Source organism: Mixta tenebrionis (genome assembly GCF_006517625.1).
In the GTDB taxonomy this organism is placed as follows: Bacteria; Pseudomonadota; Gammaproteobacteria; order Enterobacterales; family Enterobacteriaceae; genus Mixta; species Mixta tenebrionis.
In genome coordinates this window covers 1-57,671 of record NZ_VHQI01000001.1, presented here as the reverse complement: position 1 = coordinate 57,671, position 57,671 = coordinate 1, and the positions used below count along the sequence as shown (strand labels likewise).

Below are 57,671 nucleotides of genomic sequence, written 5' to 3'. Positions count from 1 at the left end.
AAATAACCGGCAGCGCCAGCGGAATCTCCACCCAGCGCAGGCGCTGCCAGAAAGTCATGCCGATGCCGCGCCCCGCTTCACGCATGCCGGGCGGGATACTTTCCAGCGCGGTATGCGTGTTACGTACGATTGGCAGCAGCGAATAGAGAAACACCGCCGTGATCGCCGGCACCACGCCGATTCCCTGACCGATCAGGGAAAATAACGGGATCATCAGGCCAAACAGCGCGATGGAAGGGATAGTTAACACCAGCGTAGCGATGCCAAGCACCGGCGTCGCCAGCCATTTTATCCGCACGATAATAATGCCCAGCGGCACGCCGGCCAGAATGGCGCAGCCCACCGCCACCAGCACCAGCCAGAGATGTTGCCAGCTCAGCGCCGCCAGGTGGGGCCAGTTGTCGATCATATAATGCAGCGTATCCATAGCCTCTCCTTACAGCATGCCTTTCGCCTGTAAAAAATCATGCGCCACCTGCTGCGGCGACTGGTGATCGATATCCACCCGCTTATTCATGTCGGTAATCGCCTCGTTGGTGAGCAGCGCGGAGAGCTGATTCAGCGCCGCCGCCAGTCCAGGATTGGCGGCCAGCACCTCTTTACGCACCACCGGCGTAACGTTGTAGCTGGGGAAAAAGTGCTTATCATCTTCCAGAATTTGCAGATCGAAGCCTTTGACGCGCCCGTCGGTGGTATATACCAGGCCCGCCTCGACGAAACCGTCACGAATAGCGTTGTATACCAGTCCCGGATCCATCTGACGGATCTGCGGACGATCGAGCTGCAGGCCGTAGAGCTTTTGCAGCGGCTGTAAGCCATCAGAGCGGCCAGCGAATTCCAGATCCAGCCCCAGCATCCAGTTATGTTCGGCATCCTGCTGACGGATTTGCTCAATGCGCGCCACCAGCTGCGACACCGTAGTGATGCGCTCTTGTCTGGCGCGTTTGCGCTGCATGGCAAAGGCGTAGGTGTTGTTCATCGGCGCCGGGTTCAGCCAGACCAGCCCCAGCCCGGCATCCAGGCGCCGTACCGTGTCGTAAGCCTGTTTTGAGGACATCGGGGTAGTAATATGATTGAAGATAATCAGCGACGATCCGGTATATTCCCAGGTCATATCGATCTGTTTATTCAGCATCGCGCTGCGGCTGATAGAGACGGCAATATTGGTTTTAGGTATCACCGTAAACCCTTTTTTCTCCAGCCAGAGCACGGTCATCGCCGATAAAATATGTTGCTCGGTAAAGCTTTTGGTGGCCATGGTAATCGGCGCGGCGTGGGCGGTATTAACGCAGAGTAGCAGGCTAACCAACAGCGCCAGCGTGCGTATTAAGGTGTGAACTCCATTCATAATGCTCTCCTATAGCGCATGCGGGCTAAGCCAGCGGCCAAGCGCCGCCAGCAGCATATCCAGAACCAGCGCCACCAGCGCCGTCGCCACCGCTCCCAGGATCAAAATCGGGAAGTCGTTGAGGTAAATACCGGGAAAGATCAGTTCGCCGTAACTGCTGGCGCCGATAAGAAAGGCCAGCGGAGCCGTGCCGACATTAATCGCCATTGCGATGCGAATTCCGGAAAGCATTACCGGCCAGGCGTTGGGTAGCTCCACCTGGCGCAGCCGCTGTAAGCGCGTCATACCGATTCCGTTGGCGGCCTCCAGCAGAGAGTGCGGTACGCCGATCAGCCCGGCATAGGTATTGCGTACCACGGGCAGCAGCGAAGCAAGAAACAGGGCGATAATAGCGGGGCGATCGCCAATGCCGATGACCACCATCGCCAGCGCCAGCACCGCCAGCGGCGGCAGGGTATTGCCGACGTTGAAGATCTGCATGATATATTCCGCCCAGCGCCGGGCGAAAGGGCGGCTCAGCAAAATGCCGCTGGGAATTCCCACCAGCAGCGCGCCAAGCATCGACCAGCCCACCAGCCAGAGGTGCTGTTTGCCAAGATAAATCAGGTCAACCCGACGCGCCTTAATCACTTCAAAACCAATACCGTAAAACAGAATCGCAGCGATCGGCACGATTGCCAGCAGCGCCAGCAGGATTCGTTTGATCGTGGTAGAACAATGCATTGACAGGACTCTCCGGGGATAGCTGGAGCGCCGCTTAAGGGGCGCTCAGCTGTTATAGTAATCAGCGGACAGCGGTGGGTTATTCAACGTTTTCACCTGCCTCTCCGGTACTCAATATAAAATGCTGACTAATACTCCTTTATCAGCAAAAACAATCGTAGTGCCTTAAAGCTATAGCAGCGGCTGGGCAGCTGCGCCAGTTTTAAGGATAGAATCACCAGGATGCTTTTTTGCGCCCGGTGATGATTAGCCATGCGCCAGCTATTTTTTGTACAGCTAATTTTTTTTAATCAATAACAACTGCTTTTTTAGCCGCTTTAGTTATTATTACCGCAGAAGTAGCGCATTATCTTGCGTAAGGCTGATATTGATGAATGAGCGCTTATGGCGACCGCAGCCTGCATGGCAGACGATTTTGAACGCCGTCATATTATAAACGGCTTTGTAATAGCATAATCCTCGCGATTAAAAGCTGTTTCATCAGGATAATATAGTCCCCGCTTCCCAAACGGAACCCTGATCGTATAAGCCCGGTTTATTACTAATAAGCGGGATAAAACATCACAACCTGCCTGCGTTGACAGGCAGGTGAGGCGCCTGGTGTAATACTTTCAACGCCGGGTCTAACACTGGCTGTTATTTCCGGAAAATTTCCGGTTAGCTGGGATCATAGATAATATCTTTACCCATCTCAAGACCATAATAATTCAGATAGGCCGTACCGTGCTGATAGTTATACTGCTGCTGAAAATCGGTAACTTCAGGATTAACACCGAAATCAAAGATTTCTGGCTGGCTCGTGTGAGCATAATCATAACCGACCATAAAATCAGCAAAGCCATTAATTATTGCTTTCATAATCCAGGGCAGCGTAACCACTGGCTCATAGAGAGTGGCGATCTCTTTTAGTGAATCTGTGTTCCATGCTTTGGGAACTATATCCATATTATTAACAATTCGTTTCAGCCCGCTGCCTAATATATTTTCCGCATAGGTGGCAAAGGAAGAATTACCTGCCGTTGCGCCAGCGAAACTGCGTACCTGGACGCGCACGTTTTTTTCCAGTTGCTGCTTGACGCTGACGCCCCACGGAATGGTAAATGTCCCTCCCATGCTGTGGCCGCAGAAGGTTAACGTATCGCCATCATTCAGGCAGGCGTTCAGAAACTGCATGAGCGTGCTTCCACAGCCGGGTTCAACGCTTGCAGTCATTTTCAGCAGATCTGTAACTACCTCAGCCATACCGGAGGCGATTTTCGCCTCGTCCGGCGCTTCAGCATCAAACTGGCGCCAGTCGACCAGTTCGAAGACGGCCATATCCTCTTGCCCGTTAAGAGTGGATACGGTAGAACGGGCAGCAACGCGATAGTCTGATGGATCGTTACGGTTCTGGACAACAAAAAACATATAGTCGTCCCAGTTATCCGAATCGGCGCGGGATTGTGACATCCGTTTAACGGCCGGTCCCCAGACCACATTATCCAGTTTACCGGCAGTAATGGGTGATTGAGTTAGCCCGTCCTGTAGTTTTTTTTGCGTAAGTTCCGGATTGTACGCTTCCTGATGCGCGCCTGACCAGGCAATTGAAGCTAAGGCGAAACACTCTGCATCGAATGTGTATGCTGATTTCATATTTAATTCCTTTAGTCTACCGGTGAATATTAATGGATATAGTGGAATAGCGCGGCTGCACTTTTGTCAACGCAGTTTAACTCTTTCGGCTATAGCCGCCAGCTACAGGCGAGTTAATTTTTGATGTATAATTAACTATATTTATAACGTGAAAGGCTTGATGCCTCCGTTAAATTTTATTGCGTGTTTTTTATCATGCCGCTGAACAGTCAAAGCCTGTTTGTTTTTATCGATTATCTGTTTCACTTATTCCTTCCGGCGTATTAAGGCGCTGATTTAACCAGCTGGTATAATTCCGCCATGATATTACTAATATAACTATTGCTGTGGCTTTAAGGATGATTTTTATTACCCGGCCTGTTAATCAAAGCGATTCGGTTATTAACTTTAACCTTAAGGCAGAAAATTGAATTAAGGAGCATGACAGTTTTTACCCACGCCGGGAGATTTATAAGTTCGTAATGGAGTTGGAAAACATCTGTTTATGCTTCCGGGGGAAATATTGACAATGAGTGCTCCATTCAACAATATTCGCAAAATTTCCTTTGGTCAGGCTGGCTGATATCATCATATGTATAAATGCCATAACCAGCCCACGGACGCCCATTTTTACGATAAAATGCTGGCACGATACGGCAGGGCTTGTTGTTTTGCGCCAGGCGTTCGTTTTCGTACGCCTGGGCTTCAGGCGCCCTATATTGGCGCAGGCGGCAGAGAAGAGGGTAAGCTTTAAGTGACGCCGTCACTTTAACTGTAACAGAGGCAGCGATCGCGCGGAGCCATGCGGTGAGCTACGCTTAGCTGTTCGACAGGAAGGGGAAAAATGACAGAAAATCAACCGCAGCCGGTGCCGCACCGTCACTGGATCCTAATCGCCTGTATGCTGGCGATGTTTATGGCGGCGATTGAGGTGACTATCGTCGCCACCGCGATGCCCACCATTATCGCCCAGCTGGGCGGCTTTTCGCAGTTTGGCTGGGTTTTTTCTATCTATTTGCTGACTCAGGCGGTAAGCGTGCCGATTTACGGGCGTCTGGCCGATATCTGGGGACGCAAGCGGATGTTTTTTATCGGCACCTCGCTGTTTTTACTGGGATCGGTATTGTGCGGTTTTGCCCACAGCATGGGCTGGTTGATTCTGTTTCGCGCTTTTCAGGGCATCGGCGCCGGAGCGATTATGCCGCTGACCTCCACTATTGTCGCCGATGTCTATTCGCCGCGTGAGCGGGCGGGTATCCAGGGCTGGCTCTCCAGCGTCTGGGGCGTATCCGCCATTATCGGGCCGTTGAGCGGCGCCTGGATTGTGCAGCATTTTAGCTGGGCGCTGGTTTTTTGGGTCAACGTGCCGCTGGGGATTATCGCTATGCTGATGCTGTCGCGCTGGCTGCCTGCGCATCGTCAGGAAAGCGCGCAGCGGCTAAACGTTTCCGGCAGCGCCTGGCTGATGCTTAGCGTGAGTGCGCTGTTGGTCGCACTGCTGCAGGCGCAGGCGCTCGGTTACTGGCTGCTGCTGTTTCTGGCTATCGCATTGGTTACCGGCGTTATTTTGCTGCGTCATGAACGGGCGGCGGAGTCGCCGCTGTTCCCGCTGGATATCTGGCGCAGCCGGGTTATCGTCGCAGGCAATATCGGCAATTTAATTATCGGCGCGGCGATGATGGGCATCAGCGCGTTTCTGCCCACCTGGATTCAGGGAATTAACGGCGGCACGCCGCTGCAGGCAGGCAGCGTACTGGCGATGATGTCCATCGGCTGGCCGCTGGCCAGTACGCTAAGCGGCCGGCTGATGTTGATCACCTCCTACCGTTTTACCGCCCAGCTGGGCGCGCTGTTGCTGATCGTCGGCAGCGCGCTGTTGTTGATGCTGCATGCCGATAGCGGCCTGGCGCAGGCGGGCTTTGCCGCCTTTGTGATCGGCACCGGTATGGGAATGAGCAGCACTACTTTTCTGGTTTCGGTGCAGAACAGCGCAGCCTTTGAAATTCGCGGCATCTGTACCGCCTCGATTATGTTCAGCCGCATTCTGGGATCGGCCATCGGCACCGCCATTATGGGCGCGGTGCTGAACTATAATTTAATGCTGCGGCTGCCGGCGGCGCAGGATCCGGTTCAGCAAATTATGTCGCCGGAACAGCGCCAGGCGCTGGACAGCCATACGCTGCAGCTGCTGATCCAGCAGATTGCGGCGTCGCTGCACTGGGTGTTTATCGTGTCGCTGGTTGTGGCGTTCGGCACGCTGTTTATCGCCTGGGCTATGCCGCGCAAGCAGCCAGATTAAAGGGGAGCGGGTAAGGGAGAAGCTGGCACCGCACAGATGCGGTGCCGGGAGCGTTTACTGGCTGGGCGCGTCCTGCGTTGTTCCTGCATTCGCCGGGACGTTAGTCTCGCTATCGGCGCCGGTACGTTTGTAAACGATTTTTTGGCTATCGTTTTCACAATGGCCCACTACCTGACCTCCGGCGGCGTTCGCCTGATCGTTAGGTACAATATCCAGCGTGAAACCCGATTCAGGCACGCCGTTATTGATAATTTTCTTGCTGATATCCGCTTTAACCGATTCACAAGACGCCTGGGCCGCCAGCGGAGCAACAACCAGCAGGGCGCTAAATAACCACGTTTTTGCTCTCATCACATCATCCTTTTGCTATAAAGCCTGCGGTAACTATAGCAGCCAAATCAGGGTGCAACCTGGCGCCCGGTGCGACGATCGAGGCAGCGCCGCGTTTTAGATTCCCAGTAGGCGTTAACGTTGTAGCTTTTTTCGCAGGCGTCGCGAAGATCATAAGCCCGATCTGTTTTGTCGAACTCTTTCTCAACGCGCGTATTGACTTTTTTACGCAGCATGCGCGTATCATCCCATTGCTCTTTATTTTGACGCGCCTCTTCATTACTGAGAGCATTGCTGCCGTCCTCAATAATGACGCGATCGGTGCGCGCCTGCGCCTGAAGAGGGGCTAACGCCAGCGCGCCGAAAAGCGACAGCGGGATCAGTGCAATGGCAAGACGTTCAGGTAAAGTTTTCATTGATTCTTCCTTATATTTCATCGCAGCCAGCCATAAGGCGAGATGGCTTTCAGTATATCATCGCTGCTTATTTACCCACCAGCGACGTGCGCGCTTCATTTGGTTTCTGGCGAACATTTTATGTTAAAAACTACGTTACTCTTTTTTCTTACCGCGCTGGCGGAAATCGTCGGCTGTTTTCTTCCCTGGCTGTGGCTGAGAAAGGGCGCTACGCCGCTGTTGCTGCTGCCCGCCGCGCTAAGCCTGATGCTATTTGTCTGGCTGCTGTCGCTGCATCCTGCCGCCAGCGGGCGCGTCTATGCCGCCTATGGCGGCGTCTATGTGGTAACGGCGCTGCTGTGGCTGCGCTGGGTGGATGGCGTACGTCTGAGCCACTATGACTGGCTGGGCGCGGCGATAGCTTTTTGCGGCATGCTGATTATCGTGGCGGGCTGGGGAAAGGCGTAACTGGTATTACATGGGTTTATCAGATTTTAACTTTTTATTAGCGCGGCCCGGCAAACAGCGTGCGCGTAGTATAAATTGGGGGAGCGAAACTCCCCCGCAATCGTACCCCGTCAGGATTTTTTCGCTACGCTCAGTCCGGCCACGCTCTGGCTTACCGGCATCATCTCCAGCGTATTGATATTGACGTGCGCGGGCAGCGTCGCTACCCAGAATACCGCTTCGGTCACATCTTCCGGCGTAAGCGCGCTGGCGCCGGCATAAACATTCTGCGCGCGGCTGTCGTCGCCTTTAAAACGCACGTTGGAAAACTCCGTACCGCCAACCAGGCCCGGCTCGATATCGGTTACGCGCAGCGCGGTGCCGTGCAGATCGGTACGCAGATTCAGGCTGAACTGACGCACAAAAGCTTTGGTCGCGCCGTAAACGTTGCCGCCAGCGTAGGGCCAGCTACCGGCAACAGAACCGATATTGATAACATGACCGATATTGCGCTCTACCATCGCCGGCAGCAGGGCGCGGGTCATATATACCAGCCCCTTATTATTGGTATCGATCATGGTTTCCCAGTCTTCAATGCTGGCTTTATGCGCCGGCTCAATGCCCAGCGCCAGCCCGGCATTGTTTACCAGTACATCAATCTGTCGCCATGCGGCGGGTAACGTCGCTACAGCAGCCTCAATGGCGGCGCGGTCGCGAATGTCAAACTGCAGGGTATAGAGATTTTCGCCCAGCTCCGCTTTCAGGTCATCAAGGCGCTCCTGACGACGCCCGGTAGCGATAACCTTGTGGCCCGCGGCGATAAAACGACGGGCAATACTTTGACCAAAGCCAGCGGTCGCGCCGGTAACAAAAATTATCATCTCACTGTTCCTCAAAGGATTTTCCAGAATAATCACCTTAGCACTTCGTTTCACCACTGCCCAGCGCCAGGGTTAAATAGAACCTGCATGCTCTGTTGCAGAACCGACAGGCATGTTCTGCCAACCGCTTTTGTTATCAGGGATGTAAAACATCCACGCAAACGATTAGCAAACTATACTATTTGCCCTCTGAGTTTAACGTATTGATATATGGCAATTTTATTAGCGGATACTTTCTCATAGCGCGCTACGTGCGCGTCAAAATCACACCTCGCCTGTTTATTATGATGCGCAACAACCTGCTGGGCAGGCGCGGGCGAATAGCGGCGCGGTGCGCTTTGTCAGGCCAGCCAGCTACCAGATCGCATACAACATACCTCTGCCTGGGCAGATTAATCAGTTCGGTAAGTTCCCGCACTTTATTACGTACGCTTTAATAAAGCGGGGTAAAAAATGCACGCTTTTCTGGTGACAACGTCACTTTTACCAGCGGTGTTTCATAAACCGCCGCACAGCGCGTATTGGGTGAACAATTGGCAGCAGATGAGTGACAACGTCACTTTTAGTGAATAAATAGCCTGTTAACACCGCAACATGTTAACAGGCTAAAGCAGAAGAGGTTATGATGAACGGGCGCAGGAAAATGCCGCTATTCAGCCGCCATGCCGGCTCATCAGCTCCGCGATTGCCGCATTGTTTTTCTCATACAGCGCATCCAGCTGTTGGAACTGTTCGCTCAGATCCTGCGGCGGCTGCTGGCCGAACAGGCTATAGGTTTCCAGCAGCATATCCATAAAAATACCGGCGCCGCTGACGCATTTAATTTGAGTATCCGACAGTGATTTCAAAATGACTCCTTTACTGGCGTTATCGCCAAAATCCATGTGTAGTAACTTTACTACCAACAGACCGCGCGTTTGCTGACGGCGCAGCCGGCGAGCTTTGCCATCCTGGCAATGCTTATTTTCCTGGTCAAGGAATTGAATTTTTAATAATAAGATAATAAAGCAGTATTAAAGAAAGGCGCCGCGCGTCTTTGCCTGCTTAACGGCAGTTTCAGCTCAGTCTGCAAGCTGTTTCAGGCGGTGCGTAACGGTGGCATAGGTGGTTGACTCCACCTATGATTCGCTCTTTACAGATAAGGAACAGGAGAGTAAGGATATGCGGTTATCGGTGCTATTTTTCGCCGTCGGACTGGCCCTGAGCGGTAACGCACAGGCTGCCGATGCGACGACAAATCACGATCGGGAGAAGAATATGTCCGTCGAGCAACAGAATCCCTTCAGCCAGGCCAGCACGCTGCCGTTTCAGGCGCCGCCGTTTGACCGCATTAAAGACAGCGATTATCTGCCCGCCATTATGGCCGGCATCGCTGAAAAACAGCAGGAGGTGGCGCGTATTGCCGATGAGACACAGCCGCCGACCTTTGAGAACACCTATGTAGCGCTGGAGCGCAGCGGGGCGCTGTTGAGGCGCGTAATGAACGTATTTAGCGCCATGACCTCCGCCAATACTAACGATCGACTGCAAAAAATTGATGAAGAGACCGCGCCTGAGCTGGCGGCGCTCGATGATGAAATCTATCTCAACAGCAAACTGTTTGCGCGCCTCGATCGCGTTTATCAACAGCGCGAACAGTTAAATCTGGATGCGGAATCGCGCCGCCTGGTTGAGGTTACCTGGCAGGCTTTCCAGCTGGCGGGCGCCAGCCTGAGCGATGCGCAGAAAGCGGAGCTGAAGGCGCTAAATCAGGAAGCGGCGACGCTCAGCACCCGCTTTACCAACCGGTTACTGGCGGCGACCAAAGCGGGCGGGCTGGCGGTAACGGATAAAACAGCGCTGGCCGGACTCAGCGATGGTGAAATCGCCGCGGCGGCTGAGGCTGCTGAGGCGCGCGGCCTGAAAAATCAGTGGCTGCTGACGCTGCAAAACACTACACAGCAGCCGGCGCTGCAGGATTTAACCCAGCGCGCCACCCGCGAGGCGCTGTTTAAGGCCTCATGGCAGCGGGCGGAAAAGGGCGACGATAACGATACTCGCCAGCTGATTGCGCGCCTTGCCGCAGTACGGGCGCAGCAGGCGAAGCTGCTGGGCTTTAACAGCTATGCGGAGTGGAAGCTTCAGGATCAAATGGCGAAAACGCCGCAGGCGGCGTTAACCTTTATGCGTAATATCGTGCCGGCGGCTACCGCGCGCGCCACGCGTGAGGCGGCGGATATCCAGACCGCCATCGATCGGCAGCAGGGCGGCTTTAAGCTGGCGCCCTGGGACTGGGCGCACTATGCCGAACAGGTGCGCCGTGCCAAATACGATCTCGACGAAACGCAAATCCGGCCATACTTCGAGCTAAATAATGTGCTGGAAAACGGCGTGTTTTACGCGGCCAACCAGCTGTACGGCCTGACCTTTAAACAGCGTAAAGATCTGCCGGTTTATCAACCTGACGTGCGCGTGTATGAGGTTTTTGATCAGGATGGCGCATCGCTGGCGCTGTTCTATACCGACTTCTTTAAGCGCGACAACAAGGGCGGCGGCGCCTGGATGAGTAATTTCGTCGATCAGTCCAGACTGCTGGGCACCAGGCCAGTTATCTATAACGTGGCTAACTTCAGCAAACCGGCGGCGGGGCAGCCTGCGCTGCTCTCGTGGGATGATGTCGTCACTATGTTCCACGAGTTTGGTCATGCGCTGCATGGCATGTTTGCCGATCAGCAATATCCGAGCCTGTCCGGCACCGCCACGCCGCGTGATTTCGTCGAGTTCCCGTCACAGTTCAATGAGCACTGGGCCAGCGATGAGAAGGTGTTTAAACATTTCGCCCGTCATTACCAGACCGGCGAGCCGATGCCGCAGGCGCTGCACGAAAAAATTCTCAAGGCGGACAAGTTTAATAAAGGCTACGACATGACTGAACTGCTGGCGGCGGCGCTGCTGGATATGCACTGGCACAGCCTGAGCGCCGATGCGCCGCAGCAGGACGTGGACCAGTTCGAACAGCACTCCCTGGCGCAGGATAAGATCAACCTGCCTGAAGTACCGCCGCGCTACCGTTCCAGCTATTTCCAGCATATCTGGGGTAACGGCTATGCTGCGGGCTATTACGCCTATCTGTGGACCGAAATGCTGGCGGATGATGGCTTCGAGTGGTTTAAGGAGCATGGCGGCCTGACGCGTGAAAATGGTCAGCGCTTCCGCGATATGGTGCTGTCGCGCGGCAACAGCGGCGATCTGAAACAGCTTTACCATGACTGGCGCGGCCAGGAGCCGCAGATTGAGCCGATGCTGATAAACCGTGGCCTGAAAGAAGCGCAGTAATTTTTCTCAACTTAATTCAAAAGGGTAGCGATGCCCTTTTTTGCGTCTGTCAGAAGGGTTCAAAGATGTGTAATACGTTGTTATGGCGCCGTTCTCTGTTTGCCGCCGCGCTTATGCTGCTTTCTGCCGCCGTACAGGCTGACGAGGCGGCGCTGACGCAGCAGCTCGCTGCACTGGAAAAAAGCGCCGGCGGCAGGCTTGGCGTAGCCTGGATTGATGCGGGCGCTTCACATTATGGTTATCGGGCTGATGAGCGTTTCCCGATGACCAGCACCTTTAAGACGCTGGCGGTGGCGGCCATTCTGCATCAAAATGTCAGCCAGCCGCATCTGCTGGAGAAAAAAATTGCGATAGAAGAGGCGGACCGGGTGCCATGGACGCCGGTGACCGGCAGTTATTTTGGTAAAAAAATGAGCGTGGCCGCCCTTTGCGCCGCGGCAATTGAATATAGCGATAACCTGGCGGCGAATTACCTGTTAAAGGAGGTCGGCGGACCGCAGGGCATAACCCGCTACGCCCGTTATTTAGGTGACAGCGTCACGCAGCTTAATCGCCAGGAGCCGGAACTTAACAGCGCGGTGCCGGGCGATAAGCGTGATACCACCACGCCTGCGGCGATGGCGGAAAACCTGTATAAGCTGACGCTGGGAACGGCCTTGCCGACCGCCCAACGCCAGCAGCTTATCTCCTGGCTACAACAGAGCGCCACCGGCGCTGAAAGTATTCGCGCAGGCGTTCCCGCAGGCTGGCGGGTTGGCGATAAAACCGGAGCTGGTGCCTATGGCTCGACCAATGACATCGCGATTCTCTGGCCGATAAAGGGCGCGCCGAAAATTCTGGCGATCTATTTTACCCAGCCGCAGCCGGATGCAGCGAATAATAAAGCGGTACTGGCTGCGGCAACGCGGCTGGCGATTAAAGCGCTTTATCACTGAGAAGGAGGCCGGAATGGATATCCGGCTTAAAATATTGAACAGCCGAGCCGCTCGGAAAGTAGCTCCAGCGCGGCGGTGCCCGCCAGCGAATTGCCAGAGGCATCAAGCCCAGGCGACCACACCGCAATCGACATCTCTCCGGGAATGGCGGCGATAATACCGCCGCCAACGCCCGATTTCCCTGGCATGCCGACGCGCCAGGCAAACTCGCCGGCGCCGTCATACATGCCGCTGGTGATCAGCAGGGCATTGATTTGACGCGTCTGACGCGGAGTCAGCACCGGCGGCGCATCGCCAAACGGCGTGCCCTGGTTAGCCAGATAAAAGAAACAGCGCGCCAGCTCCAGGCAGCTCATCGATAAAGAGCAGTAGTGAAAGTAGGTTTGCAGCACGCCAGGCACATCATTCTCAAAATTGCCAAAGGACTTCATCAGCCAGGCAATAGCGGCGTTACGGGCGGAGTGTTCAAACTCCGAGCGCGCCACGTGACGATCGTAATTGATGCCCGGCTCGCCGCAGAGCTGGCGCACCACCTCAAGCATGCGCTGACGCGGCGCGGTTAGCCGGGTTTCCAGCATATCGCATACCACCAACGCACCCGCATTGATAAAGGGATTACGCGGCTTGCCGCGTTCGATCTCCAGCTGCACCAGCGAATTAAACGGTTGGCCTGAGGGTTCTTTGCCGACGCGCTGCCAGATTTCCTGTTCCTGATAGCGCGTTTGCGCCAGGGTCAGCGACAGCACCTTAGAGATCGACTGGATCGAGAAGCGCACATCGGCATCACCGGCCTGATAAACGCTGCCGTCATGGGTGATAACGGCGATGCCGAGATAATCGGGCGATACCTGCGCCAGCGCCGGAATATAGTCGGCGACTTTCCCCTGGCGCGTCAGAGGACGCACCTGATGTAGAATCTCTTCCAGTAAAGCGTTGCTGAGCCTGGCCACCACGTTCCGCTCCGTTACGTTAGCTAATGGCGCAGCATCATCGGTGGTTGTTGCCGTCTCGTCAACGGCTGGAAGCAAAAAGCGTGGGCGGGAGAAAAAGAACGCCGTCAGCGCAGCTGGCGTGACGGCGTAACGCATCATTCAGGAATAATTCGGTTTGCTTTCAGCTTGTCGAACAGCGAGAAGAAGGCTTCGCGCGTCGAGCGGTAACCGGTAAAGCCAGCGTTGCGGCTCTTACTCATATCGGTAAATACTTCCATCGGCCGCCCCAGGTCGGCATCGGTATGCCACCAGGAAGCCAGACGGGAAACATCCGCCTCGCGCAGCTGATATTTTTCCGCAATTTCCCGCCAGCGATCTTCAGCGTCGAGCATACGGCCTTCCAGCGGCTGCATTTCGCCAGGAAACGGCGCCGCCTCAATGCCGAAATAGTCGGCGATCTGTTGCCACATCCATTTCCAGCGGAAAACATCGCCGTTTACCACGTTAAAATCTTCGTTTTTCGCGGCAGGCGATGTCGCGGCCCATTCCAGCTGTTCCGCCAGCAGGCCGGCATCGGTCATATCGGTAACGCCGTTCCACTGCGCTTCCGAACCGGGGAAGACAAACGGCTGGCCGGTTTCCTTGCACAGCGTGGCATATACCGCCAGCGTCTGACCCATATTCATCGCATTGCCCAGCGCGTAACCGATAATGGTGTGCGGACGATGCACGCTCCAGGTACAGCCATATTTTTCCGCCGCGGCGAACACTTCATCTTCCTGCGCATAATAGAAGTTATCTACCGGCTGACGCCCCTGTTCTTCACGGAACGGCGTCATCGGTACGCTGCCTTTGCCATAGGCATCAAACGGGCCAAGATAGTGTTTCAGGCCGGTTACCAGCGCCACGTGGCTGCCTTGCAGTCGATCGCCCAGCGCTTCCAGCACGTTACGCACCATTGCGCCGTTAACTCGAATGTTTTCTTTTTCATTCGCCTGACGCGCCCAGACGCTGAAAAAAATGCTGTCGAACCTTAAATTACCCAGCGCATCCTTTACTGATTGCGCCGAGGTTAAGTCAGCGGTCAGGGAATGACATCCCTGCGGTACCGGCGCACGGCCACGTGATAAGCCGGATACCTGCCGGCCATCCGCCTGAAGTTTTTCCGCCAGCGCGCTGCCGACGACGCCGCTAACGCCTACGATTAATGCTGTTTTGCTCATTACGCCTCCTTTTTGCTCGTGCTGATAAGCATAGTGCGGAATTTATTTCCCAGCTCTGGTATAAATTCACAAGATTTTGGAGCTGGATTCATTAATATGGCGGGAAACGATCTGCTGAAAGGCATTATGCCGTTTGTTGCAACGGTGGAGGCGGGTAACTTTAGCGCTGCGGCTGAGCGTTTAAATCTGACCAGCTCGGCTATCAGTAAAAGCATAGCCCGACTGGAGGAGCGGCTGGGCTCGCAGCTGTTTGAACGCACCACGCGCAGCCTGAAGCTGACCGATGCCGGAGAAGCCTATTACCAGACCTGTCAGCGCGTGGTGAATGAGCTGAGCGAGGCGGAGATGGTGCTGGCGGCGCAGCGCACCCGGGCGGTAGGGCGACTGCGCGTGGCGGTGCCGATGACTTTTGGCCGTACGCACGTTATGCCGCTGGTGAATCGTTTTTGCCTCAGCTATCCCGAACTGCAAATCAATATGACCTTTGCCGATCGCTTTGTAGATCTGTTTGATGAAGGTATCGACGTTGCGGTACGTATCGGCGGGCCGGCAGATTATCCCGCCTCGCTGGGCGTTCGTTATCTGGGCAGAGAGCAGCTGGTTTTTTGCGCCTCGCCCGATTATCTACAGCGCCAGGGTACGCCGCAGAATCTGGATGAGCTACAGCAGCATCGGGCCATCGCCTATGAGCGCGTTGATGGTACTACCACGCCCTGGCGTTTTTTAGCCGCGGACGGCAGCATTGCCAGCCGTACGGTGACGCAGGGTTTGGCTTTTGGCGACAGCGAGGCACAGTTAAGCGCGGTCAGCGCAGGTTTAGGAATTGCGCAGATGGCAACCTGGCTGATTGACGAGGCGCAGCAGGCGGGCAGGGTGAAAATTATTCTGCCGCAGCTGGCGCTGGACGGGCTGCCGCTCTGGCTGATCTGGCCACGTAAAAAGCAGCTGCTGCCAAAGGTGGATGCGTTGCTGAAAGCCTTTCAGGCGCTCTCTATTTAATTTACGTCGATTTAGCTGGACAAGCTCCTGATGTGCGGTTAACGATCAATCAAAAAGCTGGGGCTGATATATCTGTGATAAATTTTGTTAAACAAAACCCTGACTTAGATTACTCTTCAGGATCGCCAATCCGTTTTTTTAGCCTGGACGATAAATAGGGCGCGGTAACGCTGTTTTGCGAGTGGCTCACTTCCTCTGGTGTACCTGCCGCAACGATATGTCCGCCGTTTTCTCCTGAGCCAGGCCCAAGATCGAGGATCCAGTCGGCTTCCGAGGCGATGCGCATATCGTGCTCCGCCATGACTACGGTATCCCCACGTTGCACAAGCCTGTCCAGCACCCGCATCAGCTTATCCATATCTGCAGGATGCAGTCCCGTCGACGGTTCGTCAAGGAGGTACAATGTCTTACCCCGCTGCACCCGTTGAAGCTCCCAGGCAAGCTTGATGCGCTGGCATTCTCCTCCTGACAGCTCCGTGGCGGGCTGACCTAATGTCAGATATCCCAGACCAAGCGAGGCTAATGCTGTCAGAGAACGCTGGATAGTTTCATGGCGCCTGAACACCGTAATGGCTTCGTCGACGTTGAGGGCCAGAACATCAGCTATTGTTCTGTTCTTCCAGCGAACCTCAAGTGTTTCATCGTTATAGCGACGCCCGCAGCAGGTAGAACATGGCGCGCTTGCCTGAGGCATGAACATCAGTTCAATAGTAATCTGCCCCTGGCCCTCGCAAACGGGGCATCTCCCGGCGGGTAAATTGAAGGAAAAACGGCTGGCATCAAAACCGCGTGCTTTCGCCTCATCGGTTTCCGCAAAAAGCTTACGGACAGCGTCAAAAAAACCAGTATAGGTCGCCAGGTTTGAGCGCGGCGTTCGACCAATGGGGCGTTGATCGATACGGATCAAACGGCTGAAAGCGTTTTCTCCAGCGATGATTTTTCCCTGAACGTCCGGGACTCTGGTTTCTTCTTCGCTTTCCTCATCCTGCGGCGTTTTATCGAGCTGCTGAAGCAATACCGGGAGCACCCGGGCCAGCAGCGTCGATTTACCCGAACCGGAGATACCTGTGATAACGGTCATCCTTTCAAGAGGGATCTGTACATCAAGTGAGTTGATATTATTGCACGTTACCTGCTCAAGCTTCAGCCAGCGTTCCGGAAGCCGGCGTCGGCGCAGCCCCGTATAGCTCTCACCAAACAGATAGCCTGCCGTTGGCGATCGTGCAACCTGTGCAAGCCCGGACGGTACACCGTTATAAACGATCTCGCCTCCCAGACGGCCCGGCCCTGGCCCAACTTCTGTCAGCCAGTCTGCTTCAGCGATAACGTCAAGATTGTGTTCAACGATAACGAGAGAATTGCCTGCTTCCAGAAGGGAGCGCAAAGACGGAATCAATGCCCGAACATCTTCCGGGTGCAATCCGGCCGCTGGTTCGTCAAGTACATACAGCACGCCGAAGAGGCGGGAAATGAGCTGTGTCGCAAGACGGGTGCGCTGAAGTTCCCCGGATGACAGCATCGTGCTCCGGCGTCCGAGAGACAGATGTCCGAGGCCCAGTTTTTCAAGCTGTTCAAGACGTCCGCAAATATCGGCTGTCATTTTAATAACGGCTTCCCTTAATGCAGCCTCCTTTGGCAGATACTGAGCGCGAGCATAAGCGAAGGGCAAAAGCAGCGTCTTCAACTGTGTTATCGTCAGCTCACCCATTTCTGCAATATCATGCCCGGCGAAGGTCACGGAAAGGGTATTCTGGTTGAGTCTTTTGCCATGGCATTCGGTACAGGGTGCTACGGAAATAAAGCGTGAAAGACGTTTTTTGACAGACTCCTTACCGCCAGAATAGCTTTGCAGGAGATACTTTCTCGCACTGGTATAAGTTCCTGTGTAGGCCGGTTCGGTTCCCGTCGCTATCGCTTCCCGGCGCTGCTCCGCATTCAGGCCCATAAAGATTGGTACGGAAGGCTGTTCATCGGTAAACAGGATCCACTCCCGATCCCGTTCAGACAGCGTATGCCACGGCGCATCGATGTCGTAGCCCAGCGCATCCAGAATAGTTCGCAGGTTTTTTGCCTGCCAGCCATTCGGCCATGATGCAATAGCGCCTTCGCGAATGCTTAGCGAACCGTCCGGGACTAGTGCATCGGACTTTACTTCATGAACCATTCCCATTCCCTGGCAGGTCGGGCAAGCCCCCTGGGGATTATTGGGGGAGAACGACTCGGCAGGCAGGAACGGTATCCCGGCAGGGCGAATGCCTGCGCGAGAAAACAGCAGTCTTAAGGTGACAGAAATGCGCGTCAGGCTACCAACCGTAGATCGCTCCTGAGCTCCAGCCCGGCTTTGCTGCAGGGCAACGGCCGGCGGCAAGCCATCGATGCCGTCCACATCCGGCGCGGAGGTCTGTTCGATCAGACGTCGCGCGTGAGGGGCCACGGATTCCATAAATCGCCGCTGGGCTTCCGCATAGAGGGTGTCAAAGGCAAGCGATGATTTACCCGAGCCGGATATCCCGGTAAACACCACCATCGAATTGCGGGGGAAAGTAAAAGAAACGTCCCTGAGGTTATGCGTTCTCGCTCCGAGTACGCTTACGCTTGTACTGATGTCGTGTTGCTGCATATTGGCGTTTTTATTTTCTTCTGACGACATAGTTTTCCCTGAAAAAATGAGTGAATCTGCCGATTAGCATCAGCCAGTCTGAAGCGATGGGTATCTGTTCCGGTACATATCGAGCCTGAAAACTGAGTGGAGATAGCGGACAATATCAACAGGCAAGGAAGTTCGACCGGGCGTTTACTATCAACGACCGCGCTTTGGGCGATTTTAAAAAATACCTGGACAGATTCATTTGAAGCAAACGGATGATTTTGGATCACTGTCGATAGTAGCCAGTTGACAGGGCCAGGTCAAAATTCCCGTCAGATTTCACCATGCTCATCATTGGTGCGCATAATGTATATTATGTTAAATTGAGTCTGGCATCTGAATAGTGCGTCATCCCGCTCGCAGACCATACTTACCCCACCCCCATCTGATGAAAAACTCCACCTGCGCAAACCGATGATTCGGGGCTGCGCCGCCAATGGAAAATTATCCTGTTCGCCGCTGCGCCCGTAGCCAGCTTTGCAGCCGTTTCCCTTCTTCGGTCATTTCACTGTCCTGCCGCACGCAAAGATAGTAATCGCGGCCATCGTCGATGGGTAAATCAAACAGCTTTACCAGTTCGCCGCTTTCCAGATAAGGCCTGATAAGCGGCTCACGCATCAGCGCGCAGCCTAACCCGGCCTGCACCGCCGCCAGCGTCAGCAAACCATCCTCAAACAGCGGCCCGCTGCGCCTGGGCGCGCGTCGAACGTTCTGCTGTACAAACCACTGGTTCCAGGTCATTCGTTCCTCATCATGCAACAGCGGCATCTGCAACAGCTGCTCCGGCGTATCCACATGGCCGTGCAGACGAATAAACTGCCGACTGGCTACCGGCACCATCTTGCCGGAGATCAACGGCTCGCTGAGATAGCCTGCCCACTGACCGTTACCAAAACGAATCGACATATCAGATGCATCGCTGAGATAGTTGCGATGATTGGCGTAAACCACGTTAATTTCCGTGTGTGGATTTGCCCGCATAAAATCCGGCAGCCGTGGAATAAACCAGCCCATGCCGAACAGCGGGATCAGACTGATGGTCACCTGGCGGCTTTGCGTCTGCTCAACCAGGTGTTCCGTCGCCTGGCGTAGTACGTTAAAGGCGGCGCGGATCGATCGATAATATTCCCTGCCTTGCTGACTCAGAATCAGCCGGCGCCCGTGCCGCTCGGTTAACGGCATCTGCAAGAAATCATCCAGCACCCGCAGCTGATGGCTTACCGCCGAAGGCGAAATCGCCAGCTCCTGAGCAGCCAGCGTTACGCTGCCCAGCCGGGCTACCGCTTCAAAAGCGCGCACCGCCCGCAGCGGCGGATCGTTAGCCAGCGCGCTGGCGTCACCCGTTTCCTGCCGGGATGATTGTTCTGTTTTTCTCATATGATGATCTGTTTCGGGATAACCAGAAAAAGAGTGAATAACTTAAAATACGCTAAAACAATCAGTTATCTAAAAACGCAAAGGTAATAAGAAATAATTTTTTCGTATTTCACAATTAAATTCAGTTGTCGGAAGGTAGCTCAAATTGAGCAATTTGTCGGGTTTATTTTGGACACCTTAATACAACAACTCATTAATGGCGTCATGTTGGGCAGCATCTATGCGTTGATCGCCCTCGGTTACACCATGGTGTATGGCATTCTGCGCATTATTAACTTTGCCCACGGCGATATTCTAATGGTGGGCGCGCTGACTACGCTGTCGGGCTTAAACTGGCTTGAACAGAGCGCGCCCGGCCTGCCGCCGCTGGTACGGCTGATGATAGCTTTGGCGCTCGCGATGGCGGTATGTGCGCTGCTGGCGATGGCGGTGGAGCGTTTTGCCTATCGACGCCTGCGCAATGCGCCGCGTCTCGCGCCGCTGATTTCCGGGATCGGCGTTTCCGTGCTGCTGCAAACCGTTGCAATGATAGTCTGGACGCGCAATCCGCTGATGTTTCCTCAAATCCTGTCGATGGAGCCGATTGCCGTAACGCACGGCAGCGCCGCGCATCCCCCGGCGATCGTTACCGTTACCGGCATTGTCACTATCAGCCTGGCGCTAATCGTTATGCTCGGTCTGTGGGCGTTGGTGGAGTTTACCCGTCTCGGACGCGGTATGCGCGCGGTGGCGGAAAACCCGCGCGTCGCCAGCCTGATGGGCGTCAGCCCCAACCGCATCATCACCCTCACCTTCGCTCTTGGCGGCATATTTGCGGCGCTGGCGGGCGTCATGATGGCCAGCAACTACGGCAACGCCAGTTTTTCAATGGGCTTTCTGCCGGGGATTAAAGCATTTACCGCCGCCGTACTGGGCGGTATCGGCAACATTCGCGGCGCCATGCTGGGCGGCGTGCTGCTGGGCATTATTGAATCTCTGGGCGCGGGCTATCTCGGCGAGCTGACTCACGGCGTCTTCGGCAGCAATTATCAGGATGTCTTCGCCTTTATGGTGCTGATCCTCGTGCTGGTATTTCGTCCGGCGGGCATTCTTGGCGAGCGCGTGGCGCATCGGGCATAGGAAAAAAGATGACAACTTCAACATTACCTGTGGCAGCGCCGCGTTCGCACCGTCTCTGGTCCGGGCTGGCGCTGTTTATTCTCGCTATCGCTATCGCCCCGATCGTGGCCGGGCAGCTTGGCGGTAATTATTGGGTGCGGGTGATCGATTTCGCCCTGCTCTATATCATGCTGGCGCTGGGGCTGAATATCGTGGTGGGCTTTACCGGCCTGCTGGATATGGGCTTTATCGCCTTTTACGCCGTGGGTGCCTATCTGGCGGCGCTGCTGGCCTCGCCGCATCTGCTGGAATCGTTTCCGCTGATCCAGGCCTGGTTCCCGGACGGGCTGCATACTTCCTACTGGCTGATTATACCGGCTGCCGCCGTGCTTGCCGCGATCTGCGGCATTCTGCTTGGCGCGCCTACCCTGAAATTACGCGGCGACTACCTGGCGATTGTGACGCTCGGCTTTGGCGAAATCATCCGTATTCTGATGCGTAACCTTGACCGTCCCGTCAATATTACCAACGGCGCGAAAGGTATCTCCGGAGTGGATACTGTTTCGCTGTTTGGCGTGAAGTTTAGCGGCGCGCAGCACTGGTTTGGTATGAAAATTCCCTCGCTGTGGCTGTGGTACTACCTGCTGATGGCAATGATTGTGGTGATTATCGTGGTCTGCCTGCGCCTGCAACGCTCGCGTATCGGGCGCGCCTGGCACGCCATTCGCGAAGACGAGGATGTCGCCCGCGCGATGGGAATTAACGTGCGCAACTATAAACTGCTCGCCTTTGCCATGGGCGCCTCTTTCGGCGGCGTTGCGGGCGCCTTGTTCGCTGCTTTTCAGGGCTTTGTCTCGCCGGAATCTTTTACCCTGCAGGAATCGATCGCCGTGCTGGCGATGGTGGTGCTGGGCGGGATGGGCCATATACCCGGCGTGATCCTTGGCGCGGTGCTGCTGACCGCCCTGCCGGAACTGTTGCGTAGCCAGGCGGCGCCGCTACAGCAGGCATTATTCGGCAGCGTACTGATCGATCCGGAAATCCTGCGTCAGCTGTTTTATGGGCTGGCTCTGGTGCTGGTTATGCTGCTGCGTCCGGCGGGCATCTGGCCTGCGCGTCATGCGGAGGCGAAGCCATGAATCTGCTAACTATTACCGGGATGAGCAAGCGCTTCGGCGGCGTGCAGGCGGTTGATAACGTCTCTCTCACCGTTCGCCCCGGAGAGATTTACGGTCTGATCGGGCCAAACGGCGCCGGAAAAACCACCTGTTTTAACCTGATTACCGGGCTTTATGCGGCGGACAGCGGCATGTTTCTGCTTAACGACGCGCCCTATTCACCGCGCAATGTGGAAAAAGTGACCCGTGCCGGCATCGCCAGAACTTTCCAGAACGTGCGGCTGTTTAACGAGATGTCGGTATTGGAAAACGTCATGGTTGGCCGTCATGCGCGCACCCGCAACGGCCTCTGGGCCGCGCTTGTCCGCCATCGGCGCGCTCGCCAGGAAGAGGAGCATACCCGCGAGCAGGCCTGGCGCTGGCTGGAATATACCGGTATCGCGCAGTTTGCTCACTATCGCGCCTGCGATCTCGCCTATGGCCATCAACGCCGGCTGGAAATCGCCCGCGCGCTGGCGACCGATCCGCTGCTGCTGGCGCTGGATGAGCCGGCAGCCGGAATGAACGCCGCAGAAAAAGCGGCGCTTGGCGATCTGCTAAAGCGCATCCGTGATGACGGTAAAACGCTGCTGATGATTGAGCATGACGTCAAGCTGGTGATGGGCATCTGCGATCGCTTAACGGTGCTCGATTACGGCAAGGTGCTGGCCAGCGGCGATCCGGAAAGCGTACGCCGCGATCCCCGTGTTGTTGCGGCCTGGCTTGGAGGACAAAAACATGTCTGAACCACTACTGCGCGTTAATCAGCTGGGGGTGCATTACGGCGGCATTCAGGCCGTGCGCGATGTCTCGTTTGCGCTGCATGAAGGCGAACAGGCCACGCTGATTGGCGCCAACGGCGCCGGAAAAAGCTCTACGGTACGCGCCATTACCGGGCTTCAGCCCTTTCGCGGCGAGATTATTTACCGCGGCCGACAGGTAGCGAAACAGAAGCCGGAAGATCTGCTGCGCGCCGGACTGGTGATGGTGCCGGAAGGACGCGGCGTCTTCGCGCGTATGACGGTAATGGAAAACCTGCAAATGGGTGCCTGGCTACGGCGCGATAGCGCAGCGGTTAAAAGCGAAATCGCGGATATCTTTAGCCGCTTCCCACGCCTTGGCGAGCGGCAGCATCAGCTGGCCGGGCTGCTCTCCGGCGGCGAGCAACAGCTGCTGGCGCTGAACCGGGCGTTGCTCAGTCGTCCACGCCTGTTGATTCTGGATGAGCCGTCAATGGGGCTGGCGCCGCTGATGGTTGAAAACATTTTCAGGGTGATCGCCACCCTGCGCGATCGCGGCGTCGGCCTGCTGCTGATTGAGCAAAACGCCCGGCTGGCGCTGGAGATAACCGATAACGCCTGGGTGATGGACAGCGGCAACATCGTCCATCACGGCGATTCACGCGCCCTGCTTGCGGATGACAGCATTGCGCAAATTTACCTGGGCGAAATGCCCGCCTGACAGCAACCAACACCAGGAACAAATAATGAAAAAAATTACCCTCAGCGTGCTAAACGCCGCCATTCTCGCCGCCGGTTTCGCCAGCGCGCCCGGCTGGGCGCAGAAGAGCGAAACGGTGCTGATCGGCCTTGCCGGACCGCTAACCGGGCCGTCGGCGCGTATCGGCAAGGATCTGGAAAACGGCGCGCAGCTGGCTATCGACGACATAAATAAGCAGCGCCCGGTCATTGGCGGCAAAGCCATTACCTTTAAGCTGCAGTCGGAAGACGATCAGTCCGACCCGCGTACGGCGGTTGCCGTCGCCCAGCGCCTGGTGGATAACGAGGTGGCCGGCGTAGTTGGGCACTGGAACACCGGCACCAGTATTCCGGCGGCGCGCGTTTATCACGATGCGGGGATCGCCCAGGTCGCGCCGGTAGCCACCGGTCACGCCTATACGCGCCAGGGCTTTGATACCAGCTTCCGCGTTATGGGGCACGATGATGACGGCGGCCAGCTGGCGGGACAGTACGCGTTGCAGACGCTGAAAGCGAAACGCATCGCGGTTATCGACGATCGCACCGCCTTCGGGCAGGGGCTGGCCGATGAGTTTATTAAGTCGCTGGAAGCCCAGGGCGTAAAAATCATCGATCGCCAGTATGTGGATGAGAAAACCGTAGATTTCAGCGCCGTGTTGACCTCGATCCGCAGCAAAAATGCCGATCTGATTTTCTTCGGCGGCGTTGACAGCCAGGCGGCACCGCTGGCGCGCCGCATGAAGCAGCTGGGCATCAACGCCACGCTGATGGGCGCGGGCGGCTTCGTCAGCCAGACCTTCCTGCAGCTGGCGCAAAAAGAGGGTGAAGGCGTGGTGGCGCTGGAACCTGGCCTGCCGGTGGATCAGATGCCGGGCGGAAAAGCATTCGAGCAGGCGTACCAGTCGCGCTATCACACCCATATCGAGCTGCATGCGCCCTTCGCCTATGACGCTACCCGCGTACTGGTAGCGGCGATGGAAAAAGCTGACTCCGTCGATCCTGCTGAGTATCTGCCCGCGCTGCGCGCTATCAGCTATTCCGGCGTAACCGGGCAAATCGCCTTTGATAAAGAAGGCAATCTGCAATCGCCCTCGTTCACCGTGTATAAAGTGGTGGACGGTAAATGGCAGCCGCAAACCGTTCTTGGCGGCGGTGCCGCGAAATAACCGTAGTGAGGCAATGTGATGAGTAATAATAACGAGCTGGGCATTCTCGCCCGCCGCAAAATTGAAGCTGAAATTATTAAACCGATCTATGAGATCATGGTGCGCGAGCTGGGTAAAACTCAGGCGCAGGCCATCATCGGCGAAGCTATTGAGCAGGCGGCTATCGATGCCGGCGCGCAGTTTGCGCAGCAGGAGCCTGATGGCGCGGATCTGCGTAGCTTTGTCGCCCTGCAATACCTGTGGGAGAAAGATAACGCGCTGGAGGTTCGGGTGATCGATAACGACGATCAACAGTATAACTATGACGTTACCCGCTGCCGCTATGCCGAGATGTATCACGAAATGGGTCTCGGCGAGATCGGTCATCTGCTCTCCTGCGCCAGAGACGATAAGTTTATCGTCGGCTATGCGCCGGAGGTGGAGCTGACGCGCACCACCACCATTATGCAGGGCGCCCGCTGCTGTGATTTCCGCTATCGCGTCAAAAAGGAGCAGCCATGAGCGAGGCTATCACCGTTAATGCCGCCCGCCTGTGGTCAACGCTGGAAGAGATGGCGCAGATTGGCGCGACGCCCGCCGGCGGCGTTACGCGCCTGGCGCTGAGCGAGGAGGATCGCCAGGCGCGGGATCGGCTGCGCGACTGGGCGTTACAGGATGGTTTTCACTACGAGGTGGATACGCTGGGCAATATGTTTATCCGCCGTCCGGGGAAAAATCCGCAGCTGGCGCCGGTACTGACGGGATCGCATGTAGATTCGCAGCCGCTGGGCGGACGCTACGATGGTATTTACGGCGTGCTGGCGGGTCTTGAAGCGCTGCGCACGCTGAATGAACGGCGGATAGAAACCGAGCGCGATATCCTGCTGGTGAACTGGACCAATGAAGAAGGCGCGCGCTTTGCGCCGGCAATGCTGGCGTCCGGCGTCTGGACCGGCCATTTTACCGAGGAGTTCGCCCTTTCGCGTACCGATAGCGCGGGCGTCAGCGTTGGCGCGGCGTTACAAAAAATCGGCTACCGCGGCGCTCTGCCAGCGCGTGCCTTTCCGCTGCACGCCTGCTATGAAGTGCATATTGAACAGGGACCGATTCTGGAAGAGGAAGGCATCGATATTGGCGTGGTTCAGGCGGCGATGGGCCAGCGCTGGTATACCGTTACCCTTAACGGTTTTGCCGCCCATGCGGGCACCACGCCGATGAGCAACCGTCGCGATGCCGTAAGCGGCTTCGCCCAGCTGGCGCTGGCGGTGGAGCAGATTGGAGTGCGCCACGCGCCGGACGGCAGAGCCACCGTTGGCATGGTGCAGAATACGCCTAACTCGCGCAACGTGGTATCAGGCCGGGTGATATGCAGCGTGGAGTTTCGTCACCCGCAGGCGGCGGCGCTGGAAAGCATGGAGCAGGCGCTTTATCTGGCTATCGACGCGCTGAGCGCGCGCCGGCTGGAGACGCAGGTCGAACGAATTTTCAACTATGCGCCCATTGCTTTTGATGCCGGCTGCATCGCCCGCGTGGCGCAGGCGGCGGATGGCCTGGGCTATGCCTGGCGTCCGATGGTTTCAGGCGCCGGCCATGATACCTGCTATCTCAACGCGATCGCCCCGGCCAGCATGATTTTTATTCCCTGCGAGCAGGGCATCAGCCACAACGAAGCGGAAAATATTCTGCCCGCCTGGTCTGAAAAAGGCGCCAACCTTCTGCTTAATACGCTGCTTGCGGCGGCGCTGGAACAGTAAATCCGCTCTCTGCCCCTGCTCCGGCGGGGGTAAAATACGCTGCCGCCGCTACGCTTAAAAAACGACCGCCGTCTCAAATCCTTCTTTCCTGTCGGGGTAATATGCTGACGACCGGATGGCGCGCCTCAACGTCGTCTCTCCTCCCCTCAACTATTTCGGTGAATAAAATGATGAAGGATTATCATCAGTTTGACGCCAGCGTCTCTCAGTGCGCGGATATGCTGGAAGAAGAGCTTCCTGACGTTTTATCAAATTTCCAGAATATGGCGAAAGCGGCCAAAGAAGATGGCGCTCTTGCCCGCAAAACCAAGCTGCTGATCGCGCTGGGCATTGCGGTTTCCAACCGCTGCGATCCCTGCATTTCCCGCCATGCGCGGCTGCTGGCCGAATGCGGCACCAGCCGACAGGAGATCGCGGAAGTCTCCGGGATCTGCGTCAGCATGAACGGCGCGCTTGTTCTGACCTATGCAGCCTCAGCGCTGGAAGCCTTTGATTACTTTACCCAGCAGCTGGAGGCGGCGCCGGAGTCAGAGGCATGAAAAAATGGTTATGGCTGGCGATACTGCTGCTGTTAACCACCGCCTCCCCGCTCGTCGGCGCGGCGTTTCCCGGCGCGCCGGTAAAAATAGAGGTGGGCGCCGCCGCCGGCGGCGGAATGGATATTGTCGCCAGAGCGTTAGCTGAACGGCTGGCGCCGCGTCTGGGGCAGCCGGTGCTGGTAAGCAATCGGCCGGGCGGCGGCGGGCTGATGGCGATGATGGCGCTGAAAAACGCCGCGCCGGATGGCTATACTCTGGCGCTGGTGCCCTCCTGGACGCTGAGCTATCAACCGCTGGTGACGCAGCATTATCAAAAAAGCGATTTCACCCTGCTGGCGACGCTTTATCGCGCGCCGGACGCGCTGATTGCCAGAGGCGACGCGCCGTGGAATTCTGTCGCGGAGATGCTGGCCGTAGCGCGCGCCAGCCGACAAAAGCTGCTGTTCGCTTCGCAAGGTCCGGTCGATCGGCTGATTGTAAACTGGCTCGCCCGCCAAACGGACAGCAAAATTGCCGTCATGCCCACGAAAGGCGGCGGCGAAATGATCCCCCGGCTGCTGGGCGGTCATGTTGACTTCGCCTACAGCGCCACCATGCATACTCAATATGTCAGCGCGGGAAAAATAAAGGTGCTGGCGTCGCTTGCCGATCGGCGTCAATCCGTTGCTCCTGAGGTTCCCACACTGCAGGAACAGGGCTGGAATATCGCGCTTAACACCTTCTTTATTACCCTGCTGCCGCGCAATACGCCGTCGCCGATAGCGGAGCGGCTGGCCGGAGCTTTACAGGAAACCATGGCTGATGAATTCATACGAGCGCTGATTGAAGATAAGCTGATGATGAATATCGATTTCCGGCTGTTGGCAGCGGCTGACGCGCTTATCGAACAGCAGCGGGCGGAAATGCGTATCATGCTTGATGCGTTGCAATAGCCTATGAAAGAGCGGATGGCAGCTGTGATTTATACTTTTTTGCTGCTGTTTGCCCTGTTTACGCTCTTCGTCAGCCAGCAACGTAATCCTGGCGCGGGCGATGCGGGCTTTTCTCCGGCGCTATTACCCAGCGCCTGTGCCGGTATCATCGCGCTGGCGTCGCTGATACTGCTTATCAAAAGCTGGCGTAAACGGGCGGCGGTTCCCTCAGCTTCTGCCGGTTGGCGGCGAGCCGCAGCGGTGCAGGCAGCCATCATCAGCTACGGCATACTTTATGCGTTTTTCGGCTTTACCGTTGCCGGAATTGCGCTGCTGCTGCAGCTACAGCTGATAATGGGCCAGCGGCGTTGGATGGTGTTGTTATGCCTTTCGCTGCCGCCGCCGCTGCTTTTATGGCTGATCGGTACGCGTCTGCTGGGCGTGGCCTTGCCCTGAGAACAGGTAAAACCGCATATGGATATCATTATTTCCGCGCTGTTGGCCAGCCTGTCCATAGATAACCTGCTCTATATTCTGGCGGGCGTTATGCTGGGCAATATTATTGGCGCTATTCCCGGCCTGAATGCGGTAATGGCAATCGCCATTGCGGTGCCGCTTACCTTCTCAATGCCTGCGGTAAGCGCGATTGGTTTTTTGGTCGGCATCAATAAGGGCGCGGCCTTCGGCGGTTCGGTATCCGCGATTATGTTAAATGTTCCCGGTTCGCCAGATGCCGCCGCTACCTGCTTTGATGGCTATCCGATGCATTGCCAGGGCAAAGGCGTGAAAGCGCTGAAGCTTTCCCTGTTTGCCTCCGCGTTTGGGGATTTTTTTTCTACCCTGATACTTATCCTGATCGCTATTCCCATCGCCAGCCTGGCGATCCAGCTCGGCCCGGCGGAGCTTTGCGCGCTGATTATCTTCGCGCTGGCGGCGGTCGCCGATCTTGATTCAGACGATATCTGGCAAGGGATAATGGTGACGGCCCTGGGAGTATTACTGAGCGGCGTTGGACTGGATCCGCTCTTCTCTCTGCCGCGCCTGACATTCGGCTTCTACCAGCTGGAAGGCGGCATACCGCTGGCGCCGGCCGTTATTGGTCTGCTGGCGATGGCGGAGATCGCCCGGCAGATAGCAAATTACCAGCGGCAGATTAATCAACCGCAGCCTGCTGCCTTAACGCAGGCTAGCCGGCAGCTAAATCGCCTGCGGCTGAGAGAATTTATACGCCTGCTGCCCGCGTTGTTACGCGGTTCGCTGGTTGGCGTGTTCGTTGGTATCGTGCCTGGCATCGGCGGGACGGTATCCGCCTTTTTAAGCTACGGCGTAGAGAAAAAACGCGCCAAAGATAGCGCGAGTTTCGGTAAGGGGCGCAGCGAAGGGGTTGTGGCGCCGGAAGCCGCAAATAACGCGGTGATTTGCGCCAGCCTGATTCCGCTCTTTACTCTGGGGATTCCCGGCAGCCTGGTTTCCGCGCTGCTGATCGGCGCGTTTATGCTGCACGGCATTACCCCTGGTCCGCTGATGTTCGAACAGCATCCGGCAACGGTTTATGCTATCTACAGCACCATGATGCTGAGTAACCTTTTTAATCTGCTGGTTGGCTATGCCGGGCTGTTTTTCTTTATCCGGCTGCTATCGATACCGCAGGTTGCGCTCTATCCGCTTATCATCTTCTTTTGCTTTGCGGGTATCGCTGTCACTGACGGCAGCTTTACCGCCATTGTCATCGCCACGCTGTTTATGTGCCTGGGATATATGCTGCTGGCGCTAAGGCTTTCGATTGTTTCCTTCATTATTGGTCTGGTGCTGGGGCCGCAGCTGGAGCTTTATCTGCAGCAGACCATGATTATTGGCGACGGCACGCTCGCGCCGCTGTTTACTCGCCCGCTGGCCTGCATGTTGATGCTGCTGAGCCTGCTGGTGATGGGCAGAAAAGTACTGCCGCGCCGTGCGGGTTAGCGTCGCCGCGCCGCGTCAGCACGGTTAACTAATGCCGGCTTTGCGCGGCGGTTTTCTCCTGTTAATTTTACTTTACGCCAGAGGCGGCAAATATTGCGGCCTTGCGGCCGGTAGTGCGTAATGAAGAATTGACGGGGTGTAAAGTTTAACTTACCCTGCGCAGCGTCTGGTCTTTAGCACCGCGTTTATTCAGGGGAAGGCGTGAGGAATCGCACTTTTGGCAGTATTTTTATCGTTGCCGGCACTACCATCGGCGCCGGCATGCTGGCGATGCCGCTGGCGGCGGCCGGCGTTGGGCCTGGCGTTACGCTGTTATTGCTGATCGGGCTGTGGGCGTTGATGTGCTATACCGCGCTGCTGCTGGTGGAAGTTTATCAGCATAGCCCGGCGGATACCGGGCTGGGCACCTTAACCCGGCGCTATCTGGGCAGGCCGGGCCAGTGGCTGACCGGCTTCAGTATGCTGTTCCTGATGTACGCGCTGACGGCGGCCTATATCAGCGGCGCAGGCGAACTGCTGGCGGCCAGCCTGAGCCAGTGGCTGTCGGTTAACCTCTCCGCCAGCGGCGGCGTGCTGCTGTTTACGCTGATTGCCGGCGGCGTAGTCTGTACCGGCACCCATATGGTGGATATGTTTAACCGCGTGCTGTTCAGCGCCAAAATTATCCTGCTGGTGGTGATGCTGGCGTTGATGATGCCGCACATTCATCAGACCAACCTGATGACGCTGCCGCTGGAGCAAGGGCTGGTACTCTCCGCCATCCCGGTGATTTTCACCTCTTTCGGCTTTCACGGCAGCGTGCCCAGCATCATCAGCTATCTCAACGGCGATCTGCGCCGGCTGCGCCGGGTGTTTATTATCGGCAGCGCGATCCCGCTGGTGGCCTATATTTTCTGGCAGCTGGCTACGCTGGGCGCCATCGACTCCGCAGCTTTCAACGCCCTGCTGGCCGATCACGCCGGTCTGAATGGTTTGTTGCAGGCGATTCGCGAAGTGGCTGCGTCGCCGCACGTTGAACTGGCGGTACACCTGTTTGCCGATCTGGCGCTCGCTACCTCCTTTCTCGGCGTATCGCTGGGGCTGTTCGATTATCTTGCCGATCTCTGCAAGCGTAACGCTAACGTGACGGGACGCCTGCAGAGCGGGCTGTTAACCTTTCTGCCGCCGCTGATCTTCGCCCTGTTCTACCCGCAGGGTTTTGTGCTGGCGCTTGGCTACGCGGGCGTTGCGCTGGCTATGCTGGCGCTTATCATTCCGGTATTGCTGGTGTGGCGCAGCCGTCGTCAGCATGGCGCGGCAGCTTACCGCGTTGCCGGCGGATGGCCGCTGTTGATGTTGGTGTTGGTTTGCGGTATTGGCGTAATAGCCATTCAGATGCTGATCGCCGCCGGCTGGCTGCCTGAGGTGGGATAAAAGCGTGGGCCGGATGACCCTCGCCTTTGCGCGCCGGCCGTATCCCGTGCGTTATATAAGCTAATGCCGCCCCGACAGGCTATCGGGGCAGCGCTTTTAGTTGTTCACCGGGATCACTGCGCCTTTATATTTACTGCGAATCCACTCCTGAATGGTTTTTGAGTGCAGCGCCTCCACCAGCGCGACGATATCTTTCTTCTTCTCATCGCCGCGGCGTACGGTAATGATATTGGCGTAAGGATTGTTTTCCGCGCTCTCCACCGCAATCGGATCTTTTACCGGATCGAGGCCCGCATCGATGGCGTAGTTAGCATTGATCACCACCGCATCGCCCTCGTCGTTAGCGTACATCTGCGGCAGCAGCGACGCTTCGACGTTCGGCATAAACTGCAGCTTTTTCGGGTTCTCGACGATATCGTCGATGCGGGCGTTAACCTTATTTACGCCCGGCTTCAGTTTGATCACCCCTTCCCTCTCAAAAATCGTCAGAATACGTCCTTCTTCGGAAACCGCATCGCGCATAATGACCTTGCCGTTCTGCGGCAGATCCTTCAGCGACTTATATTTCTTTGAGTAGATGCCGATCGGTTCGATGTGAATCGCCCCGGCGCTGACAAAATCGTAATCCTTGTCGCCCGCGTGATCTTTCAGCACGCTGTTAAGGTAAGGAATATGCTGGAAATAGTTAGCGTCGATATCATGGCTGGCCAGCGCGGTATTAGGCAGGATGTAATCCTGGAAAGGTTCGATCTGCAGATCGATGCCCTGCTTTGCCAGCATCGGCTTCGCCTGCTCCAGAATTTCCGCATGCGGAACGTTAGAGGCGCCGATTTTCAGCGTATCCGCCCAGGCGCTCAGACTCATGGTGCCCAGCGCCGCCGCCACCAGCAGCGTAATGGTTTTTTTCATGATGTGTGTTCTCTGTGTAATTAGCGTTTGTCTAACGAACGGGTGATCAGATCACCAATAAACTGAATGATAAACACAACGATCAGGATGGTGACGGTCGCCACCAGCGTGACGTCATTATGGTTGCGCTGGAATCCTTCCAGGTAGGCGAGATTCCCCAGCCCGCCCGCGCCGATTACGCCCGCCATTGCGCTGTAGCTCACCAGCGCGATCAGCGTAACGGTAATGCCGGAAACCAGCGCCGGCGACGATTCCGCCAGCAGCACGCGATATATCAGGGTGCTCAGCCGGGCGCCCATAGCGCGGGTCGCTTCTATTACGCCTTTATCCACCTCGCGCAGCGCGATCTCCACCAGCCGGGCGTAAAACGGCGCGGCGCCAATAATCAGCGCCGGCAGCGCGGCGTTCGCGCCGAGAATGGTGCCTACCAGCGTTTTGGTAAAGGGGATCAGCAGCACGATCAGGATAATAAACGGGATGGAGCGAAACACGTTTACCAGCACTGAGATCAGGCTATAGAGCTTACGGTTGGGAAACAGGCCGTCGCGCGCGGTTAAAAACAGCGCCAGCCCCAGTAAAATGCCCAGTACAAAGGTCGCCGCGCCGGAGATAGCGGTCATATAAAGCGTTTCGCCGGTGGCAGCCCACAGCCGCTCCCATTTCAGATGCGGGAGAAGGGTTTCAGTCATGCTTTACTACCTCGGCCTCAATATGATGTTGCTGCAGATCGCGCAGAATACTTTCCAGCTGTTCCGGCGAGGTCGCCGCCTGTAGCCAGAGCTGACCAAAGCGCCCGTGAGCCGTCTGGGTAATCTTGCCGTGCAGAATGTTAAACGGCAGCCCGTAACGCAGAGTCAGCTCGCCGACGATCGGCTGGTGCGTACTGTTCTGGAGAAAGGTCAGCCGGATAATGGCGCCGGGCAATTCGGCGGCCAGCTGCGGATCGAAATCGTCTTGTTCGTCGTTGAACTGACTGACCTGACGCACAAACTGGCGCGTAATCGGCTGCTGCGGATGGGTAAAAACGGACAGTACCTCGCCCTCTTCCACCACGCGTCCGTTCTCCATCACCGCCACGCGATCGCAAATTTTGCGAACGACATGCATCTCATGGGTAATTAATACGATGGTGAGCTTAAAGCGGCGATTAATATCCAGCAGCAGATCGAGGATGGCGTCGGTGGTTTGCGGATCGAGCGCCGACGTGGCTTCATCACACAGCAGCAGGTCCGGACGATTAGCCAGGGCGCGGGCGATGCCGACGCGCTGTTTTTGTCCGCCCGACAGCTGCGCGGGCCAGGCGTTCTCGCGCCCTTTCAGCCCGACCAGTTCAATCAGCTCCGCTACGCGCGCGGTGATTTCCGCTTTCGGCACGCCGGCGATCTGCATAGAGAAAGCGATATTCTCGCTGACGGTACGCGACCAGAGCAGATTGAAATGCTGAAATACCATACCGATCTTAAGCCGCGCCTGGCGCAGCGCTTCACCGCGCGCGGCGGAAATATCCTGACCGTCAATGGTAACGCTGCCGCTACTGGGCTGCTCCAGGCCGTTAAACATGCGAATCAGGGTACTTTTTCCGGCGCCGCTATAGCCGATAATGCCGTAAATCTGCCCTTTCTCAATAGTCAGGTTAACATCATCCACCGCGGTAATCGCTGCCGCGCCGGGGTTAAATACTTTGCGAATATCCCTTAAGACAATCATAAGTTCTCTGTATAGCAGGCGATAAATAACTACAGAAACAAGGCGCTAACTTCCCCTGCCGCTGCCAGCCGCAACGGTTCCCGGTATCATAGGGTGAGCCATGTTTTAATAAAATGAATAAAAGGTTATTTCTTATAACTATTTATTAGCTAATGATTATATTTTCCTGGAAAATTTAACCCTCATTCTGATGTTAAAAGCACCCAATGCTGCTGCCGTCCTGCCGGGCCGATCTATGATGGGCATGGAAGCCGCTCAGGCGATAAGAGATGTCAGGAGGAACTATGCAGTACAGAGGAATGGATAAGGCGCAGCTTGATGCCGCCTACAATAATAGCCAGGCGGTCGCCGATTTCCCGGCGCTGCTGACCAGCTTCAAAAGCATGAGCGCAGAAATCTGGCCGGCGTATGCGCACCGGCGTAATATTCGCTACGCGCCGCAGCAAGACAGCGCCCGCACCCGGCTGGACGTACTCTATGGCGCCGGACCAGGCCGGAAAACCTTGCTTTTTATTCATGGCGGCTACTGGCAGGCCTGTGATAAAGAGGATTTCGCCTTTATCGCCAGACCGTTTCTCGATCGCGGTATTAACGTGATTCTGATTGAATATACGCTGGCGCCGCAGCAGACTATGACCGGCATCGTTGGTGAAATTGCGCAGGCCATCAGCTTTATTGACGCCAACAAAGCCGCGCTAAATATTGAACATTCCGCGCTTTATCTTGCCGGCCACTCGGCGGGCGGCCATCTGACTTCGCTATTCCGCAGCGATCGGCGCATTGCCAAAGCGATTCCCATCAGCGCGCTGGTTGATTTACTACCCATCAGCCTGTGCTGGCTGAATGACAAACTGCGCCTGACGTCGCAGGAGATTGAGCGCTTCAGCCCGGTCAGGCATATCGCTCCAGGCATGGAGACTTTGGTGTGCGTTGGCGGCGGCGAACTGCCTGAGCTGGTGCGTCACTCAAAGGAATATGCGCAGCGGCTGCTGCAACGGGGCGAGAAAGCGCGTTTCTGCGCCGTGGCCGATGATAATCATTTTTCCCTGCTGACATCGCTGGCTGACGCCGACAGCGATTTTTTCAAAACGGTTTATGCCTTTATCAATGATTAAGCGGCGGTTAACGAAAAAACGGAGGCTGCGGCCCCCGTTTTATTGTGCGGTTGCAGATTGCACATCACTTATCTTTGCCGAAACCCTGTTTTAGCAGCGCAGGCAGCACCTCCGGGAAATAGATGTGCTTATAGTAATTGGTCACGGTCTGGCTCCAGTTCTCGCCGCCGTTACGATCGATGGTTCTCCAGTGCTGCTCCAGCTCATCGCTGAACCGGGCGATCTGTTCCACCATCCCCTCCGTCTGATATTTTTCATCGTGGCGGAAGGTAGAGAGCGGCAGGCGCGGTTTCAGCTCGGCCGGCCGATCGACATAGCCCAGCGCCAGGCCCACCAGCGGAAAGGTCAGCGGCGGCAGGCCAAACAGCTCGATAAACGCCAGCGGATTTTTCCTGATGCCGCCAATCGGCACCACGCCAAGTCCCTGCGCCCGCGCCGCCGCCATCGCCGAGGCCAGCGCGATGCCAACGTCGGTGCTGCCGGAAACAATGCTTTCGATACTTTCATGAGCGATCTGCTGTTCGTTAATCAGCTTCATCGCCTCATGTGATTTATGCATATCGAGAACAAAGGTGATAAACACCGGCGCCTGCGCAATCCATGGCTGGCCGCCGGCCAGTTCGGCGATTTTCGCTTTCGTGACTTTATCGCGTGTAACCACAACCGAAACCTGCTGGGAATGAATAGAGGTCGGCGCACGGTAAGCAGAAAGAATAATGTTATCCAGAATCGCGTCCGGTATCGCTTTATCAAGATAGCTGCGATCGCTGCGATGATTAATCAATGTATCAATAACTGGATTCATTTTTCCTCCGGTAAAGTTAAACCCTGGCGAATTGTAGAGAAGCATTTTTTTAGCGGCTTGCCACTCTGTGCCCCGCCCCAGGCTAAAACGTCGCGGGCATTTCCCGCAGCGACAGCGGCCAGTCGCCGGGCCAGACATAGTGATCTTTCAGAATACGGCAGCTGTATTCCAGACAGATGCGCAGCGGCATTTCCGGATAAAGACGATCCATATTTTCCTGGAGCTCGCGGCCGTCCGACGCTTTGGCAAACTGTCTGAAGAAATCGTGAATATAGCGGCGGGTAAAGCTGATGGCGGACGGCATCAGATGCAGCGTGGATGAGGAGTGACCGGGGATCACCGTCTCAGGTTTCATTTTCTCCAGCCGATCGAGGGAGGCCAGCCATTTTTGCAGCCGCTCCGGCGTGCGCATATCCGCCAGCCAGACGTGACAATCAGAAAACACCAGATCGGAAGCGATCAGCGTACGCGTTGCGGGTATCCATAAGGGCGCGATCTCAATACAGTCGCCGCACATCACGCCGGGGATCTCAATTGGCTGTCCTTCCAGCCAGATCACCTCCTCTTCCAGCCGCTCTGCGGTAAACTTTATCGTGGCGCCGTTTTTCTTCAGTATGGTTCTGCCCCACCAGGCGATTTTGAAATCCCAGGCGTCGTTAATCTCATCCGCGATCTCCCGGTAAGCGATAATCCGCGCCTCAGGCCAGACCTGCTTAATTACCTCAATTCCCAGATAGTGGTCGGGATGCAGGTGGGTAATAAAGATGGTGGTCAGGTTGCGCTGCAGCTCCAGCAGTTCGGCAACCAGCCGGTGTGCATTAGCAAGCGTAAACTGTGCGTCGACCAGTATCGCCTCCTGCTCGCCATAGATAATTGTCGAGGTAACGCCGAATCCATCCTGTTTATCACTGCTCAGAAACACTTTTGTTTTAAGGGGTGTGCTCTCCATTTCATTACTCCGCTTCATGAATTCCTGTTCATCATAATTTTTCCCCTTGATGAGTACAGTAAACAGCGGTTAATAGCTTATTGCGTAATGAGAGAAAAATCGGCGGGCGACAACAGGTTAACTACGGTTAGCCTTGCGGAAAAAGGTTTATTACCCTTAATCATTTTGTGGACATTGCGTTTTCAGAGATCTGGTCTAATTTTAGTAATGAGTTCCTGTGTAACCCTTTGCTGTAGACGCCTCTTCGTCATCCGGCCCCGTACCATTGCCACGGAGCCGGATTTTTTTTGCCTGACGTCCCTCAGCGGCGGGCGCGTACCAGCTGGTAGCGGCGCGTAAAGTATTCAAAGGGCGCGCTCCAGACATGCACCAGGCGCGTAAACGGGAATACCAGGAAGATCGTCATACCCAGCACCAGATGGATGCGATAGATCCACTCTACGCCGTCCAGCCAGGTTGAGGCGTTGCCCTGGAAAGTCACCACCGACTGCGCCCAGCCAACCAGCTTCATCATCCCTACGCCGTCCATATGGCGCAGCGAGAAGAGAATCGAGGTCAGCCCCAGAATCAGCTGTACCATCAGAATACCCAGAATCACGATATCGGCGCGGGTAGAGGTGGCGCGAATGCGCGGGTTAAACAAACGACGCTTCAGCAGCATCAGCCCGCCTACCAGCGCCATCAGGCCGAATACGCCGCCGGCGATCATCGCCAGCTTCTGCTTGGTGGCGATGGCAAGAAACGGCTCATAGACCCAGTGCGGCGTCAGCAGGCCGAACAGATGGCCGAAGAAGATGCCGATGATGCCGATATGGAACAGATTGGAAGCGAGGCGAAAATTCCCTTTATCCAGCATCTGACTGGAGCCGGCGCGCCAGGTGTACTGCCCGTAATCGTAGCGCAGCCAGCTGCCGATGATAAACACCGTTCCGCACAGGTAGGGATAGATTTCGAAAAAGAAGATGTTCAGGTAGTGCATTATTTGGGACCTCCGGCCGACAAGTCCAGATATTGCGGTATGGGCTGCTGCTGGAAGCGCTGCTGATGCGCTTTTTCCGGCGAGGTATCACCACACCCCTGCGCCCGGTCATCGATAAACTTGATTTGCGCCTCTTCCCAGACGGCATCGAGCGCTTCGCGGGTATCATCGCGCGGCTCCTTGCTGACCTGTTCGGCGACGCTGCTGCTGCGCAACGGGCTGCCCGCCCAGGAGAGCAGTACGTCAAACAGCTGGCTGAAGGCGCTTTCGCGCTGGCGCAGCCTTCCGCCGATCAGCGCCAGGATTGGGGCGACATCCTGTAGCCCCTGGCGCGCCGCCTCCTGCGGCTGCAGGCTGAGATATTCCAGATAGAGCGGCAGATAATCCGGCAGCTCGCGGCAGTTGAGCAGCAGGCCCGCCTGCTCATACTGCGACATCAGATCGACCATCGCCTGGCCGCGATCGCGCGATTCGCCATGCACGTGCTCAAACAGCAGCAGCGAGGTGGCGCAGCCGCGATCGAAGGTTTCGCACCACTCCGCCTGGCGATCGAGTAAATTGCCGCCGAGCCAGCGATCGGCAAAGGCCCGCAGCGCCGGCGTCTGCTCCGCCGCCAGCGCGCACAGCGCTTCGCGATCCTCCCACAGCTCCTGCTCCGGATACTCCAGCAGCAGCGCAATGACTTTCAGCATCTGCATTATTCGCCCTCCGCCTTGTGGGTGATGTTGATGGCGTCGATGCGGCGGCTGTTAAACAGGTTAAACTTGCTGTCGCTGCCGTGGCAGCCGTCGCCGAAGGTAAAGCCGCAGCCGTTGCGCTCCGGAAAGGCGTCCGCCGCCAGCTCGCGGTGGCTGGTGGGGATCACGAAGCGATCTTCATAGTTGGCGATCGCCAGATAGCGGTACATATCCTCAACCTGCGCCACGCTAAGCCCTACCTCTTCGATGGCGCGCGTATCGGTCACGCCCTCTACCGTCTGCGAGCGTTTGTAGTGGCGCATCGCCATCATGCGCTTCAGCGCGCGCAGCACCGGCGCGGTATCGCCCGCGGTCAGCAGGTTCGCCAGGTACTGCACCGGAATGCGCAGCGACTCTACCGCCGGCAGCACGCCGTTGCTTTTCGGCAGCTGGCCGGCATCCGCCACTGACTGAATCGGCGACAAAGGCGGCACATACCACACCATCGGCAGCGTGCGGTATTCAGGATGCAGCGGCAACGCCAGCTTCCAGTCCATCGCCAGCTTCCACACCGGCGATTTCTGCGCCGCTTCCAGCACATTCTCCGGGATGCCCTGCGCCAGCGCCTCGGCAATCACTTCCGGGTCGTTAGGATCGAGGAACACCTCAAGCTGACGCTCGTAGAGATCGGTTTCATGTTCGGTACTCGCCGCCTCGGCGATGCGGTCGGCGTCATACAGCACCACGCCCAGATAGCGGATACGCCCTACGCAGGTTTCCGAACAGACGGTCGGCATGCCCGATTCGATACGCGGATAGCAAAAAATGCACTTCTCTGACTTGCCGCTTTTCCAGTTGAAGTAGATTTTTTTGTACGGGCAGCCGCTGATGCAGAGACGCCAGCCGCGGCATTTATCCTGATCGATCAGCACAATGCCATCCTCTTCGCGCTTGTAGATGGCGCCGCTGGGACAGGTCGCCACGCAGCTGGGGTTCAGGCAGTGCTCGCACAGGCGCGGCAGATACATCATAAAGGTGTTTTCAAACTGGCCGTACATCTCCTTCTGCATCGCCACAAAGTTGCTGTCCTGCGAGCGCATGCTGAATTCGCCGCCGAGGATCTCCTCCCAGTTGGGGCCCCATTCCACCTTGTTCATGCGTTTGCCGCTCACCAGCGAACGCGGGCGCGCGGTGGGCTGATATTTACCCTCCGCCGCGTTGTGCAGATGCTGGTAGTCAAAGCTGAACGGCTCATAGTAGTCGTCGATGCCCGGCACTTCCGGATTGGCGAAAATTTTCGCCATCACGCCCGCTTTGCCGCCCAGCCGCGGCTCCAGCTTGCCGTTGATTTTACGGATCCAGCCGCCCTTCCATTTTTCCTGATCTTCCCAGGCCTTGGGATAACCGATGCCGGGCTTGGTTTCCACGTTATTAAACCAGGCGTATTCCATCCCTTCGCGCCCGGTCCAGACGTTTTTACAGGTGATGGAGCAGGTATGACAGCCAATGCATTTGTCGAGATTCATCACCATCCCGACCTGTGAACGTATCTTCATTTCGTCTCCCCCTGCACCTGGTCCTGGCCTTCGCCGTCCAGCCAGTTAATGTTTTTCATTTTGCGGATCATAATGAACTCGTCGCGGTTGGAGCCGACGGTGCCGTAATAGTTAAAGCTGTAGGCCAGATGGGCGTAGCCGCCGATCATATGGGTCGGTTTCGGGCAGATACGGGTTACGGAGTTATGGAAACCGCCGCGAATGCCGGTCACTTCCGAGCCGGGGATATTGGTAATGCGCTCCTGCGCGTGATACATCATGGTAGAGCCGGGCTTGACGCGCTGGCTTACCACCGCGCGGCAGGTCAGCGCGCCGTTGGCGTTAAACACCTCTACCCAGTCATTATCCTTAATGGCGAGATCGCGCGCGTCATCCTCGCTCATCCAGATAATCGGCCCGCCGCGCGACATGGTCAGCATCAGCAGGTTTTCACTGTAGGTGGAGTGAATGCCCCATTTCTGGTGCGGCGTCAGAAAGTTGAGCGCCTTTTCCGGGTAGCCGTTGGAGGGAATATGCTCCAGCTGCGTTACGCTGCGCGTATCGATCGGCGGACGATAGGAAACCAGGCTTTCGCCAAAGGCGCGCATCCACGGGTGATCCTGATAAAGCTGCTGACGGCCGGAGATGGTGCGCCACGGAATCAGCTCATGCACGTTGGTATAGCTGGCGTTATAGGAGACATGCTCATCTTCCAGGCCTGACCAGGTGGGGCTGGAGATGATTTTGCGCGGCTGTGCCTGGATATCGCGGAAGCGGATCTTCTCCTCTTCCTTGCGCTGCGCCAGATGGGTGTGCTCGCGCCCGGTAATTTCCCCCAGCGCCGCCCAGGCTTTCATCGCTACCTGACCGTTGGTTTCCGGCGCCAGCGTCAGGATCATCTCTGCCGCGTCGATAGCGCTGTTAATCATCGGCTGCCCCTTCGCCGGGCCGTCCGCCTTGACGTAATTCAGCTTGCGCAGCAGATCTACTTCGCTGGCGGTGTGCCAGTTGATGCCTTTACCGCCGTTGCCGATTTTCTCCAGCAGCGGTCCGACCGAAGTAAAGCGTTCCCAGGTGGCGGGATAGTCGCGCTCAATGGTGATGATATTGGGCGCAGTCTGGCCGGGGATCAGATCGCACTCGCCCTTGTGCCACTCCTTAATATCGTAGGGCTGCGCCAGTTCAGCGGGCGAGTCGTGCTGGATTGGTTGCAGCACCACGTCCGTCTCCTGGCCGAGATGGCCGACGCAAAGCTTCGAGAAGGTTTTGGCGATATCTTTATAGATCTCCCAGTCGGTGCGCGATTCCCAGACCGGATCGACAGCGGCGGAGAGCGGATGGATAAACGGATGCATATCCGTAGTGTTCATATCATCCTTCTCATACCAGGAGGCGGTCGGCAGCACCACGTCGGAGAACAGACAGGTGGTGGACATGCGGAAGTCGAGCGTCACCAGCAGATCCAGCTTGCCCTCCAGCGCTTTGGTCTGCCACTCCACCTCTTCCGGGATGGCATCGCCCTTGCCAATGCACTCCTCGCCCTGAATGCCGCTGTCGGTGCCAAGCAGATATTTCAGCAGGTACTCATGCCCCTTACCGGAGGAGCCAAGCAGGTTGGAGCGCCAGACAAACAGGTTGCGCGGATGGTTGTTGCCTTCATCCGGCTGTTCGCAGGCGAAGCGCAGCTTGCCGCTTTTCAGCGCCGCCACCGTATAGTCAACCGGCGACTGGCCCGCCTGCGCCGCCTGCCCGGCGATACGCAGCGGGTTGGTATTGAGCTGCGGCGCCGATGGCAGCCAGCCCATACGCTCGGCGCGCACGTTGAAATCGATTAGCTGGCCGGTAAAGCGCTGTTTCTGCGCAATTGGCGATAGCAGTTCGTTGATGCTCAGCTTCTCAAAGCGCCACTGGCTGGCGTGGGCGTAAAAGTAAGAGGTGCTGTTCATCTGGCGCGGCGGGCGCGTCCAGTCGAGCGCAAAGGCGAGCGGCATCCAGCCGGTTTGCGGCCGAAGTTTTTCCTGGCCGACATAGTGCGCCCAGCCGCCGCCGGTTTGCCCGACGCAGCCGCAGAACACCAGCATATTGATCAGCCCGCGGTAGTTCATATCCATGTGATACCAGTGGTTCAGACCGGCGCCGACGATAATCATCGAACGTCCGCGCGTCTTGTGCGCGGTTTCGGCAAACTCGCGCGCGATCTGCTCCAGATTTTTGCGCGGCACGCCGCTGATCTGCTCCGCCCAGGCGGGAGTGTAGGCTTTGATATCGTCGTAGCTCTGCGCGCAGTTGGCGTCGTCCAGCCCGCGATCCAGCCCGTAGTTAGCCAGCAGCAGATCGTAAACCGTAACTACGCGTCCCGCGCTGCCGTCCGCCAGGGTAATCTGCCTGCTCGGCAGCTGGTGCAGCAGGATCGGATCCTGTTTTACGTGGCGGAAGTTAGGATTTTCATTGCCGCCGTAGTAAGGAAAGGCTACCGGCACCACCGCGTCGCGGTCGTCAATCAGGCTGAGGCGCAGCGTTACCTCATTGCCCGCCGCCAGCGGCTCCAGGTTCCATTTGCCCTTTTCGCCCCAGCGGAAGCCGGCGGAGCCGTTCGGCACCACCAAATCGCCCGTTTCGCTGAAGGCGACGGTTTTCCAGTCAGGGTTATTGGTTTCACCCAGCGCATCGCTCAGATCGGCGGCGCGCAGCAGGCGACCGGAGGTGTAATAGCCGTTCTCATCCTCTTCCAGCAGCACCAGCATCGGCATATCGGTATAGCGGCGCGCATAGTTAAGGAAATAGTCGCTGGGGTTATTCAGATGAAACTCTTTCAGAATCACATGTCCCATCGCCATCGCCAGCGCGCTGTCGGTGCCCTGTTTCGGCGACAGCCACTGGTCGCACAGCTTGGCTACTTCTGAATAGTCCGGGCTGATGGCGATGGTTTTGGTGCCCTTATAGCGCACTTCGGTGAAGAAGTGGGCGTCCGGAGTACGCGTCTGCGGCACGTTGGAGCCCCAGGCGATAATATATGAGGAGTTATACCAGTCGGCGGATTCCGGCACGTCGGTCTGTTCACCCCAGGTCATCGGCGAGGCGGGCGGCAGGTCGCAATACCAGTCGTAGAAGCTAAGGCTGGTGGCGCCAATCAGCGACAGGTAGCGGGTGCCCGCCGCATAGGAGATCATCGACATCGCCGGGATCGGCGAAAAGCCCGCCACGCGATCCGGTCCGCAGTGTTTGATCGTCCAGATATTGGCGGCGGCAATCAGCGTGTTCAGCTCCTGCCAGCTGGAGCGAATAAAACCGCCGTGGCCGCGAACTTCCTTATAGCTGCGGCTCTTTTCCGGGTCCGAGACGATGGAATCCCATGCCAGCACCGGATCGCCGTGCTGCGCCAGCGCTTCGCGCCACAGTTCGACCAGGCGGCGGCGCACCAGCGGATACTTCAGGCGGTTGGCGCTGTAAATATACCAGGAATAACTGGCGCCGCGTGGACAGCCGCGCGGCTCGTGGTTCGGCAGATCGGGCCGCGTGCGCGGGTAGTCGGTCTGCTGCGTTTCCCAGGTGACCAGCCCGTTCTTAACGTAAATCTTCCAGCTACAGGAGCCGGTACAGTTGACGCCGTGCGTCGAGCGTACAATTTTATCAAACTGCCAGCGCTGCCGATAACTGTCTTCCCAGTCGCGGTTGCTGTTCATCAGCTGCCCGTGCCCATCGGAGAATGTATCGCTTTTCTGTTTGAAATAGCGAAACTTATCCACCAGTTTACTCATTACCCGCTCCTTGCAGAGGAGCTTCCCCTGCGATTACATGGCTCAATTGAAGGGCCTGAAAAACAGGCCAAAGAACATGCTGTGATTAGCGTTCAGAAGTACGGCGCCCGTAAACCAGCCAGGTCACCAGAATGCAAACGATGTAAAACACCAGGAAGATTTTCATCGCGCCTACCGGCGAACCGGTCATGGCTAACGATGTGCCGAAGGCTTTTGGAATAAAGAAGCCGCCAATGGCGCCGATGGCGGAGATAAAGCCGAGCGCCGCTGCGGTTTCCGTCGCGGCGATATGCTGCGCCTGCGCTTCGCTGCCGCCGCCGGCGAGCACGCGTTTACGCGTCAGGGTGCGGAAAATCACCGCGATCATCTGGAAGGTGGAGCCGCTGCCCAGCCCGGCGGTCAGGAACAGCCCCATAAACACCAGATAAAAGGCGGTAAAGCTGCCGGCGCCGTGCTCCGGCAGCGTGGAGAACAACAGCAGGGTAAACAGCGCCATCAGAATAAAGTTGATCAGCGTGACGCGAATACCGCCCAGCCGGTCGGAAACGATGCCGCCCAGCGAGCGCGCCAACGCGCCCAGAAACGGCCCGAAGAAGGCCAGCCGCAGAATATCCACATCGGGAAACTGCGTTTTCGCCAGCATGGCGAAGCCGGCGGAAAAGCCGATAAAGGAACCGAAGGTAGCCAGATAGAGCAGGCTCAGCAGCCACATATGGCCGCGCTTCAGCACCACCAGCTGCTCGCGCAGCGAGGCCTGCGCGCCCGCCAGCGTATCCATGCCGAACCAGGCGGCCACCACCGCGATCGCCAGCAGCGGTACCCAAATCCAGGCGGCGTTAGCCAGCCACAGCGTGCTGCCCTCCGGCTGCGTCACGCCCTGTACGCCGAAAAAAACGAACAATGGCAGCGTAATCACCGCCGGGGTAACCAGCTGCATCACGCTGACGCCGAGGTTGCCCAGCCCGCCGTTGATCCCCAGCGCGCTGCCCTGCCGCGCCTTGGGGAAAAAGAAGCTGATATTGCCCATGCTGGAGGCGAAGTTCGCCCCGGCAAAGCCGCACAGCAGAGAAATAATGATAAATACGCTGTAGGGCGTGGCGGTATTCTGCACGGCAAAGCCGAGCCAGACGCAGGGAATAATCAGGATGGCGGTGCTGATCGCCGTCCACTGCCGGCCGCCAACCAGCGGCACGGCGAAAGAGTAAGGCACGCGCAGTATGGCGCCGGAAAGCGCGGGCAGCGCGGTCAGCAGAAACAGCTGATCGGTAGTGAAGTTGAAGCCTACTTTATTGAGGTTTACCGCTACGGCGCTGAATAACATCCAGACGCAAAATGCCAGCAGTAGTGCAAAAACGGAGATCCATAAATTTCGTCGTGCAATCTTTTTACCGGTTTGCGCCCAGAATTTTGGATTTTCCGCATCCCAACCGCGCAGCGAGGCGTGGGTCTGTTTCTCACCTAAAGCCATGTTCATATTCCTTGCCAGAATCAATGAAAACGCAATGAAGCAAAGCGACAAATTCCCGTAAGCGTAGTCGGATTATCTGAGGTGATCAACTTACAAAAAGAAATAGTAAAAAATGTTACGATTAGGTTGCGACACAAATTAATTGCTTGCTAAACAGCGGCTTCAATTTTAGCCCGATCGCCGGGGAAAGCGCCCAATGTTATTGCTAACGTAAAAAAAGCGTTACGTTCGTTTGCCTTTGCATAATTTTGTGATCGCAGCCGCTTATTGAATCAGCCGCAAGCCGCAGTTGACTGTTTCGGTTTAGCCTCTGCCGTCGCCCGCCGTTATCCTTGCCGGACAAAGGTTACCGCGATATTACCGTCCGTCAGAAAAGTGGATGATGGCTCATTTTCAACCCGTCGCGGCCAGCCGTCTGCTTAACCACGCTCCCAGGGTGATGAACAGCGTTGATGCTGCTTCCGGCCGTCGCAATAGCAGGGGCGACGCCGGTTAAGTTGCTGCCCGCGCGCGCTGCTATTGTGGTGGGTAAAGGCGCCAGATCGCGGCAGCTTATGAAGCCCAGCTAAAAAGTGGCTATCTGCGTGCCGGGCCTGACCGCAACCGATTTAACCTGGGAGAGCGGTGGGCAGCGTTTTGGATGCGATGAAGATCGGTATCAGGAGTGTTGTTGCCAGCGGCCCGCAGATAAAAGCGAAGCCGCCGTAGAGGTCGCTGACCGCGCTTACGCGGCCAGCGAAGGCTGCCTGTCAGAAACGCCAGGCCACGGAGAGATTGCCGCTTACCGCATGGTAATCTTTTCCTGACAGTTCGCTGTCCACGCCGGCTCCCAGCGTCATCGTCGGGCTTAGCTGATAATCTACGCCCGCCCTGACGCCAAGCGCGTCCCGTCCCGCCGTCCGGTTTTTACTGCTGAAAGAAGCCTGTTGATAGCGGGCAAAGCGCGCGGTTTGGGTGGTAGTGGTCGGCAGCATTTCATGCTGCCAGCTGAGCTGCAGCGTGCTGTTAAGCATACCGCCGCGGTACAGCGGATATTGCCAGCGTCCGCCGACGCCGAGGCTGCTGCGCAGCGAGTCGACATGGTTGCTGTCCAGCCGTAACCGGCTGGCATCGCTGCCCGATTCGGTTAATCCTGGACGCTGCACCCTGGTGTAATTCAACGCGGCGACAGGTCCGAAATCAAACCGATCGTTTAGCGCCAGCCGGTAGCCGCCGCCGGCGCTGAGCGCGCCGCTCCAGCCTGTCCAGCTGGCGTTATGGCTGGCGCGATAGTCGCTAACGCCGATTTGGCGACGCATTTCACCCTTTTCAATACCAAGCCGGCCGTTGCCGAACAGATAGAGCCCCGCCTGTTCATCAGCCGCATAGCGGGTCTGTATGCCGAGATCGAAGGCGTTGGTTTTACCGCGTCCATTTTCCGGCGCTTTCGTCGTCGTCGACTGGTGCCCTACCGCAGCGTGCAGGCCCCAAATCCAGTCGCGATAGTGCTCGCTGCGTTTTTCCGCGCCGATCGCCATGCCGTAGCTGCTGAGCTGATAGCCTGCACGTCCGTCCTGACGCTGCTGCTGATAGCTGCCGCCAAAGGGTTTAGCAAAGCCATGCCAGCCTTCAGCTTGCGGCGAGTTGCTGATCCAGGGGGCGTTAACCAGCTGCGTAAGCTGCCGTTCGCGATAGAGCGAGCTGGCGAACAGCGAACCGTAAGCGGCCGGTGAGAGCTGATGCAGCGCATGCTCGATCTGGCTGCCGTCCGCAGCGGAGAAATCCAGCGCGCGGTAAAGCGGCTGAATATCATGTCGCGCCGCCAGCGCAATACGATCCAGCGCGCGGCCAACCTTTTGCGCGTTGCGATCGGTAGCGTACTGGCTGTAGGCATTTTTCGCGCGCTGCATTGACAGCCGCCAGCCGCCTTCCTCGCCTGGCTGCACCGCCAGCGCCAGCGTCGGCGAATTCAGCAGCCCGCTAACCGCGGCGAACTCCCCGCTCTGACTGCTGCTGGTGAACCAGTCCTGCGCATCAAGCCGCCAGCCTGTGGCATACCAGTCGCGCTGGGGAACAAACGTCAGCGAACCTGCCAGCCGGGCATCGCCGTTAACCGCCAGGCGATCGTGTTCGCCGCGTCCGTCAAACTCCAGCAGCAGCTGACCGCTGTCGCCCTGCTGATAATCGCCGTTAACGGTTATCGCGCCCAGCGAGTTGCCCGGCGTCAGCACGCCGTTATTAATAAAACGCCCCAGCGAATTAAGGGTGTAATCGCTGTTGCCTGCCAGCGCGGCGCCGGGGGCGATGGTCAGGCTGTGAAGCTGATGGCTGCCGTTCAGCGAAGTGACGCCGCCGTCGAGATGCAGATCCAGATTATTCAGGCCGGTAATATCGCCCTGGTAACGCATCCGGAAAGCCGGATCGGCCTGCCCGGTAGCGCGCCCCTGCGCATCGGCGAGCCGTCCAAAGGTTAGCTGCGTCAGCAGCTGGCGTCCGTAAGCGTCCTGCCAGTTGTAGTCAGAGATAATATTCCCTTCCAGCGCCGCGCCGCTTAACAGATTAATATTGCTCACCAGCGCATTGCCGGAAATATAAATCGCCGCCGCTTTCCCCGCTACGCGCCCGCTGATATCCACGCTGTTCGCCAGCGCGCCAGTCAGCTCCGGTAATAGTTCAGCCATTTCCCCCTGATAAACATGTATCCAGGAGCCGCGAAAATCATCAAGATTACCCAACAGGTTACTACCGAAGTCAAAGCTAAGGGCGATACCATAATCGCCGGTAGCCTGTACATCGCCACGCTGGATCAAATTATGATCTTTGCCGTAGCTAAACATAATGCCGCGTCCGTTCAGCCCATCGGCATACACCCGCGTGCCGGGCTCGATAGTCAGGGTATTATTCTGTCCATCAACGCGAATACCTGCGCCGCCTTCTCCTTTGGTCAACAGATCCGCCTGCTGGAAGATGCGGTTGTTGCTGCCGTAAACGTGCAGACCCAGCCCTAACGCTGCCGTATTGTAACGGCCAACCAGGTAGCCATCGCCCTGCGCGTTACGCTGGAAATAACCGTGCCGGTTGACCAGCGTCTGCCCGTCGCCGTACAGGGAGTAGCCAAAGAAGTTACGGCGATCGATGTGATAACCGAGATCCTGCAGCAGCGCCAGCTCCGCTTCCATAAAGGTAGTGTAATTGCGATAAACCTGATGGCTCATCAGGCTGTTTTTCAGCTCAATATGACCCATATAATCATCGTCCGGCTCGCCATAGTTACCCAGCATTCTTACCGGAATGCCAGGCATGGCGCCTGCCAGCACTTCATCGACATGTTTGCCGGTGAAGTAGCCTTTATCCTGCCGTACGTCAAAGGCCTGCGGATCCCAGCGATTATTACAGCCGGTGCAAAGGATCGCCTGCCCTGGACGAGCAGGATTGCCGTTGTCATCGCGCAGATGTGCAGCCCATGTGCTTAGCGGTTCATTAACGAAGAAGGGAGTGAAAGAGTTTTCTCCATATAAATCACTTGTTCCACTATCGATGCCCAGCCCGTGCGCCAGTTCATGCACGGCAACGCTGACCAGATCTACCTCTCTTGTGATCGGCATCTGGGATGGAAGATAGGTTGCGCTGTCAAAATCCATTTTGCCGAGAGCAAATTGCCCGTGCGAGCCTAAAGTAAGTCCCGCCGTATCTGTCCCCTGGAGCGCGGCCTGTAGCTGAGTGAGCGAGCTGTCCCCAGCCGTACTCCTGCAGCTATTGCCATAAGCATTGTAGTCATCGACAGTCCCAACGTTAATGATTGCGGACGGCTGCCCTGGCGCTGGCGTAATAACCTGCGCCCAGTAGCGCAGCGCCTGTAGCACTTTTTCTTTTTGCTGATGGTTCAGATTCCACGTTGATGCCAGCGTATCTTCCCCGTCGTCATCGGACATAAAAAATCCATCGCCGACGTCAAAGAAGCGCACCTGAAATACCGGATTATCCTGCGGGCTATAGACAAAATAGCTTTCCATCGCATAAAGCGGCTGACTGAAATATAAAGCGGCCAGCATACTGGCAATAGCGGTTTTTTTCATAAATAACATCCCTGTGGGCAAAGGATCGACAACTTCCCGCCCTGTTATATAAATAGCAATCTAACAAATGTTAAAAAACGATTGCGCCAGTTAGCTGTTGGCGCGCTCGTATATGCTAATAAATAACATTTAACCTAAATGGTTCATCAATCAGCCAGCATCAATAACAACGCCACCCGCACAGGCGCAAAAAATTTGAAATGAATCACAGAATGGTAAAGTTTTGTATTGACTTTGAGGCAGATAAAAGAGCGATAAGGTTTTGTGTTGATAATGAAAAGAGACCTGGGCGGAGCATTGTTTAATTTTAAGGGTTTTCCTGGCTCTCTTGTCAGGTAATTTAAATTAAGGGGAGGCTGATGCGGTTAAGTAATATCCTGCGTTACCACACACCGCAAAGAAAGTACATATTTATTTTTTAACCCAAGCGAAGAAAGCGCCTAACATGGCTATAAAAAAATACCAATAGGTTCTGTTATCGCGATACCACTTCCTGAGGGGCTATTTGCTTACGGTTGTTTATTTGAAGGCTCTATCATTGGCATATATAATATTCTATTTAAATCTGCTATAAAAAGCCAAGAAAATTTAGCTAATTGAACCGATATTGAATAGTAAAAATCCGCCTTCATAGAAGGCGGCTTTATTCTTCGCCCCATAGGGGCGTACTAAGTTCGGACTCTTAGAGCCCTCTCTTCACACCTCATGAAGCGATAGTTGTTTATCTTCAACTTCATGCTTCTCTTGGTATTTTACATATTTACGAATCATTTCAGCATTTACTCCGACTGTGTCCACGCAGTATCCTTTGGCCCAAAAGTGATTGCCCCATAATTTGTGCTTACGCAGGTACGGGAACTTACTGAACAACCTTATTGCTGTTCTGCCTTTCAAATGACCCATTACTTCTGATACTGATAGCTTCGGCAGGATCTTTACCAAAAGATATACCTGATCCAGCTGCACATTTAACTCAACTATCTAGATTTTAAGCTGTTCGCTCAAAATCCAGGGTTGCCGGTAAACCTATTTACCAACATTTCCTTTTAATATCCTGAAGCGACACTTTGGCGTCCAGACTATATGGTATTGACAATGCCACAGCACGTGGGAAGTTCTTTAAAACCTGCTCATGTTGAATTTCCTTATCAGTTGTGGGGACAACGGATAAGAAGTTTGACATGGGCAGGTTTTTACAGGCAGAGCCAAAATCGGGGCGATAACCACGTCCACAGGACGTGGTTTTAAGGTGGCAATAAAATAGCAGGGAAGGTTTAATCCCTTCCCTGCTAGCTATTATTAACCATTTGTACGTTTAATAAATTCGTTATATTCACTCTCTGAATTTAATATCTTTGCAGACTCATTTTCAATACATTTAGCTCTCTCATCATCTGAAATAGATATAAATAAAAAAATATTATCAATTGAGTTATCAGAAATGGTCTTTTTTAATTTAGATAAAGACACTATCATAATTTCATGAATTTTTTTCAAAATCAGAAAAATCATCACCTAACAAATTACTTTTCTCTGACAGCTTTCTACTCATCTCATTTACTAAACTAAAATCTAGAGAATTATTCCCGTATCCCCATTCATCAGGAATCCACTTTGTACTTCTAAAACTACCATCATAATTTCCAAGTAATTTCTTAAGTTCATCAGGAGATAAAATTTCTCTAAACTCTTTGAATTGATCGTCTCTTGATAATGATTCATCTTTTTTTCTTAAATACTCTACTGTGTTGAATATAAGAAAAAAACCTGTCAGATCGCTATCAACAACCAAACTTCCAACATAAATTTCCTCATTGGACATTTTTTTATAAAGACTAAAAAAATCCCCTTCAACAGCTTCAATCAGCTTTTTTTCAAAATCAATATAAAAATCTTCCAATTTAATATCCTCCGAAAACTGATTTTCCAATTGACTGAAGCCTAGTTTGCATTTTTGACTTGGCACATTTTTTATTTATTTTCCCTGATTCAAGATCAGCACCAATTTCTTTATCTGCTTTAACCAATTCCAGCGCAACTTTTTTAGCATTCTCAGTTGTATGTACACCTTCAACATTTGAAGCCCACATTAAATTAGAGAGATCATTAACAGGATCTATGTCATATTTACCGAGTATATTCTTACTAATATTCACATATGGCTCTCTAGAGTCACCAGAAAATCACCCTTAAATACAATATGATGCCCATGAGGATTAGTTAAACCAGCGGGTTGTGGTATACCAGCATTTCGTAATTTCTGTGAATAGCTAGTTTTGAGACCTAAAGGGTCGATCCATCTAAAGATATTCGGACCGTACTGATATGGATTCAGCCCCCCAACCAGCCCTATCGGGTCCTGGCTGATAAACATCCCCGCGCAGGGATCATAGTAACGGAAGCGGTTGTAATGTAAACCACTCTCCTCATCAAAATACTGCCCCTGTAGCCGCAGCGGCTGGCTCACCACAGACGACTCGCTGACCTGCGCCCTGCCCGTTACGCTGTAACGGGCTGACCACACCACCTCGCCCGCGCTGCTCCACAGCCGCAGCGGCATACCGTTCGGATCGTTCTGGTAAAAACAGAGCGTATCCGCCTTTAACCGCGCCTTCTNCCTATCGGGTCCTGGCTGATAAACATCCCCGCACAGGGATCATAGTAGCGGAAGCGGTTGTAATGTAAACCACTCTCCTCATCAAAATACTGCCCCTGTAGCCGCAGCGGCTGGCTCACCACAGACGACTCGCTGACCTGCGCCCTGCCCGTTACGCTGTAACGGGCTGACCACACCACCTCGCCCGCGCTGCTCCACAGCCGCAGCGGCATACCGTTCGGATCGTTCTGGTAAAAACAGAGCGTGTCCGTCTTTAACCGCGCCTTCTCCACCTCTTTCCGGAGCAGTAACCGTCCGGGGCGACGCAGGGGTTCCGCTTCCGGCTCCGCCTGANGCAGCAGCCGTCCGGGACGACGCAGGGGTTCCGCCTCCGGCTCCGCCTGGTACAGCTGCATCACCAGCGGCTCAAAGGTGCCGGGGTGATAAAGGTAAGCCTGCGCCGTCCATTCATTTTCCGGCACCGTCAGATGGCTCTGCGTCGCCTCTTCCGTCCGGGCCTGCCGCCTGTCGTGGCACACTTCGCCAGCCAGCCGGTCGTCGTCCCAGCTGAACCAGGTGGTTTTCAGCAGCTGCTGACCGCCGGGATCGTACTCCTGTTTATACAGGCGGCGTCCCAGCGCGTCGTAGCCGTAACGCCAGCGCCCCTTTTCGCTAACCAGCGCCAGCAGCCTGCCGTAAGCGTCCCAGCCCAGCCGCTGTTCATGCCCGCCGCGGCTGAGCAGCCGCAGCTGTCCCGCATTGTCCATATGCCAGCGCGCGCCGTCTGCATGTTCCAGCACGCGACCTTTTTCATGCTGCGCCGTTACCCGAAAGCGGTTGCCGGTGGCATCATAGCTGTAGCGCCTTATCTGCCCGGTTGGGTCGGTATGCGCTGTTATCTGCCCCAGCGGATCGTAGCGGTAGCTGTCCACCCCGCCCAGACTGTCGCTGCGCTGAACCAGCTGATTGTGCTCATCATAGCCATATTCCGTTACCGCCGCCTCGCGCCCCTTTACCCGCGCCCGCTGCCGGCTCAGCAACCCCTGCCGGTTATAGCTGAACAGCTGGCTGAACGTATCGCTGCAGCGTAGCTCGCTCAGCCGGTGTTGTCCGTCCCAGGTAAATTCCAGCGGCGTATAATCGTCCGGCGTCAGCCGGCTGAGCCTGCCCGCGTCATCATAGTCCAGCTGCTGCTCCTGATTCAGCAACAGTTCATGACCGCCGGCGCCGTAAACGCGCTGGTGCTGCCTGACCAGGCGGCCATTCCGCCACTGATATTCATGCTGCGACAGGATATCTTTCTGGCGCTGCCACTCCTCCGTTAACCAGCCGTCGGCGCTGTAGCGCCGGCTGACGGTCGCCGTGTCATTAACGGCTTCCGTTAACCTGCCGAAGGCGTCATAGCTGAATCGCTCCGCGCCGCCTTCCTGGCCTTCCTGCGGCGTTTTGCTGACGATACGCCCCATCCTGTCGCAGGTAACCTGCAGCAAATTGCCCAGCGGATCGGTCGCCTGCGTCAGATGCCCCGCCGGATTATAGTGATAGCGGCGCACGCCGCCCTGATAGTCGATCTCCTGCGTCAGACGTCCGGCGGCATCGCGCCTGAGCGCCCAGCGTTCGCCGCGCTGATTTTCCACGCCGATCAGCTGCTGCTCGGTGTCATAATGGTAGCGCACCGTGCTGCCGTCCGGCGCGGTGCGGGATTTCAGAAACCCCTGGCCGCAGTAGCTGAATTGCGTTACCAGCCGGTTATTATCGCTGTAGCGTACCAGGTTGCCTTCTGCGTCGTAGTTACAGTCCAGGGTACGTCCGTCCGGCTGCTGAACGTTAACCAGCCGACCGCAAATGTCGTAGCGATAGCGGGTGATATCGCCGTCTTCCTGGCGGCTGAGCAGGTTGCCTTCTGTATCATGCGAGAAGACCAGCGTGCGCTGCAGCGGGTCTGTCAGGCGATGCAGGAAACCATAATCATCGTACTCCAGCTGCGTCACGCCGCCGTCAGGATGTATGACTTTGTTCAGCTGTCCGGCTGCGTCATAGTCATAGCGCGTGATCACCCCTTCTGGCGTCTGCTGCACCGTCAGGTTACCTTTGTCATCAAACTCCTGTTGCCAGACGCCGCCCTGCGGGTCGGTGACGGTAAGCGGCAGCCCCTCTGAATTAAAGCTCCTGGTTATCCGGGTATAGTCGGCGCGAATATGGGCCACCTCATTACCCAGCGCGTCATAGCGCCACTCCGTGCTGTGGCCCAGCGGATCGGTTTCCCTGACGGTGTGGCCGCCCGCGTCGTAGCGGTAGCTGAAGGTCTCCCCCGCGCCGTTGGTGCGGCTGATGGGAAAGCCACGGACGTTACACTCCAGCCGGGAGGTATGGCCCAGCGAATCGGTAATCAGCGTGGTGCGATCCTGAAGGTGATATTCAAAACGGTAGTCAAACAGCCCTTCATCGCCCCAGGCATGGGTGACGCGCATCACGCCGTCGTCGTGCAGCTGCCAGCTATAGTAAAAAGAGAGACCGTTACGATCGGTATGGCGCACCATACGGTGCCCTTCTTCATAGCCAAAGGTATAGGGCACGCCCGCTGCATCTTCCACCGCGACCATATCGCCACGGTCGTCGTAGCGATATCCCACCAGGGTGCGTACTTTTTTGCCCTCAACCCACAGGCTGATATCAGAAATCGCCTGCGAACAGGATTCAGAATAAGCGAAGCGCAGCACTCTGCCGCCAGGCGTATTACCGCACCGTTCCGTAAAGGTTATTATTCTTCCCTGGGCATCGCGACTGGCGCACCATGCGTTATCATTACGGTCATGAAACGAGGATAGCGGCAGCTTTAGTGTGTTTTTCTCATTCGGTTGCCAGTTTCCATTCCTGATAGCTTCATCGCTGTCCGGCAGCGCACTCAGGCGTTGCCGCCAGTCGGCTGGTAACGGAAAGTGCCAGCTCACGCCGTTGCGGGTCTGGAGTATCAGCAGATCTCCCCGGCGCTGCAGACGATCGCTGCACTGCCAGTCTCTCTCTTCCCCTTCATCGCCTTCCAGTACCGGGAAATGATCGAAAGCGGTTTTGCGTTCCGGGAAACAGGCCACCACGCCAATCAGCTGACCATGACGCAACACCTCCAGCCGACAGTCCGCCAGCGTCTGCCAGGCCGCGCCCAGCGAACCCGCTGCGGTATGGTGCCCATTGTAGTAACGATCCCAGTTAAAAGGCAGGCGTCCGGGCAAGGTGAAATCGTTCTGCTCCACCACCACTTCACCGGTAGTGGAATTGACCGGCTCGGCATCCAGCACGGTACAGCGCAAGAACCCTGACGGCAGGTCCAGCTTATCCGCCAGCGCCTTAGCCAGTTTCGAACCGCGAAACGCTCCCCACAATGCCTTAAGCAGCGCCACCATATTAAGTATCGGCGGACCGCCCACCAGAACCGGCCTCCCCATCGGGATCGGCAGCACCGTTGCCGTCGGCAGCGAAGGATAGTGGCGTTGGGTGTGCGCACTGTTATGTTCTCCCGGTGACAACCCTTTCATCCAACAGCTCAGCGCGGGTAACACCGCGAAGGAGAGCGGATCGTTGTTGGCCAGCACCGTTTTACTGCCCATATAAGATTCAGCATCACGCGAAGGATTGATATCGTTCGGCGCAAAGGTTGCGCCAAGCGGGAAATGCAGGCCTGGAAAATGCTGGGTATGCGTGCCCGCAGTGGTACGCATCAAACCATTAATTTCAACTATTCCGCCGCCACCGCCTGCGCCGATATTTGCGCCCAGCGCATTCATCAGCGCATCTTTTTTCTCTTTCAGCGCCAGCGCTGTGGCTACCAGCGGATTTGAAGTGACGTTTTCCATCACGCCAGCGGCCTGTTCCATCACGCCTGAGGCCGTATTCATCACCTGCGCCGTCAGTTCAGGGTTTGCCTCTGCCAGTTCCGTTACCCGATCGCCAATAAAATCGAGCGCCATATCGCCCAGCATGTTCTTAACGGCGTTCAGATATTCACGTGGATCGAGCACAAATCCGGCGTGTGGATGCGGCACCGGTACGGGGGCGGTAGCCGGTGGGATAATGACGCTGTGCACATCAACCCCAACTACCGGATCGATATGTTTCGTTACCAGTAATGCCACTCTCAGACCTCCCTGTCCGCGCGCTCCATCCGGCGCCCAACGTGCTGCTGCCACTCCTCCCCAAACAGCTGCGCCAGCTTCTGATGCAGGCTTTTGCGGCGCGTGCTAAATACGCCCAGCCGTTCTGGCAGCCACTGCATCAGCAGCATTAAACCGCTGTGCGCGCGCATTTCCGGCTCGATAAGCAGGCCGGCATCCAGCCCCGACATGGCGCTGTCCAGCGCGGCATCAAGTTGACCAACTTTATCCAGACACCAGGCGCGCATGCGCCAGCCCTCCACCGCCAGAATGCCGTCTTGATCCTGCTGCGCCTGCTCTGCCGCGACCTGATAACAGGCGGCGGCCTTAAACAGCTCATTATTTTTCAGTAGCACGCTGGCTTCACCGAACAGGGCATTGACTATCAATTTGCCGCCGGCCGGATTTTTCACTTCCTGAGCCTGGCGGGCGTACTGTAACGCCTGACGATATTCAGCCTGCGCCTGCGGGATTTGCCCGCTCTTCAGCCGCGCCACGCCGGCCGTCAGGCAGACCACCGCCGCCTGATCGGGCCACCCCTGTTCAGTAGTAATATCCAGCATCTGCTGGCGGAGCTGCGCCATACGCGCCATATCGTTATTGCGCAGCGTGTCGCCCAGCTGCACATACAGGCGTCGAAATTCGCCGGACGGCCCGCGATCGCCAGCATTAGCAACCACTTCGCCCGGCACTCTGCGCATCTGGTAGCGACCGTTAATCGTCTGGGTAAGCGCAGGAAAGCGGTGAAGCAACTTATCCAGCGCCGGAGTGACAGCGCTTTCAGGTACGATAAAGCGAATGCGTGCGCCCTCCGGCGAGGTCAGAAAGGGATGCGACAGCAGCTGGGCCAGCGCATCCACAAACTGCTGCGGCGCGAAAAAATGCGAGGGCTGAATGACGAATACCAGACCGGGGAAAATATCCGGGTGATGCTGCATCAGGCTGCGAGCGACGGAAAAAAAGCCGACGACACCGTCATACTGGTTATGCGGCGGCTGCCAGTCGGCAACGATGCCCTGCTGCCGGGCACCTTCCTGACGCGCCTGATAATAGGCGATCAGCTCACGGGTAGCCTCAGCCAGCCACTCATTTGCCGAACGAAAGGGATGGGAAAGCGGGATCAGCGTACATGAACCTTCTCCGCGCACCTGCAGATAAAGTTCGACCATCTGACGATCGTCTTCATCCGCCCGCCAGTAGAGCAGCCGGGCCGATCGATTGCGGGCAAAATTCAGCCAGTCTTCATGGGCGAGCACAAAACGCTGCTCGACGGGATTCCATTCTCGCATTGCCATATCCGCTTATGGATTAAGTTTCAGGATCGCCCCTAACACGGTGTGATCGCCTGCAGAACTTGAGGTCACGACATTGCCCGAAACGTTGTGGTTTCCTGACGCTGTGGACGAAATATTCACGCCTTTGAGGGTAATGTTGCCGTTGCTTTCCAGCGTTATGCTGGCGCTTCCGCAGGTCAGGCTGATTGAGGACACCGCGCTCACGCTTAATGCGGCACCGGAATCAATTAACGTATTGCCCGACGCCAGCAGCTGCTGATCGCCGGTGACGTCAATCAGCTGTCCCCCTGCGTTAATGACCAGCTGATGTCCGGCACCGACCGTGGTGCTTTTTGCTCCATCTACGGTTTCGCTTTGCGTACCGACGATATGCGAGGCCATCGACTTCGCTACCGTCTCTTCCAGCGCGCCGGTAAAGGTGGTGGTGACATCGCCGTTGACCGTATCCGTCCTTGCGCCATCAACCGTAATATCCTGAGTACCCGTTATCTGATGGGTTTCATTACCACCAACGTTGAGAGTACGGTTGCCCGTAACGGTCTCCGTATCGTCCACGTCTACCGTAGTCGTTCGACTGCCGGTAATCTGTAGCGTTTCATTCTGGCTAACGGTTGCGCTACGGTTGCCGCTGATGGAGAGCGTCTCATCGCCCGATACCGTCTCGGTACGGTTTCCAGCAACGGTGATAGTTTCATTACCGTTGACGGTCTCGGTGCGGTCCTGCTCCACGGTAGTGGTTTCATTGCCCGCCACGTT

Annotated in this window: 47 protein-coding genes and 1 pseudogene (1 of these 48 running past the window's edge); 18 read left to right on the top strand and 30 right to left on the bottom strand. The window is 56.2% G+C overall.

From position 1 onward, the window contains the following. From osmW to FKM52_RS00220, 4 genes are all read right to left on the bottom strand, one after another. On the bottom strand, positions 1-427 hold the 5' portion of the coding sequence (gene osmW / locus FKM52_RS00235; RefSeq protein ID WP_141174200.1) for an osmoprotectant ABC transporter permease OsmW. Its footprint begins 221 nt before the window's first position; 427 of the gene's 648 nt are visible here — the first part of the coding sequence; the start codon lies at positions 425-427; its stop codon lies beyond the left edge, outside the window. A 9-nt stretch (positions 428-436) separates the two neighbouring features. Continuing rightward, the gene (locus FKM52_RS00230; protein ID WP_246085484.1) at positions 437-1,258 is read right to left on the bottom strand and encodes a glycine betaine ABC transporter substrate-binding protein; all 822 of its coding nucleotides are present in this window, start codon (positions 1,256-1,258) and stop codon (positions 437-439) included. Positions 1,259-1,357: 99 nt separating this feature from the next. Next, entirely contained in the window at positions 1,358-2,071 is a 714-nt protein-coding gene (locus tag FKM52_RS00225) for an ABC transporter permease (protein ID WP_141174198.1), read from the bottom strand. Positions 2,072-2,728: 657 nt separating this feature from the next. Continuing rightward, entirely contained in the window at positions 2,729-3,703 is a 975-nt protein-coding gene (locus FKM52_RS00220; RefSeq protein ID WP_141174197.1) for a lipase family protein, read from the bottom strand. Between the two features lie 823 nt (positions 3,704-4,526). Here FKM52_RS00220 and FKM52_RS00215 point away from each other — a divergent pair. Beyond that, positions 4,527-5,981 carry an MDR family MFS transporter gene (locus FKM52_RS00215; protein WP_141174196.1) on the top strand — a complete coding sequence of 485 codons (1,455 nt, stop codon included), beginning with the start codon at positions 4,527-4,529 and terminating at the stop codon, positions 5,979-5,981. A gap of 54 nt (positions 5,982-6,035) precedes the next feature. Here FKM52_RS00215 and FKM52_RS00210 read toward each other — a convergent pair whose 3' ends face one another. Further along, positions 6,036-6,332, bottom strand: coding sequence for a DUF1161 domain-containing protein (locus tag FKM52_RS00210; RefSeq protein WP_141174195.1), 297 nt, complete (start codon positions 6,330-6,332; stop codon positions 6,036-6,038). Positions 6,333-6,379: 47 nt separating this feature from the next. Continuing rightward, positions 6,380-6,727 (bottom strand): DUF1283 family protein, encoded by a 348-nt coding sequence (locus tag FKM52_RS00205; protein ID WP_141174194.1) that lies wholly within the window; start codon positions 6,725-6,727, stop codon positions 6,380-6,382. Between the two features lie 120 nt (positions 6,728-6,847). Here FKM52_RS00205 and FKM52_RS00200 point away from each other — a divergent pair, with 120 nt between their 5' ends. Next, positions 6,848-7,174: a YnfA family protein gene (locus FKM52_RS00200; RefSeq protein ID WP_141174193.1), complete on the top strand. Its 327-nt coding sequence runs from the start codon at positions 6,848-6,850 to the stop codon at positions 7,172-7,174. Between the two features lie 110 nt (positions 7,175-7,284). Here FKM52_RS00200 and ydfG read toward each other — a convergent pair whose 3' ends face one another. Together ydfG and FKM52_RS00190 are read right to left on the bottom strand one after the other, a co-directional pair. Beyond that, positions 7,285-8,034, bottom strand: coding sequence for a bifunctional NADP-dependent 3-hydroxy acid dehydrogenase/3-hydroxypropionate dehydrogenase YdfG (gene ydfG / locus FKM52_RS00195; protein ID WP_141174192.1), 750 nt, complete (start codon positions 8,032-8,034; stop codon positions 7,285-7,287). Positions 8,035-8,687: 653 nt separating this feature from the next. After that, positions 8,688-8,882 carry a hypothetical protein gene (locus FKM52_RS00190; RefSeq protein WP_141174191.1) on the bottom strand — a complete coding sequence of 65 codons (195 nt, stop codon included), beginning with the start codon at positions 8,880-8,882 and terminating at the stop codon, positions 8,688-8,690. Between the two features lie 313 nt (positions 8,883-9,195). Between FKM52_RS00190 and dcp the strand changes: the two genes are divergently transcribed. Together dcp and bla are read left to right on the top strand one after the other, a co-directional pair. Beyond that, complete coding sequence (dcp, locus tag FKM52_RS00185; protein WP_141174190.1) at positions 9,196-11,349, top strand: peptidyl-dipeptidase Dcp; 2,154 nt, start codon at positions 9,196-9,198, stop codon at positions 11,347-11,349. A 65-nt stretch (positions 11,350-11,414) separates the two neighbouring features. After that, positions 11,415-12,284 (top strand): class A beta-lactamase, encoded by an 870-nt coding sequence (gene bla, locus FKM52_RS00180; protein WP_141174189.1) that lies wholly within the window; start codon positions 11,415-11,417, stop codon positions 12,282-12,284. 26 nt (positions 12,285-12,310) lie between these two features. On the opposite strand, the gene glsB is transcribed toward bla, so the two are convergent. After that, complete coding sequence (glsB, locus tag FKM52_RS00175) at positions 12,311-13,234, bottom strand: glutaminase B (protein WP_377090034.1); 924 nt, start codon at positions 13,232-13,234, stop codon at positions 12,311-12,313. 137 nt (positions 13,235-13,371) lie between these two features. Continuing rightward, entirely contained in the window at positions 13,372-14,439 is a 1,068-nt protein-coding gene (locus tag FKM52_RS00170; protein ID WP_141174188.1) for an SDR family oxidoreductase, read from the bottom strand. 96 nt (positions 14,440-14,535) lie between these two features. Here FKM52_RS00170 and FKM52_RS00165 point away from each other — a divergent pair, with 96 nt between their 5' ends. Then, complete coding sequence (locus FKM52_RS00165; protein WP_141174187.1) at positions 14,536-15,438, top strand: LysR family transcriptional regulator; 903 nt, start codon at positions 14,536-14,538, stop codon at positions 15,436-15,438. A 109-nt stretch (positions 15,439-15,547) separates the two neighbouring features. On the opposite strand, the gene FKM52_RS00160 is transcribed toward FKM52_RS00165, so the two are convergent. Continuing rightward, on the bottom strand, positions 15,548-18,088 hold the full coding sequence (locus FKM52_RS00160; protein ID WP_141174186.1) for an excinuclease ABC subunit UvrA: 2,541 nt from the start codon (positions 18,086-18,088) through the stop codon (positions 15,548-15,550). Between the two features lie 441 nt (positions 18,089-18,529). After that, the gene (locus FKM52_RS00155) at positions 18,530-19,462 is read right to left on the bottom strand and encodes a LysR substrate-binding domain-containing protein (RefSeq protein WP_141174185.1); all 933 of its coding nucleotides are present in this window, start codon (positions 19,460-19,462) and stop codon (positions 18,530-18,532) included. A gap of 168 nt (positions 19,463-19,630) precedes the next feature. Here FKM52_RS00155 and FKM52_RS00150 point away from each other — a divergent pair, with 168 nt between their 5' ends. The 12 genes from FKM52_RS00150 (at position 19,631) to tyrP (ending at position 30,919) form a co-directional block, all read left to right on the top strand. Then, positions 19,631-20,581, top strand: a complete 951-nt coding sequence (locus FKM52_RS00150) for a branched-chain amino acid ABC transporter permease (protein ID WP_141174184.1) — start codon at positions 19,631-19,633, stop codon at positions 20,579-20,581. A gap of 8 nt (positions 20,582-20,589) precedes the next feature. After that, on the top strand, positions 20,590-21,699 hold the full coding sequence (locus FKM52_RS00145; protein ID WP_141174183.1) for a branched-chain amino acid ABC transporter permease: 1,110 nt from the start codon (positions 20,590-20,592) through the stop codon (positions 21,697-21,699). Beyond that, positions 21,696-22,463: an ABC transporter ATP-binding protein gene (locus FKM52_RS00140; RefSeq protein ID WP_141174182.1), complete on the top strand. Its 768-nt coding sequence runs from the start codon at positions 21,696-21,698 to the stop codon at positions 22,461-22,463. The genes FKM52_RS00145 and FKM52_RS00140 overlap by 4 nt, the downstream gene beginning before the upstream one ends. Next, positions 22,456-23,178 carry an ABC transporter ATP-binding protein gene (locus tag FKM52_RS00135; protein ID WP_141174181.1) on the top strand — a complete coding sequence of 241 codons (723 nt, stop codon included), beginning with the start codon at positions 22,456-22,458 and terminating at the stop codon, positions 23,176-23,178. The genes FKM52_RS00140 and FKM52_RS00135 overlap by 8 nt, the downstream gene beginning before the upstream one ends. A gap of 25 nt (positions 23,179-23,203) precedes the next feature. Then, complete coding sequence (locus FKM52_RS00130) at positions 23,204-24,361, top strand: branched-chain amino acid ABC transporter substrate-binding protein (protein ID WP_141174180.1); 1,158 nt, start codon at positions 23,204-23,206, stop codon at positions 24,359-24,361. Between the two features lie 18 nt (positions 24,362-24,379). Beyond that, the gene (locus FKM52_RS00125; protein ID WP_141174179.1) at positions 24,380-24,862 is read left to right on the top strand and encodes an L-2-amino-thiazoline-4-carboxylic acid hydrolase; all 483 of its coding nucleotides are present in this window, start codon (positions 24,380-24,382) and stop codon (positions 24,860-24,862) included. Next, complete coding sequence (locus FKM52_RS00120; protein ID WP_141174178.1) at positions 24,859-26,094, top strand: M20 family metallo-hydrolase; 1,236 nt, start codon at positions 24,859-24,861, stop codon at positions 26,092-26,094. Before FKM52_RS00125 ends, FKM52_RS00120 begins: the two co-directional genes overlap by 4 nt. A gap of 167 nt (positions 26,095-26,261) precedes the next feature. Then, positions 26,262-26,633, top strand: coding sequence for a carboxymuconolactone decarboxylase family protein (locus FKM52_RS00115; RefSeq protein ID WP_244316938.1), 372 nt, complete (start codon positions 26,262-26,264; stop codon positions 26,631-26,633). After that, positions 26,630-27,565, top strand: coding sequence for a tripartite tricarboxylate transporter substrate binding protein (locus tag FKM52_RS00110; protein WP_141174177.1), 936 nt, complete (start codon positions 26,630-26,632; stop codon positions 27,563-27,565). The genes FKM52_RS00115 and FKM52_RS00110 overlap by 4 nt, the downstream gene beginning before the upstream one ends. Positions 27,566-27,589: 24 nt before the next feature. Continuing rightward, positions 27,590-28,000, top strand: coding sequence for a tripartite tricarboxylate transporter TctB family protein (locus tag FKM52_RS00105; RefSeq protein ID WP_181407868.1), 411 nt, complete (start codon positions 27,590-27,592; stop codon positions 27,998-28,000). Between the two features lie 18 nt (positions 28,001-28,018). Continuing rightward, a complete protein-coding gene (locus tag FKM52_RS00100; protein ID WP_141174175.1) occupies positions 28,019-29,506 on the top strand; it encodes a tripartite tricarboxylate transporter permease in 1,488 nt (495 codons plus the stop codon). Between the two features lie 201 nt (positions 29,507-29,707). Then, positions 29,708-30,919, top strand: a complete 1,212-nt coding sequence (gene tyrP / locus FKM52_RS00095; protein ID WP_141174174.1) for a tyrosine transporter TyrP — start codon at positions 29,708-29,710, stop codon at positions 30,917-30,919. A 96-nt stretch (positions 30,920-31,015) separates the two neighbouring features. Here the strand turns inward: tyrP and FKM52_RS00090 are convergent, their stop codons facing one another. The 3 genes from FKM52_RS00090 to FKM52_RS00080 are packed head-to-tail and all read right to left on the bottom strand — an operon-like array spanning position 31,016 to position 33,535. Further along, positions 31,016-31,828: a MetQ/NlpA family ABC transporter substrate-binding protein gene (locus FKM52_RS00090; protein WP_141174173.1), complete on the bottom strand. Its 813-nt coding sequence runs from the start codon at positions 31,826-31,828 to the stop codon at positions 31,016-31,018. Positions 31,829-31,848: 20 nt separating this feature from the next. Then, on the bottom strand, positions 31,849-32,517 hold the full coding sequence (locus FKM52_RS00085) for a methionine ABC transporter permease (protein WP_141174172.1): 669 nt from the start codon (positions 32,515-32,517) through the stop codon (positions 31,849-31,851). Next, complete coding sequence (locus FKM52_RS00080) at positions 32,510-33,535, bottom strand: methionine ABC transporter ATP-binding protein (RefSeq protein WP_141174171.1); 1,026 nt, start codon at positions 33,533-33,535, stop codon at positions 32,510-32,512. The genes FKM52_RS00085 and FKM52_RS00080 overlap by 8 nt, the downstream gene beginning before the upstream one ends. A 284-nt stretch (positions 33,536-33,819) precedes the next feature. On the opposite strand from FKM52_RS00080, the gene FKM52_RS00075 reads away from it, so the two are divergent. Further along, positions 33,820-34,650: an alpha/beta hydrolase gene (locus FKM52_RS00075; protein ID WP_220446285.1), complete on the top strand. Its 831-nt coding sequence runs from the start codon at positions 33,820-33,822 to the stop codon at positions 34,648-34,650. Between the two features lie 64 nt (positions 34,651-34,714). Here the strand turns inward: FKM52_RS00075 and FKM52_RS00070 are convergent, their stop codons facing one another. The 15 genes and pseudogenes from FKM52_RS00070 to FKM52_RS00005 form a co-directional block, all read right to left on the bottom strand. Further along, on the bottom strand, positions 34,715-35,455 hold the full coding sequence (locus tag FKM52_RS00070) for a nitroreductase family protein (protein ID WP_141174170.1): 741 nt from the start codon (positions 35,453-35,455) through the stop codon (positions 34,715-34,717). A gap of 82 nt (positions 35,456-35,537) precedes the next feature. After that, entirely contained in the window at positions 35,538-36,404 is an 867-nt protein-coding gene (locus FKM52_RS00065) for an MBL fold metallo-hydrolase (RefSeq protein ID WP_141174169.1), read from the bottom strand. A 301-nt stretch (positions 36,405-36,705) separates the two neighbouring features. Continuing rightward, entirely contained in the window at positions 36,706-37,383 is a 678-nt protein-coding gene (narI, locus tag FKM52_RS00060; RefSeq protein WP_141174168.1) for a respiratory nitrate reductase subunit gamma, read from the bottom strand. Next, a complete protein-coding gene (gene narJ / locus FKM52_RS00055) occupies positions 37,383-38,081 on the bottom strand; it encodes a nitrate reductase molybdenum cofactor assembly chaperone (RefSeq protein WP_141174167.1) in 699 nt (232 codons plus the stop codon). Before narJ ends, narI begins: the two co-directional genes overlap by 1 nt. Then, the gene (narH, locus tag FKM52_RS00050; RefSeq protein ID WP_141174166.1) at positions 38,081-39,616 is read right to left on the bottom strand and encodes a nitrate reductase subunit beta; all 1,536 of its coding nucleotides are present in this window, start codon (positions 39,614-39,616) and stop codon (positions 38,081-38,083) included. The genes narJ and narH overlap by 1 nt, the downstream gene beginning before the upstream one ends. Continuing rightward, positions 39,613-43,353, bottom strand: coding sequence for a nitrate reductase subunit alpha (locus tag FKM52_RS00045; RefSeq protein ID WP_141174165.1), 3,741 nt, complete (start codon positions 43,351-43,353; stop codon positions 39,613-39,615). Before FKM52_RS00045 ends, narH begins: the two co-directional genes overlap by 4 nt. A gap of 85 nt (positions 43,354-43,438) precedes the next feature. Beyond that, on the bottom strand, positions 43,439-44,821 hold the full coding sequence (narU, locus tag FKM52_RS00040; protein ID WP_141174164.1) for a nitrate/nitrite transporter NarU: 1,383 nt from the start codon (positions 44,819-44,821) through the stop codon (positions 43,439-43,441). A 749-nt stretch (positions 44,822-45,570) separates the two neighbouring features. Then, entirely contained in the window at positions 45,571-48,876 is a 3,306-nt protein-coding gene (locus tag FKM52_RS00035; RefSeq protein WP_141174163.1) for an autotransporter outer membrane beta-barrel domain-containing protein, read from the bottom strand. Between the two features lie 696 nt (positions 48,877-49,572). Next, a pseudogene (tnpA, locus tag FKM52_RS00030) lies at positions 49,573-49,983 on the bottom strand (IS200/IS605 family transposase). A 373-nt stretch (positions 49,984-50,356) separates the two neighbouring features. Further along, positions 50,357-50,776, bottom strand: coding sequence for a DUF4303 domain-containing protein (locus FKM52_RS00025; RefSeq protein WP_141174162.1), 420 nt, complete (start codon positions 50,774-50,776; stop codon positions 50,357-50,359). Between the two features lies 1 nt (position 50,777). Next, on the bottom strand, positions 50,778-51,032 hold the full coding sequence (locus FKM52_RS21595) for a Rhs-family protein (protein WP_246085479.1): 255 nt from the start codon (positions 51,030-51,032) through the stop codon (positions 50,778-50,780). Next, positions 51,029-51,529 (bottom strand): RHS repeat domain-containing protein, encoded by a 501-nt coding sequence (locus FKM52_RS22065; RefSeq protein ID WP_281284962.1) that lies wholly within the window; start codon positions 51,527-51,529, stop codon positions 51,029-51,031. The genes FKM52_RS21595 and FKM52_RS22065 overlap by 4 nt, the downstream gene beginning before the upstream one ends. Beyond that, a complete protein-coding gene (locus tag FKM52_RS00015) occupies positions 51,478-54,873 on the bottom strand; it encodes a DUF6531 domain-containing protein (protein WP_425462646.1) in 3,396 nt (1,131 codons plus the stop codon). The genes FKM52_RS22065 and FKM52_RS00015 overlap by 52 nt, the downstream gene beginning before the upstream one ends. A 731-nt stretch (positions 54,874-55,604) precedes the next feature. Next, a complete protein-coding gene (locus FKM52_RS00010; RefSeq protein ID WP_141174160.1) occupies positions 55,605-56,909 on the bottom strand; it encodes a tetratricopeptide repeat protein in 1,305 nt (434 codons plus the stop codon). Positions 56,910-56,921: 12 nt separating this feature from the next. After that, the coding region (locus FKM52_RS00005; protein ID WP_425462645.1) for a bacteriophage T4 gp5 trimerisation domain-containing protein at positions 56,922-57,671 on the bottom strand (750 nt) is incomplete at its 5' end.

Coding starts and splice junctions, on each gene's coding strand:
- ydfG (WP_141174192.1), bottom strand. CDS start 8,034: ATGATAATTTTTGTTACCGGCGCGACCGCTGGCTTTGGTCAAAGTATT.
- FKM52_RS00010 (WP_141174160.1), bottom strand. CDS start 56,909: ATGCGAGAATGGAATCCCGTCGAGCAGCGTTTTGTGCTCGCCCATGAA.
- dcp (WP_141174190.1), top strand. CDS start 9,196: ATGCGGTTATCGGTGCTATTTTTCGCCGTCGGACTGGCCCTGAGCGGT.
- FKM52_RS00205 (WP_141174194.1), bottom strand. CDS start 6,727: ATGAAAACTTTACCTGAACGTCTTGCCATTGCACTGATCCCGCTGTCG.
- FKM52_RS00230 (WP_246085484.1), bottom strand. CDS start 1,258: ATGGCCACCAAAAGCTTTACCGAGCAACATATTTTATCGGCGATGACC.
- bla (WP_141174189.1), top strand. CDS start 11,415: ATGTGTAATACGTTGTTATGGCGCCGTTCTCTGTTTGCCGCCGCGCTT.
- FKM52_RS00065 (WP_141174169.1), bottom strand. CDS start 36,404: ATGGAGAGCACACCCCTTAAAACAAAAGTGTTTCTGAGCAGTGATAAA.
- narH (WP_141174166.1), bottom strand. CDS start 39,616: ATGAAGATACGTTCACAGGTCGGGATGGTGATGAATCTCGACAAATGC.
- FKM52_RS00045 (WP_141174165.1), bottom strand. CDS start 43,353: ATGAGTAAACTGGTGGATAAGTTTCGCTATTTCAAACAGAAAAGCGAT.
- FKM52_RS00160 (WP_141174186.1), bottom strand. CDS start 18,088: ATGTCGTCAGAAGAAAATAAAAACGCCAATATGCAGCAACACGACATC.
- FKM52_RS00115 (WP_244316938.1), top strand. CDS start 26,262: ATGATGAAGGATTATCATCAGTTTGACGCCAGCGTCTCTCAGTGCGCG.
- FKM52_RS00035 (WP_141174163.1), bottom strand. CDS start 48,876: ATGAAAAAAACCGCTATTGCCAGTATGCTGGCCGCTTTATATTTCAGT.
- FKM52_RS00140 (WP_141174182.1), top strand. CDS start 21,696: ATGAATCTGCTAACTATTACCGGGATGAGCAAGCGCTTCGGCGGCGTG.
- FKM52_RS00125 (WP_141174179.1), top strand. CDS start 24,380: ATGAGTAATAATAACGAGCTGGGCATTCTCGCCCGCCGCAAAATTGAA.
- FKM52_RS00085 (WP_141174172.1), bottom strand. CDS start 32,517: ATGACTGAAACCCTTCTCCCGCATCTGAAATGGGAGCGGCTGTGGGCT.
- FKM52_RS00120 (WP_141174178.1), top strand. CDS start 24,859: ATGAGCGAGGCTATCACCGTTAATGCCGCCCGCCTGTGGTCAACGCTG.
- FKM52_RS00090 (WP_141174173.1), bottom strand. CDS start 31,828: ATGAAAAAAACCATTACGCTGCTGGTGGCGGCGGCGCTGGGCACCATG.
- FKM52_RS00080 (WP_141174171.1), bottom strand. CDS start 33,535: ATGATTGTCTTAAGGGATATTCGCAAAGTATTTAACCCCGGCGCGGCA.
- FKM52_RS00220 (WP_141174197.1), bottom strand. CDS start 3,703: ATGAAATCAGCATACACATTCGATGCAGAGTGTTTCGCCTTAGCTTCA.
- FKM52_RS00210 (WP_141174195.1), bottom strand. CDS start 6,332: ATGAGAGCAAAAACGTGGTTATTTAGCGCCCTGCTGGTTGTTGCTCCG.
- FKM52_RS00075 (WP_220446285.1), top strand. CDS start 33,820: ATGCAGTACAGAGGAATGGATAAGGCGCAGCTTGATGCCGCCTACAAT.
- FKM52_RS00155 (WP_141174185.1), bottom strand. CDS start 19,462: ATGAGAAAAACAGAACAATCATCCCGGCAGGAAACGGGTGACGCCAGC.
- FKM52_RS00170 (WP_141174188.1), bottom strand. CDS start 14,439: ATGAGCAAAACAGCATTAATCGTAGGCGTTAGCGGCGTCGTCGGCAGC.
- FKM52_RS00225 (WP_141174198.1), bottom strand. CDS start 2,071: ATGCATTGTTCTACCACGATCAAACGAATCCTGCTGGCGCTGCTGGCA.
- FKM52_RS00200 (WP_141174193.1), top strand. CDS start 6,848: ATGTTAAAAACTACGTTACTCTTTTTTCTTACCGCGCTGGCGGAAATC.
- FKM52_RS00130 (WP_141174180.1), top strand. CDS start 23,204: ATGAAAAAAATTACCCTCAGCGTGCTAAACGCCGCCATTCTCGCCGCC.
- FKM52_RS00215 (WP_141174196.1), top strand. CDS start 4,527: ATGACAGAAAATCAACCGCAGCCGGTGCCGCACCGTCACTGGATCCTA.
- FKM52_RS00070 (WP_141174170.1), bottom strand. CDS start 35,455: ATGAATCCAGTTATTGATACATTGATTAATCATCGCAGCGATCGCAGC.
- FKM52_RS00145 (WP_141174183.1), top strand. CDS start 20,590: ATGACAACTTCAACATTACCTGTGGCAGCGCCGCGTTCGCACCGTCTC.
- FKM52_RS00100 (WP_141174175.1), top strand. CDS start 28,019: ATGGATATCATTATTTCCGCGCTGTTGGCCAGCCTGTCCATAGATAAC.
- FKM52_RS00165 (WP_141174187.1), top strand. CDS start 14,536: ATGGCGGGAAACGATCTGCTGAAAGGCATTATGCCGTTTGTTGCAACG.
- FKM52_RS00110 (WP_141174177.1), top strand. CDS start 26,630: ATGAAAAAATGGTTATGGCTGGCGATACTGCTGCTGTTAACCACCGCC.
- FKM52_RS00135 (WP_141174181.1), top strand. CDS start 22,456: ATGTCTGAACCACTACTGCGCGTTAATCAGCTGGGGGTGCATTACGGC.
- narI (WP_141174168.1), bottom strand. CDS start 37,383: ATGCACTACCTGAACATCTTCTTTTTCGAAATCTATCCCTACCTGTGC.
- narU (WP_141174164.1), bottom strand. CDS start 44,821: ATGGCTTTAGGTGAGAAACAGACCCACGCCTCGCTGCGCGGTTGGGAT.
- narJ (WP_141174167.1), bottom strand. CDS start 38,081: ATGCAGATGCTGAAAGTCATTGCGCTGCTGCTGGAGTATCCGGAGCAG.